The 57,671-nt window shown below is 44.0% G+C and carries 53 protein-coding genes (1 of these 53 running past the window's edge); 31 read left to right on the top strand and 22 right to left on the bottom strand.

Features of this window, described 5'->3' with window-relative positions; genetic code table 11:
* The 5 genes from zipA to OQJ75_RS00245 all read left to right on the top strand — a co-directional run.
* On the top strand, nucleotides 1–497 hold the 3' end of the coding sequence (gene zipA / locus OQJ75_RS00260; protein ID WP_265970460.1) for a cell division protein ZipA. The gene continues 547 nt to the left of window position 1, outside the view; the window shows 497 of its 1,044 coding nt (coding positions 548–1,044); its start codon lies beyond the left edge, outside the window; its stop codon occupies nucleotides 495–497.
* 92 nt (nucleotides 498–589) lie between these two features.
* A complete protein-coding gene (ligA, locus tag OQJ75_RS00255) occupies nucleotides 590–2,602 on the top strand; it encodes an NAD-dependent DNA ligase LigA (protein WP_265970459.1) in 2,013 nt (670 codons plus the stop codon).
* A 387-nt stretch (nucleotides 2,603–2,989) separates the two neighbouring features.
* Nucleotides 2,990–3,145 (top strand): DNA ligase, encoded by a 156-nt coding sequence (locus tag OQJ75_RS22515; protein WP_323054418.1) that lies wholly within the window; start codon nucleotides 2,990–2,992, stop codon nucleotides 3,143–3,145.
* A complete protein-coding gene (locus tag OQJ75_RS00250; protein WP_265970458.1) occupies nucleotides 3,126–4,514 on the top strand; it encodes a multidrug transporter in 1,389 nt (462 codons plus the stop codon). The genes OQJ75_RS22515 and OQJ75_RS00250 overlap by 20 nt, the downstream gene beginning before the upstream one ends.
* Nucleotides 4,515–4,575: 61 nt before the next feature.
* On the top strand, nucleotides 4,576–4,941 hold the full coding sequence (locus tag OQJ75_RS00245) for a DUF2799 domain-containing protein (protein WP_265970457.1): 366 nt from the start codon (nucleotides 4,576–4,578) through the stop codon (nucleotides 4,939–4,941).
* 36 nt (nucleotides 4,942–4,977) lie between these two features.
* Here the strand turns inward: OQJ75_RS00245 and OQJ75_RS00240 are convergent, their stop codons facing one another.
* Nucleotides 4,978–5,154, bottom strand: coding sequence for a hypothetical protein (locus tag OQJ75_RS00240; protein ID WP_265970456.1), 177 nt, complete (start codon nucleotides 5,152–5,154; stop codon nucleotides 4,978–4,980).
* Nucleotides 5,155–5,505: 351 nt separating this feature from the next.
* On the opposite strand from OQJ75_RS00240, the gene cueR reads away from it, so the two are divergent.
* Entirely contained in the window at nucleotides 5,506–5,901 is a 396-nt protein-coding gene (gene cueR, locus OQJ75_RS00235) for a Cu(I)-responsive transcriptional regulator (RefSeq protein WP_265970455.1), read from the top strand.
* 36 nt (nucleotides 5,902–5,937) lie between these two features.
* On the opposite strand, the gene OQJ75_RS00230 is transcribed toward cueR, so the two are convergent.
* The 5 genes from OQJ75_RS00230 to OQJ75_RS00210 form a co-directional block, all read right to left on the bottom strand.
* Nucleotides 5,938–6,390 carry an NfeD family protein gene (locus tag OQJ75_RS00230; protein ID WP_210447608.1) on the bottom strand — a complete coding sequence of 151 codons (453 nt, stop codon included), beginning with the start codon at nucleotides 6,388–6,390 and terminating at the stop codon, nucleotides 5,938–5,940.
* 3 nt (nucleotides 6,391–6,393) lie between these two features.
* On the bottom strand, nucleotides 6,394–7,323 hold the full coding sequence (locus tag OQJ75_RS00225) for an SPFH domain-containing protein (RefSeq protein WP_017629595.1): 930 nt from the start codon (nucleotides 7,321–7,323) through the stop codon (nucleotides 6,394–6,396).
* 211 nt (nucleotides 7,324–7,534) lie between these two features.
* On the bottom strand, nucleotides 7,535–8,389 hold the full coding sequence (locus OQJ75_RS00220) for a co-chaperone YbbN (RefSeq protein ID WP_265970454.1): 855 nt from the start codon (nucleotides 8,387–8,389) through the stop codon (nucleotides 7,535–7,537).
* Between the two features lie 395 nt (nucleotides 8,390–8,784).
* On the bottom strand, nucleotides 8,785–9,612 hold the full coding sequence (locus tag OQJ75_RS00215; protein WP_265970453.1) for an SDR family oxidoreductase: 828 nt from the start codon (nucleotides 9,610–9,612) through the stop codon (nucleotides 8,785–8,787).
* A gap of 43 nt (nucleotides 9,613–9,655) precedes the next feature.
* Nucleotides 9,656–10,570 (bottom strand): TIGR01777 family oxidoreductase, encoded by a 915-nt coding sequence (locus OQJ75_RS00210; RefSeq protein ID WP_265970452.1) that lies wholly within the window; start codon nucleotides 10,568–10,570, stop codon nucleotides 9,656–9,658.
* A 300-nt stretch (nucleotides 10,571–10,870) separates the two neighbouring features.
* On the opposite strand from OQJ75_RS00210, the gene OQJ75_RS00205 reads away from it, so the two are divergent.
* Genes OQJ75_RS00205 through yfcE form a run of 5 tightly spaced genes read left to right on the top strand, consistent with a single transcriptional unit; the run spans nucleotide 10,871 to nucleotide 13,733 of the window.
* On the top strand, nucleotides 10,871–11,605 hold the full coding sequence (locus OQJ75_RS00205) for a DUF1538 domain-containing protein (protein WP_017079455.1): 735 nt from the start codon (nucleotides 10,871–10,873) through the stop codon (nucleotides 11,603–11,605).
* Nucleotides 11,602–12,396, top strand: coding sequence for a DUF1538 domain-containing protein (locus OQJ75_RS00200; RefSeq protein WP_265970451.1), 795 nt, complete (start codon nucleotides 11,602–11,604; stop codon nucleotides 12,394–12,396). The genes OQJ75_RS00205 and OQJ75_RS00200 overlap by 4 nt, the downstream gene beginning before the upstream one ends.
* Nucleotides 12,386–12,736: a P-II family nitrogen regulator gene (locus OQJ75_RS00195; protein WP_019820233.1), complete on the top strand. Its 351-nt coding sequence runs from the start codon at nucleotides 12,386–12,388 to the stop codon at nucleotides 12,734–12,736. Before OQJ75_RS00200 ends, OQJ75_RS00195 begins: the two co-directional genes overlap by 11 nt.
* Complete coding sequence (locus tag OQJ75_RS00190) at nucleotides 12,733–13,140, top strand: CBS domain-containing protein (RefSeq protein WP_017062206.1); 408 nt, start codon at nucleotides 12,733–12,735, stop codon at nucleotides 13,138–13,140. The genes OQJ75_RS00195 and OQJ75_RS00190 overlap by 4 nt, the downstream gene beginning before the upstream one ends.
* 47 nt (nucleotides 13,141–13,187) lie before the next feature.
* Nucleotides 13,188–13,733 (top strand): phosphodiesterase, encoded by a 546-nt coding sequence (yfcE, locus tag OQJ75_RS00185; RefSeq protein ID WP_265970450.1) that lies wholly within the window; start codon nucleotides 13,188–13,190, stop codon nucleotides 13,731–13,733.
* Nucleotides 13,734–13,757: 24 nt separating this feature from the next.
* Here the strand turns inward: yfcE and OQJ75_RS00180 are convergent, their stop codons facing one another.
* From OQJ75_RS00180 to OQJ75_RS00170, 3 genes are all read right to left on the bottom strand, one after another.
* Complete coding sequence (locus tag OQJ75_RS00180; RefSeq protein WP_265970449.1) at nucleotides 13,758–14,078, bottom strand: SelT/SelW/SelH family protein; 321 nt, start codon at nucleotides 14,076–14,078, stop codon at nucleotides 13,758–13,760.
* Nucleotides 14,079–14,210: 132 nt separating this feature from the next.
* The gene (locus tag OQJ75_RS00175) at nucleotides 14,211–14,726 is read right to left on the bottom strand and encodes a regulatory protein ToxS (protein ID WP_265970448.1); all 516 of its coding nucleotides are present in this window, start codon (nucleotides 14,724–14,726) and stop codon (nucleotides 14,211–14,213) included.
* Nucleotide 14,727: 1 nt separating this feature from the next.
* Nucleotides 14,728–15,639, bottom strand: coding sequence for a transcriptional regulator (locus tag OQJ75_RS00170; protein WP_265970447.1), 912 nt, complete (start codon nucleotides 15,637–15,639; stop codon nucleotides 14,728–14,730).
* 269 nt (nucleotides 15,640–15,908) lie between these two features.
* Here OQJ75_RS00170 and htpG point away from each other — a divergent pair, with 269 nt between their 5' ends.
* The 3 genes from htpG to hemH all read left to right on the top strand — a co-directional run bounded on the left by htpG (nucleotide 15,909) and on the right by hemH (nucleotide 20,085).
* Complete coding sequence (htpG, locus tag OQJ75_RS00165; RefSeq protein ID WP_265970446.1) at nucleotides 15,909–17,813, top strand: molecular chaperone HtpG; 1,905 nt, start codon at nucleotides 15,909–15,911, stop codon at nucleotides 17,811–17,813.
* A 388-nt stretch (nucleotides 17,814–18,201) separates the two neighbouring features.
* On the top strand, nucleotides 18,202–18,846 hold the full coding sequence (adk, locus tag OQJ75_RS00160; RefSeq protein ID WP_048612175.1) for an adenylate kinase: 645 nt from the start codon (nucleotides 18,202–18,204) through the stop codon (nucleotides 18,844–18,846).
* Between the two features lie 276 nt (nucleotides 18,847–19,122).
* Nucleotides 19,123–20,085, top strand: coding sequence for a ferrochelatase (gene hemH / locus OQJ75_RS00155; RefSeq protein WP_265970445.1), 963 nt, complete (start codon nucleotides 19,123–19,125; stop codon nucleotides 20,083–20,085).
* Nucleotides 20,086–20,175: 90 nt separating this feature from the next.
* On the opposite strand, the gene OQJ75_RS00150 is transcribed toward hemH, so the two are convergent.
* Entirely contained in the window at nucleotides 20,176–21,561 is a 1,386-nt protein-coding gene (locus tag OQJ75_RS00150; RefSeq protein WP_265970444.1) for a peptide MFS transporter, read from the bottom strand.
* 502 nt (nucleotides 21,562–22,063) lie between these two features.
* On the opposite strand from OQJ75_RS00150, the gene rfaH reads away from it, so the two are divergent.
* Nucleotides 22,064–22,570: a transcription/translation regulatory transformer protein RfaH gene (rfaH, locus tag OQJ75_RS00145; RefSeq protein ID WP_265970443.1), complete on the top strand. Its 507-nt coding sequence runs from the start codon at nucleotides 22,064–22,066 to the stop codon at nucleotides 22,568–22,570.
* Nucleotides 22,571–22,652: 82 nt separating this feature from the next.
* Here rfaH and asnB read toward each other — a convergent pair whose 3' ends face one another.
* From asnB to nagA, 4 genes are all read right to left on the bottom strand, one after another.
* Nucleotides 22,653–24,317, bottom strand: a complete 1,665-nt coding sequence (gene asnB / locus OQJ75_RS00140) for an asparagine synthase B (protein ID WP_016767477.1) — start codon at nucleotides 24,315–24,317, stop codon at nucleotides 22,653–22,655.
* A gap of 235 nt (nucleotides 24,318–24,552) precedes the next feature.
* Nucleotides 24,553–26,139 carry a cation:proton antiporter family protein gene (locus OQJ75_RS00135; protein ID WP_019820253.1) on the bottom strand — a complete coding sequence of 529 codons (1,587 nt, stop codon included), beginning with the start codon at nucleotides 26,137–26,139 and terminating at the stop codon, nucleotides 24,553–24,555.
* Nucleotides 26,140–26,223: 84 nt separating this feature from the next.
* A complete protein-coding gene (gene nagC, locus OQJ75_RS00130) occupies nucleotides 26,224–27,438 on the bottom strand; it encodes a DNA-binding transcriptional regulator NagC (protein WP_017062194.1) in 1,215 nt (404 codons plus the stop codon).
* A 2-nt stretch (nucleotides 27,439–27,440) separates the two neighbouring features.
* On the bottom strand, nucleotides 27,441–28,577 hold the full coding sequence (nagA, locus tag OQJ75_RS00125) for an N-acetylglucosamine-6-phosphate deacetylase (protein WP_048612172.1): 1,137 nt from the start codon (nucleotides 28,575–28,577) through the stop codon (nucleotides 27,441–27,443).
* A gap of 475 nt (nucleotides 28,578–29,052) precedes the next feature.
* On the opposite strand from nagA, the gene nagE reads away from it, so the two are divergent.
* Both nagE and glnS read left to right on the top strand, forming a co-directional pair.
* The gene (gene nagE, locus OQJ75_RS00120; RefSeq protein WP_048612171.1) at nucleotides 29,053–30,612 is read left to right on the top strand and encodes an N-acetylglucosamine-specific PTS transporter subunit IIBC; all 1,560 of its coding nucleotides are present in this window, start codon (nucleotides 29,053–29,055) and stop codon (nucleotides 30,610–30,612) included.
* A 302-nt stretch (nucleotides 30,613–30,914) separates the two neighbouring features.
* On the top strand, nucleotides 30,915–32,582 hold the full coding sequence (gene glnS / locus OQJ75_RS00115) for a glutamine--tRNA ligase (protein WP_102478244.1): 1,668 nt from the start codon (nucleotides 30,915–30,917) through the stop codon (nucleotides 32,580–32,582).
* Between the two features lie 137 nt (nucleotides 32,583–32,719).
* Here the strand turns inward: glnS and fcrX are convergent, their stop codons facing one another.
* Nucleotides 32,720–33,169 (bottom strand): ferric iron uptake transcriptional regulator, encoded by a 450-nt coding sequence (fcrX, locus tag OQJ75_RS00110; protein ID WP_248372377.1) that lies wholly within the window; start codon nucleotides 33,167–33,169, stop codon nucleotides 32,720–32,722.
* Nucleotides 33,170–33,376: 207 nt separating this feature from the next.
* Here fcrX and OQJ75_RS00105 point away from each other — a divergent pair, with 207 nt between their 5' ends.
* Nucleotides 33,377–33,883, top strand: a complete 507-nt coding sequence (locus OQJ75_RS00105) for a DUF4442 domain-containing protein (RefSeq protein ID WP_265970442.1) — start codon at nucleotides 33,377–33,379, stop codon at nucleotides 33,881–33,883.
* 96 nt (nucleotides 33,884–33,979) lie between these two features.
* On the opposite strand, the gene fldA is transcribed toward OQJ75_RS00105, so the two are convergent.
* The 3 genes from fldA to OQJ75_RS00090 all read right to left on the bottom strand — a co-directional run bounded on the left by fldA (nucleotide 33,980) and on the right by OQJ75_RS00090 (nucleotide 35,660).
* On the bottom strand, nucleotides 33,980–34,513 hold the full coding sequence (gene fldA / locus OQJ75_RS00100; protein ID WP_010436745.1) for a flavodoxin FldA: 534 nt from the start codon (nucleotides 34,511–34,513) through the stop codon (nucleotides 33,980–33,982).
* 58 nt (nucleotides 34,514–34,571) lie between these two features.
* Nucleotides 34,572–34,790: a DUF2788 domain-containing protein gene (locus OQJ75_RS00095; protein WP_004737900.1), complete on the bottom strand. Its 219-nt coding sequence runs from the start codon at nucleotides 34,788–34,790 to the stop codon at nucleotides 34,572–34,574.
* A gap of 108 nt (nucleotides 34,791–34,898) precedes the next feature.
* Nucleotides 34,899–35,660: an alpha/beta fold hydrolase gene (locus OQJ75_RS00090; RefSeq protein ID WP_265970441.1), complete on the bottom strand. Its 762-nt coding sequence runs from the start codon at nucleotides 35,658–35,660 to the stop codon at nucleotides 34,899–34,901.
* A gap of 93 nt (nucleotides 35,661–35,753) precedes the next feature.
* On the opposite strand from OQJ75_RS00090, the gene seqA reads away from it, so the two are divergent.
* Nucleotides 35,754–36,293 (top strand): replication initiation negative regulator SeqA, encoded by a 540-nt coding sequence (gene seqA / locus OQJ75_RS00085; RefSeq protein ID WP_248372373.1) that lies wholly within the window; start codon nucleotides 35,754–35,756, stop codon nucleotides 36,291–36,293.
* Nucleotides 36,294–36,386: 93 nt separating this feature from the next.
* Nucleotides 36,387–38,033, top strand: coding sequence for a phosphoglucomutase (alpha-D-glucose-1,6-bisphosphate-dependent) (pgm, locus tag OQJ75_RS00080; protein ID WP_265970440.1), 1,647 nt, complete (start codon nucleotides 36,387–36,389; stop codon nucleotides 38,031–38,033).
* A gap of 121 nt (nucleotides 38,034–38,154) precedes the next feature.
* On the opposite strand, the gene OQJ75_RS00075 is transcribed toward pgm, so the two are convergent.
* Nucleotides 38,155–38,913 carry a DUF1853 family protein gene (locus OQJ75_RS00075; protein ID WP_265970439.1) on the bottom strand — a complete coding sequence of 253 codons (759 nt, stop codon included), beginning with the start codon at nucleotides 38,911–38,913 and terminating at the stop codon, nucleotides 38,155–38,157.
* Nucleotides 38,914–39,003: 90 nt separating this feature from the next.
* Between OQJ75_RS00075 and OQJ75_RS00070 the strand changes: the two genes are divergently transcribed.
* Nucleotides 39,004–39,762, top strand: a complete 759-nt coding sequence (locus tag OQJ75_RS00070; RefSeq protein ID WP_265970438.1) for a Nif3-like dinuclear metal center hexameric protein — start codon at nucleotides 39,004–39,006, stop codon at nucleotides 39,760–39,762.
* Nucleotides 39,763–39,898: 136 nt separating this feature from the next.
* Here OQJ75_RS00070 and OQJ75_RS00065 read toward each other — a convergent pair whose 3' ends face one another.
* Nucleotides 39,899–41,188, bottom strand: coding sequence for a citrate synthase (locus OQJ75_RS00065; protein ID WP_248372365.1), 1,290 nt, complete (start codon nucleotides 41,186–41,188; stop codon nucleotides 39,899–39,901).
* A gap of 417 nt (nucleotides 41,189–41,605) precedes the next feature.
* Between OQJ75_RS00065 and sdhC the strand changes: the two genes are divergently transcribed.
* The 8 genes from sdhC (at nucleotide 41,606) to sucD (ending at nucleotide 51,221) form a co-directional block, all read left to right on the top strand.
* On the top strand, nucleotides 41,606–41,998 hold the full coding sequence (gene sdhC / locus OQJ75_RS00060; RefSeq protein ID WP_248372363.1) for a succinate dehydrogenase cytochrome b556 subunit: 393 nt from the start codon (nucleotides 41,606–41,608) through the stop codon (nucleotides 41,996–41,998).
* On the top strand, nucleotides 41,992–42,339 hold the full coding sequence (gene sdhD / locus OQJ75_RS00055; protein ID WP_265970437.1) for a succinate dehydrogenase, hydrophobic membrane anchor protein: 348 nt from the start codon (nucleotides 41,992–41,994) through the stop codon (nucleotides 42,337–42,339). Before sdhC ends, sdhD begins: the two co-directional genes overlap by 7 nt.
* On the top strand, nucleotides 42,340–44,106 hold the full coding sequence (sdhA, locus tag OQJ75_RS00050; RefSeq protein WP_010436771.1) for a succinate dehydrogenase flavoprotein subunit: 1,767 nt from the start codon (nucleotides 42,340–42,342) through the stop codon (nucleotides 44,104–44,106). It abuts the gene before it with no gap.
* Nucleotides 44,107–44,118: 12 nt separating this feature from the next.
* Nucleotides 44,119–44,832 (top strand): succinate dehydrogenase iron-sulfur subunit, encoded by a 714-nt coding sequence (locus OQJ75_RS00045; RefSeq protein ID WP_010436773.1) that lies wholly within the window; start codon nucleotides 44,119–44,121, stop codon nucleotides 44,830–44,832.
* Between the two features lie 97 nt (nucleotides 44,833–44,929).
* On the top strand, nucleotides 44,930–47,746 hold the full coding sequence (gene sucA / locus OQJ75_RS00040) for a 2-oxoglutarate dehydrogenase E1 component (protein ID WP_017061946.1): 2,817 nt from the start codon (nucleotides 44,930–44,932) through the stop codon (nucleotides 47,744–47,746).
* A 21-nt stretch (nucleotides 47,747–47,767) separates the two neighbouring features.
* Complete coding sequence (gene odhB / locus OQJ75_RS00035) at nucleotides 47,768–48,976, top strand: 2-oxoglutarate dehydrogenase complex dihydrolipoyllysine-residue succinyltransferase (protein ID WP_017056410.1); 1,209 nt, start codon at nucleotides 47,768–47,770, stop codon at nucleotides 48,974–48,976.
* A 206-nt stretch (nucleotides 48,977–49,182) separates the two neighbouring features.
* Entirely contained in the window at nucleotides 49,183–50,349 is a 1,167-nt protein-coding gene (gene sucC, locus OQJ75_RS00030) for an ADP-forming succinate--CoA ligase subunit beta (protein WP_010436793.1), read from the top strand.
* Nucleotides 50,349–51,221 (top strand): succinate--CoA ligase subunit alpha, encoded by an 873-nt coding sequence (gene sucD / locus OQJ75_RS00025; protein ID WP_004734209.1) that lies wholly within the window; start codon nucleotides 50,349–50,351, stop codon nucleotides 51,219–51,221. The genes sucC and sucD overlap by 1 nt, the downstream gene beginning before the upstream one ends.
* A 142-nt stretch (nucleotides 51,222–51,363) precedes the next feature.
* Here sucD and znuB read toward each other — a convergent pair whose 3' ends face one another.
* Both znuB and znuC read right to left on the bottom strand, forming a co-directional pair.
* Nucleotides 51,364–52,149, bottom strand: a complete 786-nt coding sequence (gene znuB / locus OQJ75_RS00020; protein WP_017630651.1) for a zinc ABC transporter permease subunit ZnuB — start codon at nucleotides 52,147–52,149, stop codon at nucleotides 51,364–51,366.
* On the bottom strand, nucleotides 52,149–52,931 hold the full coding sequence (gene znuC, locus OQJ75_RS00015; RefSeq protein WP_248372361.1) for a zinc ABC transporter ATP-binding protein ZnuC: 783 nt from the start codon (nucleotides 52,929–52,931) through the stop codon (nucleotides 52,149–52,151). The genes znuB and znuC overlap by 1 nt, the downstream gene beginning before the upstream one ends.
* Nucleotides 52,932–53,014: 83 nt before the next feature.
* Here znuC and znuA point away from each other — a divergent pair, with 83 nt between their 5' ends.
* Both znuA and OQJ75_RS00005 read left to right on the top strand, forming a co-directional pair.
* Entirely contained in the window at nucleotides 53,015–53,905 is an 891-nt protein-coding gene (znuA, locus tag OQJ75_RS00010; RefSeq protein ID WP_265970436.1) for a zinc ABC transporter substrate-binding protein ZnuA, read from the top strand.
* Nucleotides 53,906–54,151: 246 nt separating this feature from the next.
* Entirely contained in the window at nucleotides 54,152–57,535 is a 3,384-nt protein-coding gene (locus OQJ75_RS00005; RefSeq protein ID WP_265970435.1) for an AraC family transcriptional regulator, read from the top strand.
* The last annotated feature ends 136 nt before the right edge of the window (nucleotides 57,536–57,671 follow it).

Raw genomic sequence — 57,671 nt, 5'->3', positions numbered from 1 at the left:
AGCCTGTTGTTGCGAAAGCAGTCGTTACTCCACAAAGCGCGCCTGTTGAAGAAGCGAAACCAGATGAAGAACTTGGCTTAGAAGTTATCGTTCTTAATGTTCACTGTGCTGGAGAGATCCCATTCGTGGGCTCTGAGCTTTTCCGCAGCATGGAGAACAACGGTTTAACTTATGGTGAGATGTCTATCTACCACTGCTTTGCACAGTCGAGTGACGAACCAAAAGTTATTTTCAGCGTAGCGAACATGATGCAGCCAGGCACTCTAGAACATGATGACCCAGCTGACTTCACGACTAAAGGTATTTCGTTCTTTATGACGTTGCCTTGTTACGGTCAAGCTGATCAAAACTTCAATGTGATGCTGAGTGCGGCGCAGAAAATTGCTGATGATATGGGCGGAAACGTATTGGATGAGTCGCGTAACTTAATGACACCAAACCGTTTATCTGACTACCGCAAGCAAATCAGAGACTTTATGACGGCATCGAATGCCTAGCCGTATTGTTTAGCCTTGTAAATAATCTATATTTATAGAAAAGGGCTCCTAAGGGAGCCCTTTTTGATATTTCAATCACGACAGAGAATGATATGAAAGAATCGATTCAAGTTACCTTAGAGCAGTTAAGAGAAACTCTGCATTATCACGCCGTTCGTTATTACGTAGAAGATAGCCCTGAGATCCCTGATGTCGAGTACGATCGATTAATGCAGCAATTGCTAAAGATCGAAGAAGAGAACCCAGAGCTTGTGACGGTGGATTCACCAAGTCAGCGTGTTGGCGGTCAGCCTTTAGATGGCTTCACGCAAGTGACTCACGAAATCCCAATGCTTTCTCTAGACAATGCATTCTCTGACGAAGACTTAGATGCGTTTAATAAGCGTATGTCGGATAGAGCACCAACCGCGAACCTTAAAACTTTCTGTTGTGAGCCTAAGCTTGATGGCCTTGCTGTGAGCTTGCTCTATGTGAATGGCACCTTAGTTCAAGCTGCGACTCGTGGTGATGGCGCGACTGGCGAAAACATCACAGAAAACGTACGTACGATCAGTTCGATTCCACTTAAGTTACAAGGCGAAGGCTGGCCTGAGCGTATCGAAGTTCGTGGTGAAGTGTTCATGCCAAAAGCAGGCTTCGATAAATTAAATGAGATGGCGTTGAAGAAAGGCGAAAAAGTCTTTGTTAACCCACGTAATGCCGCAGCAGGTAGCCTACGCCAACTTGATTCGCGCATTACAGCGAAACGTCCGCTGGCTTTCTATGCCTACAGTGTTGGTGTTGTAGAGGGCGCCGAGCTTTCTAATAGCCACTATCAACGCTTCTTACAGCTGAAAGGCTGGGGTTTACCTATGTGTCCTGAGACTAAGCAGCTTAGCTCACTTGAGGACGTAAAGGCTTATTATCAAGATATCATGACTCGTCGCGATGCTCTGGCTTATGAAATTGATGGTGTGGTTATCAAAGTCGACGATATTGCCGCACAAGAAGTGCTTGGCTTTGTTGCTAGAGCTCCTCGCTGGGCGATTGCTTACAAATTCCCAGCGCAGGAAGAGATCACTCTGCTTAACGATGTTGAGTTCCAGGTAGGCCGTACGGGCGCTATTACGCCTGTTGCTAAACTGGAACCTATCTTTGTTGGTGGTGTGACGGTGAGTAATGCGACGCTACATAACGCTGATGAGATTGCTCGTTTAGGTGTGAAGGTAGGCGATAGCGTTATTATTCGTCGAGCTGGTGATGTCATTCCACAGATCGTCGCGGTTGTACAAGATCGTCGTCCTGAGACTGCGAAAGACATTGTTTTCCCTGATGCTTGCCCTGTGTGTAGTTCTGCCGTTGAGCGTGTTGAAGGTGAAGCGGTAGCGCGTTGTACTGGCGGTTTGGTGTGTCAGGCTCAGCGTAAAGAAGCGCTTAAGCACTTTGTTTCTAGAAAGGCGCTAGACGTTGATGGACTGGGCGTGAAAGTAATTGAGCAACTTGTGGACCGTGAAATGGTAGAAACGCCTGCTGACTTATTTAAGCTCAGTGCTGGCGTGATTACTGTCCTTGACCGAATGGGGCCTAAATCAGCACAAAACGTCGTGAGTGCGCTGAATAAAGCCAAAGACACGACATTAGCGCGTTTCCTCTATTCGCTCGGTATTCGTGAAGTCGGTGAAGCGACAGCGATGAACCTAGCACAACACTTTAAGACGCTGGAACTGGTTCAGGCAGCCACTCATGAACAGTTAGTAGAAGTGTCAGATATTGGTGATATCGTTGCTAGCCACATCACCACCTTCTTCTCACAAGAGAAAAACAGAGCGGTTGTCGATCAGTTGATAGAGCTTGGTGTGCATTGGCCTGTAATCGAAGAAGTTGCAGATGATCAAGAATTGCCATTAGAAGGTAAGGTGGTTGTGTTAACGGGGTCATTGTCTCAGCTAGGACGCACTGAAGCGAAAGCGGCGTTACAAGCATTAGGTGCGAAAGTGACGGGTAGCGTATCGAAGAAAACTGATATCTTATTTGCTGGTGAAGCTGCGGGTTCTAAACTAACTAAAGCACAAGATTTAGGAATCGAAATAAGAACCGAAGAAGATCTAATTGCCCTTATATCGTAAGTAAATTCAGATAAAAAAAGCTCAAAGGCACTCCTTTCAAAGGAGTGCCTTTTTTGTGTTTGTTTTAAATTCGCAATCTTTTTGTTTGTTGAGAATTTTGTGCCTATACGAAGTCTCAAATCAGGACAGTGATGGTGCTCAACATTAATGAAATGCTGTTCTAGTTGTACTTAAAATGCGAGTCATATCTATTTTTATAAAAGGTGTTTTTGTTTAAGTTTTTGTTTTTATTTGGAATTAACATTTTGGGTTGTGAGGTTTTCATTTTATCGATCTGGATCACTAAGTACCTACTAAATTTGCACCAACTCATATTTTTTTAGATGAAAATTAAGTTCTCATTGATCTTTTTGAGTGCGAAGTTAGTCTTAATGCCATGGATGCACGATGTGTATACCCAGAAAGGAAATAGAGAATTCAGCGTTAAGGGTTCTCAAACAAGAAAAGGTATTTCTCTCTACGGCGGCCAACTTTAGGCGGGGAATATTCAAACAGCTATATCCATTTTTAGGAGTTTTATTCCATGGAAAACAAATTTTTTAAAGTATCTGCGATTACAGCAGCAATGGTAGGTGCGCTTTCTGCTGCCCCAGCTATGGCTGAAGATCCTATCGGCCCTGAGTATGCAAGTCAGGCATCAGAGTTCTTCGCTGAGTCGACAATTAGCGGTAACCTAAACTTTTTCATGCGTGCTCGTGACCGAGCTGGTAAAGATGCAAACGGTAACGATACAGCAAAAACTGCTAACTTAGACCACGGCTCTATTTTTGCTAATTTAGGCTTCCACTCTGGTTATGTAGCGGACGTTGTTGGTGTTGACGCTGTTGTATACAGCACATTTGATATGTGGCAAGAAGCTGGCAAATGGGGTGGTGGTCACGAGATGAACTTCTTCCAATGTGATTCAGTTTATTCTACAGACTGTTGGGAAGATGGGCGCGGCGATAACACTGACAATGGTGTTTCATTTGCAAAAGCAGCAATGAAGTTTAAGTTTGGCGAGAATGTAAATGCTCAGCTTGGTTACTTCCAACCTTCTGTACCAAGCTCATTAGGTGTTAACTGGTCATTCGCTCCTGGAACATACCGCGGTGGTGAAGTTGGAGCTAGTTTTGGTGATCTTTCTCTTGGTCTTGTTGTGGCCGATAACTATAAAGCACCTTGGTTCAAAGAAACTTACGAATTCCAAGACGGTGCTGGTAATGATGCTGGTGAAGTATACTCAATAGGTGCTCGCTATGCGTTAGATAACGGTATTTCTTTTGACGTTGGTTACGGTGCTCTGACAGATGGTGATCGTAAGAACTTCCATGTTAAAGTTAAGGGTACAACGGATGGTGGCCTATACTGGTCTCCTCAATTGTACGTAGTCGACGATGACAACCAATTTGATAGTACAGCATTCCAAACTGCGTTATTGACATCTATGTCTATGGGTCAATACAGCTTCCGTGCAGAAGCAACATACACAGTTGCTGATTCTGAAGATACTCGTGGCAATGTTGGTAATATGTCATATCGCTTAACAGAGGCTTATGGTGGCTCTAATGGCGCTTATGATATTTGGTGGAACAACCGATCTGACTTTAACCACGATGGCGAATATGCGTTCTTCCTATCATCATCTCGTGACTTCTCTGATATTGGTGGTACAGGCTTCAGTGCTGGTGTAAGTGGTGCTTATGGCGCGGGTGCGAAAGCAGACGGCTACGATGAACTAGTAGAGTATGCATATAGTTTCTTCGCGAACTACGCGATTCAAGCTGGTGCACTGAAAGATGCTAACATTAGCTTCTACTACACTAACTATTACAATGACACTAACGCAAATGATTGGGCTGTTTACTCTAACGGATTCAATGATGAGACCGATTTCAAACTAGCACTAACAATTCCTTTTGGAGTTAAGTAAGTTAGATAAGAAATAGAAAAGCTGGGCATTTGCCCGGCTTTTTTGCTTTTAGGAGATATTTATGAAACGTATTATTCCAATTACATTAATGGTTTGTAGCTTAGCTGCATGTACTTCTTCACCGAAAACAGCGTCTGAGTTTTGGTATGGTCAGGGGGAGCGTTTTGGATCTCGTGGCTACGTGATAGATAATGACTCATTGGCTGATATTAAAGAAAAGGTGGAGTTTGATGAACCTGCGTATCTTGCTGGTTATGAAAAAGGAAAACTAGAGTTTTGTAATCCCTATAAAGCGTTTGAAAAAGGTATAAAAGGAACACGGTACACAGATCAATGTGCCGATATGCCTCAGGAGGTGATGATCAAAGCTGAGTGGCAAAGAGGTTGGGACGCATTTATTGGTGCTGATTTCTATAAGTTTAGGTAGGCTTAGAAACGATTAACTTAAACCTACCCATTGTCATTATTGATGTGTGCCGCCATATGCTTTGCACAGTTCACGGGGCAGTTGCTTTATCGCTCCGTCACTGAATGTGCACTGAACACCTGCACCAAATACTTTTCCTGCATTGTTTTGTGCAATAGAGACTGGAGCTGAAAAAATAAATACTGAAGCTAGTACTAAAGTTAAAATTTTCATGTTTGTCATCCTTTATACTTACCAAAAAATAAAATAAACAGCATTTAAACGCCATGCTTAATACTCAATTATGTATACGGTTGATGAAAGGTCAAAGTTATATAAAAATTTTCAATAAAAAATAACAATAGTTAATTTAAATATATCAATCAGTAACTTATTGATTTTTTGTTGTGATAAGTACCTATAAAAGCATGTTATTTACATTATTTAAGGTAAAACAGTTATAAGTGGCAGACTTTATTTTCTTAAATTATATTTATTATGCATTGAGGTGTTCTAGGTGTACTATTTGCTAGCACCTCAAAGGTAATTAATGCCGAAGATATATCAGCTTATTAGAGTAATATCATGAACATAAGTGAAGCCGCTAAACTTACTAATCTATCAACGAAGTCTATTCGTCTTTATGAAGACAAAGGGGTTATCACTGCCCCTTTACGCTCGGAAAATGGCTATAGAAGCTACGAGAAGAAGCAGATTAAAGAACTTGGTATAGTTGCGAAAGCGAGAAGTGCGGGTTTTTCACTCGATGAGTGCCGTGCACTTGTTGAATTAGCTGACAATCCTTGTCGCGAAAGTGCCGACGTTAAAGCAAAAGCGCTGAGTAAATTGGAAGAAGTAAACCAAAAAATTGAAGATCTTTTGGCAATTCAGAAAACATTGAAAGAGTGGGTTGAACAATGTCCAGGTGACTCAAATAGCCATTGCCCGATCATTGACTCACTTGTAGAGAAAAAGCCATAAGTGGGTTACTTATGGCTTTAATAAGGAATGCTTGAGTTACTCTTTAGGAGTAATCGTTAATACTATGCCATCTACAGCAGTGACGATTACCTCTGTGCCTGCTTCTAAGTCTTGGGCAGTAACAGCTGACCACGTAGTATCACCTAGACGGATACGGCACTTGCCTTTTTGAATGTCAGTATCGATTCGAGCTGTTTGACCTACCAGTTGCTTTTCTCTTTGGTTTAACTCTCGCCCTGCATCCGATTGCTTGTCATTTGAGAGTTGTCTTCTCCACCACAACCAAGTCGTGATCAATGAGAAGCTTGCAAAGGACAGCCATTGCATCTGCCAACCAATTGGTAGAGCACCCAAAAGTGCACCGACCAACATGGCAGATATGCCTATCCATAAAAAGTAACCAGCGGTTCCAACCAGTTCAAGTGCAAGCAGTGCTAGACCAAATGCTAGCCAGTGCCAGTGGTTTACTTGTTCTAGTAATTCGACCATAAGTTAGTCCTTACTACCTTTGTCATTCTTATGCGCAAACATCTCTGCAATACCTGCTACAGAACCCATTAGGCCTGTTGCTTCAAGCGGTAGCATGATGATCTTACCGTTTTCTGCTTGGCCAATTGATTTCAGTGCGTCAGTGTAGCCTTGTGCAATAAAGTAGTTTACGGCTTGCATATCACCTTGAGCAATCGCCGTTGATACCATTTCCGTTGCTTTCGCTTCTGCTTCTGCAGCACGTTCACGAGCTTCTGCTTGAAGTATTGCGGCTTGCTTTTCACCTTCCGCTTTCAGGATCTCTGACTGCTTGTGACCTTCCGCTTTTAGGATCTCTGCTTGTCTTACGCCTTCGGCCTCTAGAATATCAGCACGTTTGTTTCGTTCTGCCTTCATTTGAGCATTCATCGCAGCGGTAAGATCGGCTGGTGGTTGCACGTCTTTAATTTCAATACGCGTAACTTTTACACCCCAAGGATTAGTTGCTTCATCGACGATGTTCAGCAGTTTGGTATTGATCATGTCACGCTGGCTGAGCATTTCATCCAGTTCCATAGAACCCAATACAGTACGGATATTGGTGAGGGTTAAGTTACGAATCGCGTGCTCAAGGTCGTTCACTTCATAGGCCGCTTTAGGGGCATCGATAACCTGAACAAAACACACCGCATCAATAACTACGTTCGCGTTGTCTTTAGAGATGACCTCTTGAGCTGGTATGTCGAGAACACGCTCCATCATGCTGATGCGTTGTCCAACTTTATCAATAAACGGAATGATCAAGTTTAAACCCGGTCTTAGGGTATGCGTGTAGCGACCGAAGCGTTCTACCGTCCAGTTATTGCCTTGCGGAACGGTTTTTACTCCGGCGAAAATAAATAACAGTGCGACGACGGTAAAGACGCCAATAGTAATCAATGTATCAATAGCCATACAAAATCCTTTGCAAGTTTAAGTTTTTGATAGTTCATTATTGATACTGGCTCATATTTAAAATCGGAGCAAATTTATAAACGAAAAATGGGCCATAAAACCTTGATTTTATGACCCATTTTACTTTGCGTTATGCGATAAGATTGCTGAGGTTTCTATCATTTATCAGGGTGATTTTTCCTCAGTACTTATCAACTTGTTAGCGTTCGAATTAGTAAAGCAGAGAGTACAATTGGCGGCGGTATTTGCTCGCAACTGCATTACCTTGTCCAAGTGCGCTTAAGATATCCATGAATTCTTTTTTCATATCACCATCGAGGGTATTGAGGTCTTTTGCCAAGAATGACCATAGAAGATCCATTGCTTCTTCGCTGCGATTCACTTGGTGGTATTGAAGTGCTAGGTCTGAGGCTGTTTTAGCATCGCTTGGATTTTGCTGTAGCGTTGTTTCTAGCGCTTGAATTTCAGGGCTGTCTGCTGCTTGTTTGTGCAGTTCGAGTTTAGCGACTAAGCCTTTGTAGTAGTTGTCTTGATATTCTAGAGGGATAGTCGACAGTTGAGTTTCAGCTAGATCAAACTGTTGCGTTTCTAGTAAACATTCTGCGATCGCCAGTTTTACCTCGCCTTTGCCCGTCAGTTCTATTGGCAATTGTTGCATTGCCGCGAGCGCTTGTGCGTGCTCGCCTGTTTGCATTTGTTCGAGAGCCTGACGCAGTGCGAGTTCGTCTTGGCTAGGAAGATGTTTTCCTAACATTTCAACAATCGCTTCGATGTTTTGTGGACCACCCAAACCATCGACAGGCTGACCGTTAACAAACAGTGCAATAGTAGGGAGTGCTTGTACGCCAAATTGGCTAGCTATTGCCTGCTCTTGTTCACAATTCAACAGAGCTAAAGTAAAAGCGCCGTTGTATTGCTGAGTTAATGTTTGCAGTTCAGGAATGACTTGGGCGCTCTCTTGGCTCATTGGTGCCCAAAATTGGATGAGTACAGGGGTCTGCATCGAACCTTCTAATACTTGACGAAAGTTCTGCTCATTAAGTTCAACAATATGCGGAGATTGCATTTACGTTCCTTGAGGTTTGTTTATGGATACGTTGCAAATATGGGGGGATAAGTCGGTAACTTCAAGATCTAACTGGAGTATCTCAGATAAAAAGAGACAAAAATAAAAAAACGCTATGCTTCGATGTTGGTAGGATGTTTATCTCTACATAGAAGGCATAGCGTAATCATTGAGGTGGTCAGTGAGGTATTGCGTGAGATACTCAAAACAGAATAAACAACGTAATAGCCAGACCCACACCTACCCAATTAAGGCGGTTTAAAGTCATGAGATTTCCAGAGTAGAACCATCAATTGGGAATAACTGATGGGATAGGATAATCATGACATCTTATTGTTACGGAAAAATTACATCGTTACATTAAAGTTTGCGACTGTGCATTCAAAGTTAGCAATTTATGCTGCTTTTCTCAAAATAGGGTCTAGCAAGCGACTCGGTAGAATTCTTTTCAGTACCGCGAACACCTTAGTAGGTGTCGTCACTCGATATCTTAGCTTTGGTTTCTCTGCGGTGAGTGCGTGATAAACTGGCTCAACACAACTTTCAGGCGGAAGAACAAAAGCGTTATTCGATGACTCTTTTTCGAGTCGGTCTTTTTGTTGTTGATAAGCTTCTTGATGAGCGCTGCCAGCAATGGTGATCCATTTATTGAAGGCTTTCAGAGCATTATTTCTAAATTGGGTTTCTATTGGACCTGGCTGCAATAACGAGATATGAATATCACTACCATGCAGTTCTAGACGTAAGGTATCTGTCCAGCCTTCTAGCGCGAACTTTGAAGCGTTGTAAGCACCACGATATTTCATGGCCGCAAAGCCTAATACGGAACTGTTTTGTACGATTCGACCTTCGCCGCGTTCGCGCATGTGCGGAAGTATCTGACAAACAAGATGATGCCAGCCAAAGAAGTTGGTTTCGAATTGCTCCCTGAGCCCCTGGGTCGGTAAGTCTTCTAGCGCGCCTGCTTGACCGTAAGCGCCGTTATTGAATAACCCATACAATCCGTTAGGTGCGAGTGCAATGGCAAGCTTGGCGCCATTCTCGATACTTTCTTGGTTGGAAAGATCTAATTGAATACAAGTGAGGCCTTCATCTTGAAGGCGTTGAACATCTTGTGGGTCACGGCAAGATGCGATGACATGAAAGCCGCGTTTTTGAAGTGCATGAGCACATGTATAGCCAATGCCTGTTGAGCAACCAGTGATAAGAATCGACTTGTTCACACTTAATCCTTTATTAGAGTCTCTATCGCTTTAGAGTAAAGAATTAGTCTTGATGTTGTAACAAGTTTTTTAGTGCCGGTTCGATTCTTGAGTAACTAAAGATAAATCCCATTTCAGTGAGCTTCTTTGGTTTGGAACGAATGCTGTCAAAGAGCAGACAAGAAGATTCACCCATCAGAAGCGACATTGCCCATTTAGGAGTGAATAAGAAATGAGGTCGACGCAGTTGCTTGGCGAGTGTGCTGCTGAACAGTTTGTTGGTGACAGGGTGCGGGGCACACATATTAAATTCCCCTTGAGCGTGAGGCATCGACAATAAGTGGTTGATGGCTCTCACCATGTCCAGCATGTGAATCCAAGGCATGTATTGCTCGCCTGAACCTAGCGGTCCACCAACTCCGAGTTTGTACGGCATAAGCATCTTTTTGAGCGCACCGCCATTTTCACCAAGTACAATACCTGTTCGCAGTAGTATCACGCGTGTGCTTTCTGATTGTGCTCTCTTGGCTATCTCTTCCCAATGAGCGCAAACTTTGTGAGGAAAGCTTTCATCTTCTACTTGTAGTGATTCGTCAAACGGATGTTGCTGTTGATCACCATAGTAACCTACAGCCGAACCGCTAATGAAAGCCTCCGGTGGGTTGCTACTGGCATGAATTAACTCGACCAGTTTTTCGGTAATGTGCCAGCGGCTGTTACAGATCCTCTCTTTTTGCTCCGTACTCCAACGCTTGTCAGCGATAGGTTCGCCAGCAAGATTGACCACTACATCGAAGTCATTGAGATCGCTCAGTCCATCAAGAGATTGAATGTAATGAAGGTTGTTCTGGTTGAGGTGATTTAGGTTTTGCTTCGCTTTTTCAGGACTCCGCGTCATCAATGTCACGTCGTCAGTGTTCCAACTTTTGACCAATTCAGAGCCAATAAATCCCGTACCACCCGTTAACAATATCTTCATACCAATCTCCCTATTAAACATAATTATAGACATGGCTTGTTTTTAATCGCCAATCAATACGAAAAAATCACTATAACGATCAGTTGGTTTCAATCGTGTGATACCCAAATTACGCCGTATCAATTTACGAAAGAATGAAATTAAATTCATCAAGTTAGGATGTATACCGCTATCACACTTATGGACTTTACTCGGATATGTTACCAACTGCGTAATATTTGTCACATAAGGAATGATAAGGATTTGCCATGATTATTAGTAATTAATAACCAGATACAATTTCAATGACTAGGAGTTGCGATGACGGCAGTGCTTGCTTTATTTCGAGCCATGTTAGGTAGTCTAAGGGATCTCTTGCCGATCGTGGCGGTGATTGCTTTCTTCCAGCTTGCTGTTTTGCAAGAGCCACTCCCTCATCTTTTGTCTATTCTAACTGGCTTAGTGCTGGTGGTTTTTGGACTGACTTTTTTTATCTTTGGCCTTGAAATGGGTCTGTTCCCAATTGGCGAGTCGATGGCTCAAGCTTTTGCTCGCAAGGGGAGCGTGTTTTGGTTATTGACCTTCGCTTTTTGTTTAGGCTTTGGTACCACCATTGCCGAACCCGCGTTAACCGCAGTGGCTGCTGAAGCAGCAGAAGTTGCAGCTGAAGGTGGTGTTATTCCCAACTCTTTAGATGAAAGGGAACAATATGCCGATGGCCTGCGCTTCACCGTGGCGTTATCGGTCGGTATTGCCATTCTATTAGGCGTACTTCGGATCTTAAAAGGTTGGCCAATTCAGTACATGATCATCGGTGGTTATATTGGAGTTGTGGTGCTCACTGCATTTGCCCCGGAAAACATTATTGGGATTGCGTACGACTCTGGCGGTGTCACAACATCGACGATCACCGTTCCGTTAGTGACCGCATTAGGGGTGGGTTTAGCCTCGGCGATTAAAGGACGAAATCCTATGATTGATGGCTTTGGATTGATCGCGTTTGCTTCACTTCTGCCGATGATGTTTGTCATGGTGTACGGGATGGTGGTGACATGATCAGTGTGCAGCAATTTATCGACACCTTTCTAGGCACTGTGATGGATGTGATTCCGATTGCGGTGATCATCTTTGGTTTTCAGTTGGCGGTATTGCGTAAGCCCGTCAATAATCTAGCCAAAGTGCTCATCGGTTTTTTTTACGTCATCCTAGGTTTATCTCTATTTTTGATGGGGTTGGAACTCGCGTTGTTTCCTTTGGGGGAGACGATGGCAATGCAGCTCACCGAACCCAGCTTTTTGACGGAGTTTAAGATCAGTTCTGGTCTTTCATTAGCTTGGTTTGATTATTACTGGGTCTATCTTTTCGCGTTTTGTATTGGTTTCAGCACCACGATAGCCGAGCCTTCTTTGATCGCTGTGGCGATTAAGGCAAACCAAGTTTCCGGTGGCAGTATCAGCGTCAATGGGCTGAGGATCGCCGTGGCATTGGGGGTTGCTATCGGTATCTCACTGGGTAGTTACCGTATCGTTGCGGGTGACCCGATCCACTACTACATCATTTTTGGTTATGTCGTCGTGGTCATTCAAACCTTTTACGCCCCCAAACTCATTATTCCATTGGCTTACGACTCGGGCGGTGTTACCACATCAACGGTGACAGTCCCTTTAGTGACAGCGCTAGGGCTTGGGCTCGCTTCAACTGTACCTGGACGAAATCCTGTAATTGATGGCTTTGGCTTAATTGCCTTTGCCAGCTTATTTCCGATTATTTCAGTGATGGGCTATGCCCAAATAACGCAATGGTTAAACCGTTTACACACCTCTAAGGAGAGCAAAGATGCGCTTTAAACTTATCTTAGCGTTTGTAGAAGAGAGCAAGACCGACACTGTGCTCGATGCCGCGCGTGATGCGGGCGCGACTGGAGCAACGGTGATTAACAACGCCAGAGGGCAAGGCTTAAACCAAAAAACCACCTTTTTTGGCTTAACGTTAGAGGTGCAAAAAGATGTGTTGCTGTTTGTCGTCGAAGAGCATTTGGCGAGACATATTTTAGAAACCATCGGTGAAGTCGGAGAGTTCGACCAAGAGTCAGGACAAGGTATTGCAGTACAGATAGATGTGGAAGATGCAGTAGGCGTTGCGCACCAAGTTGAGACGTTAACAAAGGTTGTGGAGGATGAGCTATGAGTACCAGTGAAAAGATCCGAGTAGGCGATGTCATGGCCAATACGTATGTGATTATCGATGGGCTAACTACGGTGTTAGAAGCGATAGAGATGGCTAAGAAGCACAAAGTGAAGGCAATCATTGTCGATAAACGCCACGAAGATGATGAATACGGCATCGTATTGATGAATGATATAGCAAAGAAAGTGTTGGCTAAAAATCGATCTCCGAAGCGAACCAATGTTTATGAAATCATGACCAAGCCAGCGCTAAGCGTGTCTGCTGAGATGAACGTAAAGTATTGCGCTCGCCTGTTTGAACGCTTTGGTATCAGTCGCGCGCCAGTAGTTCGTGATAACAAAATAGTCGGTATGGTTAGTTACAATAATATCGTGATCAACGGTATGGCGAGAGATGACGTGTAGCATTTAGATACGTACAATAGGCTCATAAATTTTATGGAGAAGTACGTGTGAAATTATTTTTTGCTTCAGACCTACACGGTTCGCTGCCAGCAACAGAAAAGGTATTAGAACTCTACCAAGCGTCTGGTGCTCAATATTTAGTGCTATTGGGTGACATTCTGAATCATGGGCCAAGAAATCCGATTCCAGAAGGATACAACCCACCGGCGGTTGCAGAGAAGTTGAATGCGTTTTCTCAAGAGATCATCGCCGTTCGTGGTAACTGCGACAGTGAAGTGGATCAAATGCTGTTGTCTTTTCCAATGATGATGGATTACTCGTGGGTGCTATTAGAATCAGGTCAACGTATCTTCCTAACGCATGGTCATTTGTACAATACCAATAAACGCCCTGCGCTGAAGGCGGGCGATATCATTGCACACGGTCATACCCATATTCCTGTCGCTGAATACCAAGATGACATCTTTATCTTTAATCCTAGTTCGGTGACATTCCCACGAGAGGGACACGCGGCGAGCTATGGCATCTATGAAAACAATACCTTCAAAGTCATTAGCCTTGAAGGTGATGTTCTCGTGAGTGGTCAGCTTTAAATCATTAGATCGGCTGTGAAAGGCTTATTTTGAGTCTACGTGGCCGAGGTCTCTGTCTGGAGCAATGATGTTTCGTACTCTTTGCTTCAGAACTTTAGCATCAGGAAAGCCGCCATCTGCTTTTCTTTCCCAAATCTGTATTCCATTGCAAAAGATCTCGAATCGTCCGCCCGTATCAGGGTGTAGACTGACTTGTTCTATCTCCTCACTAAAGGTGTGCAGCAATTCTTGGCACAACCAGCTTGAGCGAAGCATCCAATTGCATTGACGGCAATAGTGTATGGTGATTGTTGCTTTTACTGCTGCTTCTTTCGATGGCGCCAAATTTGGTTGTTCCGTATTCATGGTTAATCCTTAAAATGCTACATCCGTAATTTGATACCAACGGCTAACAAAAAAGGGGCATCATGCCCCTTTCTATTGGTTTACCGTTTCATGGTATTCAGCTATTCATAAACAGTAAATAGCGATCCTATCTTAGTTTGAAAACAATACGGTTGAACCGTGATTTAAGCTAGTCAGTAGCAGTGCCTTCGGGTTAACGATGTCTATGCGGCGGCTTTGCTCTGAGTCCATCTTAATGACTTGGGTGATAAGCTCTAGCTGTTCTTCTGAAAAATCTTGACGCTGAGCCGAAGTCACATCTTTAAACTCCGTTGGCGAAACCAGTAAGTAGTTGTCGTTAATATCCCACTGACCCGTCTCAGAGATGTTGATGACATTTGCAGGCTCAGTTTGATTTCCGTAAAGTCTAACCACTGACATTCTCAGATAGGTACCATTTGGTAGGTATTTCGCATTCGATGACAGTTCAACTCTACGTAGCGGGCCGATTGAATCAGCTTGCTTGTTATCGCTAATTAGTGTCACCAGTTTTGACTGCCATTCATGCTGAGTGAGCAAGCGCTCTACTTTTACATCGCTGCCCCAATATAACCAACCACTCAAAAATGCAGATAGGACCAGTAAAATAATCGATACTTTTAATTTCATGTTACTGACCACCGTTACAAATGTCGTTTACATCCGACTGGTTTGCGTAAATTCTTAGGGTTACATTTTCGCTCGAGTAATCTTGCGAGTGAATGTAGTTGAGGGCAAGGTTATTGGCTTGTCCACCTGTTGCGATCACTTCGGTCGGCTTTAGCATGCCAGTATGATTTGTGTTGTAACGTAATACACACTTCTCTATCGCTGGCAACCAACTGCTGAGGTCTGGGTGATTAACCGGTGATTGAACCTTTACGCCATCCACTTCAGCCAATATTTTGAACTCGGGCTCTACCGGGTTGGTATACGTTAAAACGAGAACCGGCATGATGAAAGCGGCAAGCAGTAGCCCAAATGTTAGCCATTTATTGGTGCTTTTAGCCGGAGCCACAACAGGAGCATTTGCTGGTTCTACAGCCACCTTGGTCTCTTGAACTCTTGCAATTGGCTCAGGTTCAACCGTTTCAGTTATCGATTCTTCAGTCGCTATAGGCGTTGCAAACGTTAGGATAGGTTCCACGTCATTTTCTGTAATTTCAGCGGCTACTGGCTGATCATTTGATGACAATGGGGTAGAACGTTCAACGGTCGCAATAAATTGGTAACCGCGCTTAGGTACTGTCTTTACGAATTCAGGAGATTTGGTTGAGTCTTTGAGCATTTTTCTCAGAGTCGATACGGCTTGCGTTAAGCTTGAGTCATCCACCTCAAAGCCTTGGTCTCGCCAAACGTACTCATGCAATTCATTGCGAGTAATAACTTCATTGGGTCTTTCTGATAGCATCAGGAGAATGCGGCTTTCATTGCTACCAAGACGTACGACTTCACCGTCGCTCATTTGATCAACGAGTGAATTGCTGTTTGGGTCGAATACGAACCGCTGTGCGAGAATAAACTTTGTGCCGATATTGCTCATTGAATTCTTCTATTTTGGATTGTTTTGGGGCTAAATAGACAAATCTCAGGTGAAGTTCCGTTAATTCTTCACCAAATCATCGTTTCTTTTATGTTCTTTTATATTTATCAGGCTCAAGGATAATAAAAACAAATAAGAAAAACAGTGTTTTTATGATTTTTGACCTTGAATTTACATTTGTCATCCTCATGTTAATGAACAGAAGAGTGGCATCAAGTGTTACGCCCCTATGATTATTCAACATAAAGTATAGATGTTTTGGAGTAAAAATGAGCGAAACGGCAACGCAAAATAAAGAGACTCGTGGCTTTCAATCTGAAGTAAAACAACTACTTCATCTAATGATTCACTCACTGTATTCAAATAAAGAAATCTTTCTACGTGAGCTTATCTCTAACGCCTCTGACGCGGCTGATAAGCTTCGTTTTCAAGCTCTATCGAACGGTGACCTTTACCAAGGTGATGCAGAGCTAGGTGTAAAACTTTCATTCAACGCTGAAGCAAACACCTTAACGATTTCTGATAACGGTATCGGCATGAGCCGCGACAACGTTATTGAGCATTTAGGTACGATTGCTAAGTCAGGCACTGCAGACTTTTTCTCAAAGCTGTCTGAAGACCAAAGCAAAGATTCTCAACTGATTGGTCAATTTGGTGTGGGTTTCTATTCTGCATTTATCGTTGCAGACGCGGTAACGGTTCGCACACGTGCAGCTGGCCTGCCGAACAATGAAGCTGTTCAGTGGCACTCTGCCGGCGAAGGCGATTACACAATCGAAGACATCACTAAAGAGTCTCGTGGTACTGACATCATTCTTCATATGCGCGAAGACGGTAAAGAGTTCTTAAATGAGTGGCGTCTGCGTGAAGTGATCGGTAAATATTCTGACCACATCGGAATTCCTGTTTCTATCTTCACAGCTGTGAAAGATGACGAAGGTAAAGACACCGAAGAGAAGCATTGGGAGCAGATAAATAAGGCGCAAGCGCTTTGGACTCGTAACAAGTCTGATATCGAGAAAGAAGAGTACCAAGAGTTTTACAAGCACGTATCTCACGACTTTGCTGATCCACTAACCTGGAGCCACAACAAAGTTGAAGGTAAGAATGACTACACAAGCCTGCTTTACATCCCAGCGAAAGCACCTTGGGACATGATGAACCGAGACCACAAGAGCGGCTTGAAGCTTTATGTGCAGCGTGTATTTATTATGGATGATGCTGAACAGTTCATGCCATCTTACATGCGTTTTGTTCGCGGCTTGATTGACTCAAACGATCTGCCATTGAACGTGTCTCGTGAAATCCTGCAAGATAACAAGGTAACTCAGTCTCTTCGTGGCGCATGTACTAAGCGTGTACTGACTATGCTTGAGCGCATGGCGAAGAATGACAATGATAAGTACCTAGAGTTTTGGAAAGAGTTCGGCCTAGTCTTGAAAGAAGGCCCGGCTGAAGACATGGTGAACAAAGAGAAGATCGCTGGTCTACTTCGTTTCTCGTCAACGGAAGTGGATTCTGCAGAACAAACCATCAGCCTAGAATCTTACGTTGAGCGCATGAAAGAAGGCCAAGATAAGATTTACTACCTGACAGCAGATAGCTACGCTGCCGCTAAGAACAGCCCACACTTGGAGCAGTTCAAAGCTAAAGGTATTGAAGTGGTTCTAATGTACGATCGTATTGATGAATACGTAATGAACTACCTGACTGACTTCGACGGTAAACAGTTCCAATCGATCACTAAAGCGGGCTTAGACCTAAGCAAGTTTGAAGGTGAAGAAGAGAAAGAGAAGCAAAAAGAGACAGAAGAAGAATTCAAGTCTGTTGTAGAGCGCACTCAATCTTACCTAGGTGGTCGTGTTAAAGAAGTTCGCACAACATTCAAGTTAGTAACAACACCGGCTGTTGTTGTGACTGACGACTTCGAAATGGGTACGCAAATGGCGAAGCTTCTTGAAGCTGCGGGTCAAGCGGCACCTGAAGTGAAGTACATCTTCGAGATCAACCCTGAGCACGCTCTGGTTAAACAGATGGCAGACGAAGCAGACGAGCAAGCGTTCGGCCGTTGGGTAGAGTTACTCCTTGGCCAGGCTATGTTAGCTGAAAAAGGCTCAATGGAAGATCCGTCACAATTTTTGGGTGCAATCAACGAGCTACTGACAAAGCGTTAGTCTTTCGACTCTAGGTTAAGCCAACAATTGTAATAAAAAGCTCGCAAATGCGGGCTTTTTTTATGAACGTCGTTGAAAATTGACCTAACGTGGTCAACGTCACCGTTATCGTCACAACAAATGTTGCCGATGCATTCTTTAGTCGTAAATTCAGCCAAATTGAATATTAATGTGATAGAATGCTCGACCTAATCAGCTGGAGCTAGGAAGCTGCCATCTCCAGTTGTATGATTTTTAAACGTTATACCGAAACTTACCGTTTTGCTTCTGTTTACAGTTGTGCTTAGCCTCAGTTGTTACCTAACCTCTCTTGTTTGACCTAAATTAAACCAGAAAGGCGGGATAGTGAGCTTCGGTATAAATCATAATTTTTATAAGAGGATTAAACATGCGCATCATTCTTCTAGGTGCTCCTGGCGCGGGTAAAGGTACTCAAGCTAACTTCATCATGAACAAATTTGGTATCCCTCAAATTTCAACTGGTGACATGCTACGTGCTGCTATCAAAGCGGGTACTGAGCTTGGTAAGCAAGCAAAATCAGTAATCGACGCTGGTCAGCTAGTTTCTGATGAAATTATCCTTGGTCTTATCAAAGAGCGTATTGCTCAAGATGACTGTGAAAAAGGTTTCCTACTAGACGGTTTCCCACGCACAATCCCACAAGCTGATGGCCTAAAAGAAATGGGCATCGCTGTTGATTACGTTGTTGAATTCGACGTAGCTGACGATGTGATTGTTGAGCGTATGGCTGGTCGTCGTGCTCACCTTCCTTCTGGTCGTACATACCATAATGTGTACAACCCACCTAAAGAAGAAGGTAAAGATGACGTAACTGGTGAAGACCTAGTTGTACGTGATGACGACAAAGAAGAAACAGTTCGTGCACGTTTAGGCGTATACCACGATCAAACAGCTCCGCTAATCTCTTACTACGGTAAAGAAGCAGAAGCAGGTAACACTCAGTACCTTAAGTTTGACGGTACTAAGCAAGTTGCTGAAGTTAGTGCAGAACTTGAGAAAGCACTAGCATAATTGGCTAACAGCCAGTTTTAGAATTTGATATATTGGAAGCGACCTTAAAGGTCGCTTTTTTTGTTTCAATTTTTAGTCATATACCAATCTAGATAAATCGATTGTGCATAATTTCCGCGCTACGGCTTAGATTCGCGCGGCTAACGATCAAGGTGATGTTGCGATAACTCAGGTTAAGAACGACTATTCTTAAATTTAGTTGCGTAACAATGATCTTAAACTTATGCAGATTAGTATATTACGTTCCAGAAAATCACACATTGGTCTCAGGTAGCTATGGAAAATAATAAAAAGCAGGGCGTTTTACTGGTTAACCTAGGAACACCAGATACCGCGACTCCAGCTGGCGTTCGCCGATTTTTAAGTGAATTCTTACACGATAAACGAGTGGTAAACTTAACACGCTGGCTTTGGTGTCCTATTTTACATGGGGTGATTCTACCGATTCGAGCACCTAAAGTGGCTAAGCTTTATCAGTCTGTTTGGATGGACGAAGGCTCACCATTGCTTGTTTATTCGCAGAGACAAGCTGAAAAGCTACAAACAAAATTACAGATGCCGGTTGCATTGGGAATGACTTATGGCAACCCAAGCCTTAAAACCGGCGTTGAGCAATTAATGGAGCAGGGCGTTGAAGACATCATCGTATTGCCTTTATACCCTCAATACTCGGGCACAACGACAGCGGCCGTTTCTGATGGCTTAACTAAAGCCTTCAAACAAATGCCTGTTATCCCGAGCTATCGCTTTATTCGAGATTATTACTCTCACCCTAGTTATGCGAAAGCACTGGCTGAAAGTGTTCGTAGCCATTGGGAAGAAAATGGCAAAGGCGATCACTTGGTGTGTTCATTCCACGGCATCCCTAAAAGGTTAGCCGATGAAGGCGATATCTATCCTCAACATTGTGAAGCGACGACCAAATTGCTTGCTGCGGAGTTAGGGTTATCCTCGGAAGACATCACCATGACATACCAATCTCGATTTGGCCGCGAGGAGTGGTTGAAGCCTTATACCGACGAAACGCTTGAAACGCTTCCAAGCAAAGGCATCAAGAAGATCGATATTATGGCGCCCGCATTCTCAGTGGATTGTTTAGAAACGTTAGAAGAGATTTCAGATCAGTGTAAAGAGACGTTCATTGATGCTGGTGGTTCTGACTTTAGCTACATTATGTGTCTCAATGACAGAGACTCACACATCGATATGATGGCTGAACTAGTGGCACTTCATCGCTAACGATATGTCGATTGAATAGATGATAAAAAGGGCTGCTCATTGAGCAGCCCTTTTTGATCTCGATGTTTCTTCTTGAAATAGAGCTAGCTATTAAGCAACCGAAGTTTCTGCTTTTGGTTCTGCTTCAAGCGTCATGTTGGTTTCTACGCCATGCATCCATGATACAAGTTTGCCAGCACAAAGAAGCAGTAAGACGCCACTGATTGTCGCTGTAATTGCGATACCACCGAAGATAGACATCGCGCCAAGCTCACCTACGTGAGAACCCACAAGGCCAGCTACGTAGTTTGCGACAGCATTGAAACCAAACCATGTACCCATCATTAACGATGCTAGACGAAGCGGAGCTAACTTAGTGACCAACGACAGGCCAATAGGAGATAGACAAAGCTCGCCAAGGGTATGGAAGAAGAAAGCACCGACTAGCCACAGCATTGATGTTTTCACTGTTAGATCGCCACCTTGCTCCATTACTGCGCCCATCATGCACACAAAGCCTAGAGCTAGGAAGAACAAAGCCATTGCAAATTTCACAGGAGAGTTTGGTTCGCGCTTACCAAGCTTGACCCAAAATGCCGCAATGATAGGTGCGAGGGTGATGATGAAGAATGGGTTAAGAGATTGGAACCATGCTGCTGGGACTTCAAAACCACCAATCATACGATCAGTATATTGCTGAGTGTAGATGTTCATCAGACCACCAGCTTGTTCAAAACCAGCCCAGAAAACAATTACGAACAGACCCATAATCAGAATAACTTTTAGTCTGTCGAACTCTTCTTTAGTCAGTGGTGTTTTCTCTTTCGATTTATTTAGCTCTTTCGCTCGTGCAGCTGCAGGTACTGAGCCAATATTGCCTAACCATGATTGAGCCATCGTCAACTGCATAACTAAGCTAATAACCATACCGATACCAGCGGCTAGGAAGCCAGCTTTCCAACCGAATGAGTCGACTGCAGCGCCTGAAATTAAGCCACCCAGTAGCGCGCCTAAGTTGATGCCCATGTAGAAAATGGTGAAAGCGCCGTCACGTCGGTTGTCGCCTTCTTGGTATAGGTCGCCAACCATGGTCGAGATGTTTGGTTTAAACATACCGTTACCACTGATAAGCAGTGCTAAACCTAGATAAAGAGCATTTACTTGGTCTAAGCCAATCGCGCCGTTAGGAAGGGCGAGCGTAAATTGACCTAATGCCATTAATACACCGCCTACTAGGATCGATTTACGTTGTCCTAAGTAGTTATCGGCAAGCCAGCCGCCGATTAATGGCGTGATATAGACTAAGCCTGTGTAGATACCATAAAGATCGAGGGCATCTTTTGTTGACCAACCAAGACCACCATTGATAGTGGTATCGGTAAGAAATAAAACAAGAATTGCACGCATTGCATAGTAGGAGAAACGTTCCCATAGCTCGGTGCTAAAGAGTAGAAATAGGCCTCTAGGGTGGCCAAATATGTTGTGATTGCTTGGCATAAGTTTTACTAATTTTAGGTATTAAAAGATTTTATAGTCACTTATGTATACAGAGCGGAATAACCATCTGCAATAGCCGTCTTTTATGGTCACGATAACTTATTTTTTATAAGTTTATGAAAATATGGGATTTTATTGGAAATGTTGCCCAGATAATGCGTGCTGCAAACTAATTTTCCAGTTTTGAGTTGAGCGCATAATGTTCTTTTTAAAAGAATTATCGAATGCTAATGATTGAATTCATTGACTTGTTGGATAGTTTTTAAAAATAAATAGTACGATATTCTTTATGTGTGCAGCATACATAGGCTTACAACAATGCGACTTTTTATCTGTAAATGTTCCCTGTACAATGCTTAACCACTTTTTGTCCCTATGGCTTTTTGTTGATAAGTTGGTCTGTTACGCATAATTTATTGCTTATCAGGATTCATTTTATTAACGGTGATTAACCGTTTTAGGCTTGTGGTAATATGTCCCAAAATAGAAAATGGCTAGTAAAATGAAACGTTGGTATTTACTTTATTGTAAGCGCGGTGATCAGAAGCGTGCTCAACAACACTTAGAGAATCAGGGGGTAGAGTGCTTTTATCCTCAAATCGATGTCAAGAAGGTCGTTAGAGGGAAAGAGAAGCAGGTCAAAGAACCGCTATTCCCATCTTACATCTTTGTACGCTTTGATTACGAACAAGGTCCAAGTTTTACTACTGTTCGTTCAACGCGTGGTGTCGTCGATTTTATTAAGTTTGGCGCAAGGCCACACGAGGTCCAAGGAGACTTGGTGTTTGAACTCAAAGAGTTTGAGAAGTGCTGCAGTAACGAAGTTGGAGATTGTTGTATTGAGTTTGAGTCTGGGCAAGTCGTGAAAATTAAGAGCGGTCAGTTTGCTGGTATTGAGGCTATCTATCATCAAAAAGATGGTGAGGCACGCTCTATCATGTTAGTTAAGATGATCAGTCAACTGGTGCCCGTCAGTATCGAGAACGAGGCGCTTCAAGCTCACGCATAACTGCAATAATAAAAATAAGGCTTAATAAAAAAGGCGCATTGTGCGCCTTTTTAGTGTTTAGCATTTATTCAAAAGATATCTTTTAGTAAGAGTCGTTGTGAACGGCTTGTACTGCACGGCCTGATGGGTCGACACAGTTTTTGAATGACTCATCCCACTCAATCGCTTTCGCTGATGAACAAGCAACTGAAGGACCACCAGGTACACATTCTGCCGCTGATTCTAGAGGGAATAGCTCCTCAAAGATTTCACGGTAAGCATAACCTTCTTTGGTTGTTGGCGTGTTGTAAGGGAAACGGAACTTAGCAGCTTCCATTTGTTGATCCGTTACTTTTGCTTCAGCCGTGGCTTTTAATGTGTCAATCCAGTCGTAGCCAACACCATCAGAGAACTGCTCTTTTTGACGCCATGCGATTGAATCTGGTAGGTAGTCTTCAAAACATTCACGCAGGATGTGTTTTTCCATTTTACCGTTACCACACATCTTGTCTTCAGGGTTCAGACGCATTGCGACATCGATGAACTCTTTATCCAAGAATGGTACACGGCCTTCAACACCCCATGCCGCTAGCGATTTGTTGGCACGAGCACAGTCGAACATGCTTAGAGCAAGTAGCTTACGTACTGTCTCTTCATGGAACTCTTTCGCGTTTGGCGCTTTATGGAAGTACAGGTAACCACCAAAGATCTCATCGGCACCTTCACCAGACAGTACCATCTTGATGCCCATTGCCTTGATCTTACGAGCAAGCAAGTACATCGGCGTTGATGCACGAATCGTTGTTACATCGTAAGTCTCGATGTGGTAGATAACATCACGGATGGCATCTAAGCCTTCCTGAATGGTGTAAGTCATCTCGTGGTGTACGGTACCAATCTTATCTGCAACTTCACGAGCAGCGATAAGATCTGGTGCGCCTTCAAGGCCAACAGCGAATGAGTGCAGTTGTGGCCACCAAGCTTCAGATTGCTCATCGTCTTCGATGCGCATTGCTGCAAAGCGTTTAGCGACTGCTGAAGTAATTGATGAATCAAGGCCTCCTGATAGAAGCACACCGTAAGGAACGTCAGTCATTAGTTGACGTTTAACCGCTGCTTCTAGTGCTTCAGTCAGCTCTTCTTTGCTTGTGCTGTTGCCTTGAACGGCAGCGTATTCGTTCCAATCTCGGATGTAGTAGCGTTGAGGTTCTGCATCTTTCGAAGAGTAGAAGCTACCAGGAGGGAATTCACTGATCGTCTTACATACTTCAACCAATGCTTTCATCTCTGAAGCCACGTAGTAGTTACCGTGCTCATCGTAACCTTGGTAAAGCGGAATAATACCAATATGGTCGCGGCCCACTAGGTACTCGTCTTTCTCTTCGTCGTATAAAACGAAAGCGAAAATACCGTTAAGCTCTTCTAGAAGGTCTGCACCCATCTCTTGGTATAGCGCTAGGATAACTTCACAGTCAGAATCAGTCTGGAACTGGTACTTATCTTCATAGCGTGCGCGAAGTTCTTTGTGGTTATAAATTTCACCGTTTACTGCAAGAATGTGCTTTTTGTCTTGGCTGTATAGTGGTTGAGCACCACTGTTCAAGCCAACAATAGCAAGACGCTCATGAGCAAGGATTGCTTTTTCACCAGCATAGATACCAGACCAGTCTGGACCACGGTGACGAAGCTTTTTAGACATTTCTAAAGCAATAGGGCGAAGTGCTGCGGCATCACTTTTAATGTCGAGAATGCCAAATACTGAACACATAGAACTTCCTTTTAAATAATTTCCAAATCAACTGCATTCAATTTGCCATTCTGGCTAAAAAAAGCAACCGGATGTGAGCAAAAAAATAATATAAAGGGTGTTATGTTAGAAATTATCTAATTTACATGTGATTTTGGTGGGTGGCGTTTAATTGCGGTTGGTTTTTTAAACAAAAACCTCTCAAAAGTGCGAAAAATAGGCAGTTTTGAGAGGTTTGGTTGAACACGGTCTAATACTAGATTTTATTGATATTTGGATTTAACTGTTCGCAAACGTGGCGAGCAAAACCACTACCAGCCTCGCTGTAAATGTTAAATGCCGCATCAACGCCATTCTCTTTCAGTGTTTCGAGTTGATCTGGGTATTCAGCAATAGCCGCAATTTGGCCTTTAAAGTTACGTGACTTCAATTGCTCTAAAGCGGTTTGATTACCTTGGTGGTGAGGCATTGCCAAAATCACCAGTTTTACGTTTGCTGTATCTAGAATTCGCTCCCAAAAATCTGGGTCAGTCGCGTCGCCAGAAATCACGTTTCTGCCATGGCTTCTGTGGTTGTGCGCAGCTTCTTCACGAACTTCGACACCTAAGCTCACTTTACCGTAGCGAGAACGTAATTCGTCATAAGCACCAGTACCAATTCGTCCCATACCAAGAATAAGAACTTGAGCCCGACCCGGGTCAATTCGCTTATCACGTCGGTGAAGCTTTTCTGACGCGTGCTCTTTCAGCCATTTACCTGACTGCTGATAAAGCTTGTGACCAGCTCGGTTTAAAGGTGCAGCGATTAAGAACGACAGTGAAACCGCAATCGCGACGGCAACTAAGATATCACCCGACATCCAACCCATCTTGAAGGCGAGGCCACCAACGATTAGGCCAAATTCGCTGTAGTTAAACAGTGATAAAGAGGCAAGTAGGGACGTTCGAACACGGAACTTGAAGCGGTTAAGCACCAAGAAGTAGAGAACACCTTTCACTGGCAGCATCAGTAAGAACAAGATTGCAAGCATAAAGCCTTGAATGGTTGGTTGCTCTGACAAACCAATGTTCAAGAAGAAACAGACGAGGAAAAGCTCTTTAAGGTTAAACAGCGATTTTGATAGCTCTGAGGCTTTTGGGTGACCCGCAAGTAACATACCTAGAACAAGAGCACCCAGGTCTGGTTTCACACCAACCAAATGGAATAAACCAGCACCTACGACTAATGCGAAGAAGATGCCGGAAAGAACCAGCATCTCACCATGACCAACCCAATCGAGCACTTTGTAGAACAGTGGGCGTAGTAAGGGCAAGGCAAACAGAGCAATCGCATACCACTCAGGGATTTTACCTGTAGAAGCCGTTAGGAATACTACGGCGAAGATATCCTGCATGACCAAGATACCAATCGCCAGAGTTCCGTAAGTCGCATTCATTTCGCCTTTCTCTTGCAGAGTCTTAACCGCAAATACCGTACTGGAGAATGACAGAGCAAAACCGAGCAGAACGATCTGTTCTACCGACATGGCAGCCAGCGATGAAATACCTAAGAACTTAAAACCAAATAGGGCGACAGCGAAAAACAGAGTGGACAAAAGGTTGTGGATTGTCGCGCCAGCCCAGATCTCTTTAGAGAGTAGGGTTTTGATGTCGAGTTTTAAGCCGATAGTAAATAGAAGCAGCGTGACACCAAGGTCAGCTAAAGTAATGATGGTGTCATTGGTTTCAAAGCCAAAGGCAAAAAGCCCAAAGCCTGCAACCAAAAAACCAACTAATGGGGGAAGGTGACACTTTAAAGCAATAAATCCTGCGATAAACGCAGTGGATATTAATATAAGTTCCATAACTTGTTGTTGTAGTTCCCTAGCTTAAAAAAACGGGCCGTGTTTATACAAACACGGCCCGTGGAAAATCAGAATTGTTTTTCTCTAGTCTTCGAGAAGCTTCTGCAGCAACACACCGTTGAGCATGGCGCGCTTAATCATAGCAAAAGCTCCCATCGTAGGATGTTTATCGATCTGTGATGCTACAATAGGCAAGCCGCTATGGAAAGTCGTTAACGACTGATTCTCTACATTGCGCTTAATTGCAGGGAAAACAATCTCTTGTGCCTTCGTAATATCACCCGCGATGATAACTTTTTGAGGGTTAAATAAGTTAATCGTCATAGCGATCGCCTTACCTAACTGGTTTCCTACTCGAACCAAGCTTTGCTTAGCTAGCTCATCACCATTAATCGCGTGGTCACAAACGTCTTGAATCGTAATATGTTCAAGCTCTGTTAAAGAAGACTCGTAGCCTTGTTTAATCAGCTTCTGCACTCGTTCAACGATAGCTGGGTTTGCCGCTACGGTTTCAAGACATCCGAAGTTACCACATTGGCATTGCTCGCCTAGCGGATCAATTTGGATATGACCAATTTCACCCACGTTACGGTTATGACCAAGGAAAACCTGACCATTAACGATAATACCTGCACCTGTACCACGGTGAACACTGACCAAAATAGAATCTTGGCTGTCTTTACTTGCTCCGAAGTAGTGTTCAGCAAGCGCCATTCCTCGAACATCGTTACCAACAAAACAAGCAACATGGAATGTATCGCGAATAATGTCGCTTAATGCAAGGTTATCTATGTCGGTATTCGGCATGTACTCAACAACACCGGTCGTTGGGTTAACTAGGCCAGGAAGAGTGACACCAATGGCAATCAGTTGGTCGATCTTTGGCTGATGCTCAGCAATGAAAGCTTTGAGGTTATTAACCAAGCCTTGGGTAAGGTCTGATTGGTCTGAATAATTTAGGTCTTGTTGTTGGAAAGCCAATTCACGACCGCCAAGGTCATGCAGGCTTATTTGAATGTAGTCTCGACCCAAACGCACAGCGACAGAATGAAAAGGTTCTACTTCTGTGGTTAGGGAGATAGCGCGTCTACCGCCAGTAGACGCTTGCTGCGCAACCTCTTTAATTAGGCCGCGCTCTAAAAGTTGGCGGGTAATTTTTGTAACACTTGCCGGTGCGAGTTGGCTTACATCAGCCACTTGTATACGACTGATAGGCCCTTGTTGGTCTATCAGTCGGTATACCGCCGCACTGTTTAGTTGTTTAACTAAGTCTACGTTACCTATTTGTCCGCCATTCATACTTAATTGTGCTCGTATTGTCCGTTAACAACAGTCGCTTTAACGTTAAAATCTCGGTCAAATACAGCTAGGTTTGCAACCATGCCTTTTTTGATTCGACCTAGCTTGCTTTCTACACCGATAGCCGTAGCTGGGTATAGCGTAGCCATGCGAAGAGCTTCGTCTAAAGCGATACCAGCGTGCTCAACTGTATTCTGAACTGCTTCAATCATAGTCAGAGCTGAGCCGCCCAGTGTGCCGTTTTCATCAACACACTTACCATCTCGGTAATATACTTTCTTACCGACAAAAATAAAGTATTCCATGTCAGCACCTGCAGGAGCTGTGGCATCCGTCACTAATACCAACTTTTCTCCCTTGATTTTATGCGCAATTCTGATGTTTGCGTAATCAACATGGAAACCGTCCGCAATAATACCAGCGTAAACCTCTGGTGTGTCGTAAATCGCGCCTACAACGCCAGGCTCACGACCAACCATTGGCGTCATTGCATTGAATAGATGAGTAGCGAATGTGATACCAGATTCGAAACCTTGGCGCGCTTCTGCGTAAGTTGCGTTGGTGTGGCCAATAGAAACGACAACGCCAGCTTTGTGCAGGCGTTCGATGTGTTCTGGGTCGTTAAGCTCCGGAGCCAATGTTACTTTTGCAACAAGGTCACGGTTTTCACAGATAAGCTCGATCATTTCGCTGTCAGACTTACGAATGTGATCGACACTGTGGATACCTTTTTTCGCAACGTTTAGGTAAGGGCCTTCAAGGTGCAGACCTAAAGATTGGTTCTGGTACTGGTTGTGGTATTCACGCGCAGCCGTAATAACCGCACGCATATCTTCGTCTGAAGAGGTGATAAGCGTCGGTAGGAAGCTAGTACAGCCAGATTTCAGGTTTGCTTTGTGCATGATCTGCATGGTTTCTGCAGTGATCTCATCGTTAAGCATTACACCGCCACAACCATTCAGTTGTAGGTCAATGAAACCTGGGCTTAGGTTTGCACCATCTAGGTCGCGAACTTCGATTCCTTCTGGCAATTCAGAGATAGGACAGACTTTTTTGATCAGTTCGTTTTCGATTACAACAGCATGATCGGTTAGAACATCACTACCAGTGTAAATTTTACAGTTACTTAGCGCGTACATAGTCAGCTAATCCTTATTTCGTGAGATCTTTAAAATTCGTTCGTTACCTAAATGCGGACTTAGTTTGCGAGCATCATTTACGTAACGATTTATCTTTTTTAGGCAAACGGCTTCAAAATGGGAAGCGATTTAAGTTGTTGAAAAATATATGAACAATTGATCTTTATTATACATTTAGGTTCATCGTTAATGATTATTCACGATGCTCTATAAGCTCGGAGATACCATCTTTTTGCCTAATGATTAGATTTGGATTTTATCTATAAATGTCCATTTTTTTGAATGATAAAATAAGTTTTATGATCTCGCTAGCAAAAACCTTTGGATTTGGTAAAAACTGGTGATTAGGATCACAAATGGTAAGGTTTTAATTTGCGGAGCAAAATTAATTGAATACACTGAACAGGACTAAATTGAGCGACTAAAATAAGTTTCTCAAACGAATTCTAAAAAATCCTATAGGGGGAAACAACTGGTGAATATTCTAGGATATGCACAGAAGCTTGGTAAGGCGTTAATGCTACCAATCGCAACGCTTCCGATTGCGGCGCTTCTTTTACGTTTAGGTCAAGGCGATCTACTTGATATTCCATTCATGGCGCAAGCTGGTGGTGCTATCTTCGGTAACCTACCATTGCTCTTTGGTCTAGGTATCGCGATTGGTCTTTCTAAAGACGGTAACGGCGCAGCGGGTCTTGCTGGTGCAGTTGCTTACTTCGTACTAACTGCTACAGCAACGACAATTAACGCAGACGTTAACATGTCATTCTTCGGCGGTATCTTCGCAGGTATCATCGCAGGTCACTCTTACAACGCTTTCCATGCAACACGCCTTCCTGAGTGGCTGGCTTTCTTCGCGGGTAAACGTTTAGTACCTATCATGGCCGGTCTATTTGCACTTGTTGCAGGTGCTGTGTCTGGTGTGGTTTGGCCTGGTGTTCAATCTGGTCTAGACGCACTTGCTCATGCAGTATCAACGTCTGGCGCTATCGGCCAATTCGTTTACGGTACTCTTAACCGTGCACTTATCCCTGTAGGTCTACACCACGTATTGAACTCATACTTCTGGTTCGGTATGGGTACATGTCAAGAAATCATCGTTGCTGGTCAAGGCGCATTCGCTAACATCACTCAACTTTGTGTTGACCCAGCACTTGCTAAAACTCTAGTTGTTGGCCAAGAGCACACATTCACATTCGCGAACTCTGTAACTCCAGAAATCACTACTGTAGTTAAAGAAGTGACTGAAACTGTTAAATCTGGCGACCTACACCGTTTCTTCGGCGGCGATAAAGGCGCTGGCGTATTCATGAACGGTTTCTTCCCAGTAATGATGTTCGGTCTACCAGGTGCTGCACTTGCAATGTACCTAGCTGCTCCTGCTGAAAAACGTAGCCAAGTTGGTGGCGCACTATTCTCAGTTGCATTCTGTTCATTCCTAACAGGCATCACAGAGCCGCTAGAATTCATGTTCGTATTCCTAGCTCCTGCTCTATACGCAATGCACGCTGTATTTACAGGTCTGTCTCTAGTAGTTGCTAACATGTTTGGTACTCTGCACGGTTTCGGTTTCTCTGCTGGTCTTATCGACTTCGTATTGAACTGGGGTCTAGCAACTAAACCATTCGTACTACTACTAATCGGTCTTGGCTTCGGTGCTCTATACTTCTTCACTTTCTCTTTCGCAATCCGCGCTTTCAACTTGAAATCGCCAGGTCGTGAAGATGATGACGAAGCTGTTGCTGCTCCTGCCGGCGACGCACCAAAGGGCGACCTTGCACGTCAATACCTGAAAGCTCTAGGTGGTCACGACAACCTAACTTCAATCGACGCTTGTATCACTCGTCTACGTCTAACTCTTAAAGACCGCTCTGTTGCAGATGAAGTTGTTCTTAAGAAACTAGGTGCTAAAGGTGTGGTTAAACTAGGTGAAAATAACCTACAGGTTATCCTAGGCCCACTAGCTGAAATCGTAGCTGGCGAAATGAAAGCTATCGGTGCAGGTGAAGACCTATCTGATGTAAAACTTCCATAGTAAGGGAAGTACTTAATTAAGATGTAAAGTTACTCTTAAGTAAGTGTCAAATTGAAAGCCTCCCACATGGGAGGCTTTTTTGTGCCTGCAGTTTAAGATGAGCGAACACGGTTCGTTCTATTCTTCATCGAATAGCAGAAATAATCGCAATTAACGGACGGTTCTTATTGTGCAAAGGCTAAGAATTGTGGATGATTAGCAACAATGATCTTTCTATCTTTGACTGGCGCTATAAGCGACCGTTTTCTTGGGGACGAAAGATAACTTTCTCTGACAATACTAAATACATAGAGGTGCTATAGATGAGTGAAGCTGAGGCTCGTCCATCGAATTTCATTCGCCAAATTATTGATAAAGATTTAGCGGATGGTACACACAGTAGCGTGCATACTCGTTTCCCGCCGGAGCCAAATGGCTACCTGCACATTGGTCACGCTAAATCTATTTGCTTGAACTTTGGTATTGCTCAGGACTACCAGGGACAATGTAATCTTCGTTTCGATGATACAAACCCTGAAAAAGAAGACGTTGAATACGTTGAGTCAATTAAGAATGATGTAAGCTGGTTAGGCTTCGAATGGTCTGGTGATATTTGTTACTCATCAAACTACTTCGATACGCTTTACGCTTATGCTGTGGAATTAATTAATAAAGGCTTAGCGTATGTTGACGAGCTAAGTCCTGATCAAATCCGTGAGTACCGTGGCACACTAAAAGAGCCAGGTAAAGCGAGCCCATACCGTGACCGTAGCCCAGAAGAGAACCTAGCGTTGTTTGAAAAAATGCGTGACGGTGGCTTTGAAGAAGGTAAAGCGTGTCTACGTGCTAAGATCGACATGAGCTCTTCATTCATGGTAATGCGCGATCCTGTTATCTACCGTGTTCGTTTTGCTCACCACCATCAAACTGCTGACAAGTGGTGCATTTACCCAATGTACGACTTTACTCACTGTATCTCTGATGCGCTGGAAGGTATTACGCACTCTATCTGTACGCTTGAATTCCAAGATAACCGTCGTTTGTACGATTGGGTTCTAGATAACATCACGATTGATTGCCAGCCTCGTCAGTACGAGTTTAGCCGCCTGAATCTTGAATACACAGTGATGTCTAAGCGTAAGCTGAACCAACTTGTGGTTGAAAACCTAGTTCAAGGTTGGGATGACCCACGTATGCCTACTATTTCAGGCCTACGTCGTCGTGGTTTTACTTCAAGCTCGATTCGTGAATTCTGTAAACGTATTGGCGTGACTAAGCAAGAGAACATGATTGAGTTCGGTTCACTTGAATCTTGCATCCGTGATGATCTGAACGAAAATGCACCTCGTGCAATGGCTGTTCTTGACCCAGTTAAGATCGTTATCGAAAATTACGAAGCAGATGCAGTAGAAACGCTAACGGTTGCAAACCACCCAAACAAGCCAGAAATGGGCACTCGTGAAGTACCATTTACCCGTGAAGTTTGGATTGAGCGTGATGACTTCCGTGAAGAAGCAAACAAAAAGTACAAGCGTTTGGTTTTAGGTAAAGAAGTTCGTCTACGTGGCGCTTACGTGATCAAAGCTGAACGTATCGAAAAAGATGCAGAAGGCAACATTACGACTATCTTCTGTTCTTACGACAATGAAACATTGGGTAAGAACCCTGCAGATGGCCGCAAAGTGAAAGGCGTGATCCACTGGGTATCTGCTGATAAAGCGCTGCCTGCTGAGATTCGTTTGTACGATCGTCTATTCACAGTGGCAAATCCAGCCGCTGCTGATGACTTCGCTGCAACGCTAAACCCTGAATCACTTGTTACGCTAAACGGTTTTGTTGAACCTAGCCTAGCAGAAGGTGTGGCAGAGCAAGCGTACCAGTTTGAACGTACAGGTTACTTCTGTGTGGATTCGAAAGACTCTAAAGCAGACGCACTAGTCTTCAACCGCACGGTTGGTCTACGTGACACTTGGGGTAAAACTGAAGCTTAATGCTTGAGTACTTAGTTTGTTAAAAGCGACCCAATAAAAAACCGGCTTAGAGCCGGTTTTTTTGTGCTTGAATAATAATAGCAGTCGAGTTGGATTCCACCCTACATAAAAACGCCGGTCTAAGCCAGCGTTCTGCATTACTTCTTCGCTTTGTGTGCGTCTGGATTGCCTTTGCAATCTCCGGTAATACTTTTTCCGTACAAGTACAAACTGTGGTTGGTCAGCTTCACGTTGTAACGCTCTGCGATTTCTTTCTGTCTTTCTTCGATGATGTCATCAGAGAATTCGATCACTTCGCCACAGTCTAGACACACAAGGTGGTCGTGGTGGTGCTGTGTAGAAAGTTCAAATACAGACTTGCCGCCTTCGAAGTGGTGGCGAGTTACAATGCCAGCGTCATCGAATTGGTTAAGTACTCGATAAACGGTTGCAAGACCGATTTCTTCACCTAGGTCGATCAGCTTCTTATATAAATCTTCAGCACTAATATGTTGGCAGTCTGGCTGTTGTAATACTTCTAAAATTTTGAGCCGTGGAAGGGTCACTTTAAGACCAGCATCTTTTAGCGCTTGATTATTGTCTGACATATACTTTCCTGTTGATGATCTGCCGCGATTAACAGAATTCAATATTAATACCATTATAGTTTAGTCAGGCATAACAATAAACCACGAACTTCAAAGGGTTACTCACTGACATCACAATCTGTTTTGTAAAATAGAAGCATCTCACTTATAGTGGAGGTAAGACCAGTCAAGGTGACGGTGTTTCTGATATGAACATGGAATGTTGTTATGAATAAGCAACTCGCAAAAATCTACAAACCGAACATTGTAAAGTTCGCACTCAATATTTGGCCACCTTTCTGGGGGGCGGGTATTCGTATTGCTCATATAAGCCCTGATTTTAGAATTGTTAAGACAGTATTAAAGCTACGCTGGTGGAACAAGAACGCCAATCGTACTCAATACGGCGGCAGTATCTTTTCTCTTACCGATCCCGTTTACTCATTGATGTTAATGGGAATTTTAGGGGAGAGATATTATGTTTGGGATAAAGAAGCGAGTATTAACTTCATCAAGCCAGGGCAATCGGATCTGTTTGCAGATTTTGAGATAAGCCAAGGGCAACTTGACGATATCTATCGTCAGACTCAGCTCGGTGAAAAGTGTTTCCCGGAATTTATTATCCACGTGAAAGATAAGCAGGGGAATGTAGTTTCAGAAATTCAACGTACCCTCTATGTAAGAAAGAAGCCGCAATTTAGAGACGATGAAGAAGCATTAAAAGCTGAGTGCTAATTAGTAAACTTTAAATAACAAAAAACCTCCCATTAGGAGGTTTTTTCATATCTACATAATGGTTATTAATTGTAACAATTAACCACCATCAGAGAATTAGTCTTCTAGCTCAGCTAGGCACATCTCTTCGTGGATTTGTTTAACCCAGTTAGATACGCGCTCATCTGTTAGCTCAGGTTGACGGTCTTCATCGATACATAGACCAACGAATTGGCTGTCATCGCCTTCAACTAAACCTTTCGATGCTTCGAATTCGTAGCCTTCAGTTGACGTGTGACCTAGGATAGTACCGCCTTTTGCTTCAACGATGTCACGGATAGTACCCATAGCATCACAGAAGTATTCTGCGTAATCTTCTTGGTCGCCACAACCAAAGATAGCAACAAGCTTAGTTGAGAAATCAATAGCTTCTAGCTCTGGGAAAAAGTCATCCCAATCACATTGTGCTTCGCCGTAGTACCACGTAGGGATACCAAGCAACAGTAAATCGAAGTTATCGATATCTTCTTTGCTGCTTTTTGCAATGTCTTGAACGTGAACGAGCTGTTTGCTCAATTGCTTTTGAATCATCTTAGCAACAGCTTCAGTGTTACCTGTATCGCTACCAAAGAAGAGACCTACACTTGCCATAGAATCATTACCTTTCATTTTGTCTGTTGTCGGTGTAATAAAGTTCGGAAGAGAATCGTTAGATCCCAGTTCCTTCCCAGCTTAGTTGGATAATCCCTTTGGCAATAAAGCCCGCACAGCCAAGGAAAAGTACTAACCATACGATGCGACGACCAAATGGAGGAACATTTCCCTGCTTGAGAACATCCTTAATTGCCATACCGATTAAAAAGAAAATCGCGGCAAATAGGAGATCTAAACCAACAGATTCAATGATGTTCATGTAGTCGTAAAGCATGGGAACCTTATATACCAATTTTGCTTGGGCGCACTATATCACTGTTGCGAGATAAAGTTAATGTGCAGTGATTACTCAGCTCTCATTTATCTGCATGAAAAAGCGCGCTTAAGCGATGAATTTTCGAATTGCTCTGAGTACTTCAGCTGGCTTTTCTGCGTGTAGCCAGTGACCCGTATTCGCAATGACGTGTGCCTTTGCGTTAGAAAATTGCTGCTGAACCGCGGTTTGGTGTTCAGCCGTGAGGTAGTCAGAATCTCCACCTTTTATTAGCAAGGTTTTGACCGAGGTTTTGTCGATCGGTTCCCAGCCAATGATGTGCTCGTAATTTGCGAGCAGGGATGCGACGTTAAATCGCCACTCCATGATATCTTGCTCTGTTTTAAATAAAGATTTGGTCAAGAACTGGCGAACGCCATCAATCTCGATATGTTTTGCGAGAACCTTGAGTGCCTCTGAGCGCGAGGTTGGTTGTTCTTCGATCACGGCTTGCAGGCCGGCGAATACGTTATCGTGACGGCTCTGAGTGTACGCAACCGGTGCCATGTCCAGTACAACCAATTTACGCAGTTCGAGATGTTGGGTTAGCGCCATCGCGACTTTGCCACCCATAGAGTGACCAATCACAGTCACATCTTCTAGTTCAAGATCATTCAGCAGTTGAACCACATCTTGTGCCATCGCTTGATAGTTGTGAGTGTCACTATGGAAAGATTGGCCGTGGTTACGTAGATCGATACTAAGCACTTGATGATCGGCTTTTAGATCCCTAGCGAGCAAGCCAAGGTTGTCCAGATTACCGAATAATCCATGGATCAAAACAATGGTGTGACCCTTACCTTCAATTTTATAGTTGAGCTGTACTGACATTTTTATCTTATTCATGGTGGGTTTGACGTAGAGTATCCGCGCGGATCTCGCTATAATCCCCCAGAGTTTAAACATTGAGATTGTGAAAAGCGAATGAAAACAATTGAGGTTGATGAGGACCTATACCGTTTTATTGCGGGTCAGACAGAACGTATTGGCGAAAGCGCTTCAGATATTCTGCGCCGCTTGTTACAGGTTGATAGCCAAGGCATGGTTCCGATCGAAGAGATCGTTGAGCCAAAAGGTATCGTTGTTAGCAAAGAGGTAGGCTTTACTCCAGAGAAGTTCGATGGCGTTAAAGAAATGCGCTCACTACTAATATCAGATGAGTTTGCATCACTAAAGAAAGCCATTGATCGTTTCATGCTTGTGTTATCAACACTGCATAAAATCGACCCTTTAAGCTTTTCAGAAGCAACTCAAGTAAAAGGCCGTAAGCGTGTTTACTTTGCAGATAATGAAGAGACGTTGTTAGCAAACGGGAATACAACCAAGCCCAAAGCGATCCCACACAGTCCTTTTTGGGTTATTACTAATAATAATACTAGCCGCAAAAGACAGATGGTTGAGCAGCTTATGAGCCGCATGAATTTCCAAGCAGAATTGATAGAAAAAGTAACAGGTTCAATTTAAAGAAATCTGATTTAAACCTCATAATATCCATGGATAAGAAGATATTATGAGGTTTTTTTGTTTTTAAATTTTTATATATAAGGATGTCGAAAAATGGCTATGCACCCTCGTGCCGGGCAAAAAGCTCAGCAGGAAGATCTTCATAATATTCCGGCTTTAGTGACTAACTATTTCTTACAGCAACCGGATGCTAGTAACCCAGACCATAAAGTTCTATTCGGTACTTCGGGTCACCGTGGTACAGCAGACAAATCAACATTTAACGAAAACCATATTCTAGCGATTGCTCAAGCGGTTGCTGAGGTTCGTGCTGAGCAGGGTACAACTGGCCCACTTTTCTTAGGTAAAGATACTCACGCTCTTTCTGAGCCTGCGTTTTCTACTGTTATCGAAGTGCTTGTAGCGAACGGTGTTGAAGTTATTATTCAAGAAAAAAATGGCTTTACTCCAACACCAGGCATCTCGCACGCGATCCTTACGCACAACCTAGTAAATGATAAAAAAGCCGACGGCATTGTTATCACACCTTCACATAACCCACCTCAAGACGGCGGTATTAAATACAATCCGACACACGGTGGCCCTGCTGAAGCTGAGCTAACTCAAGCTATTGAAGATCGTGCGAACGTCATCATTGCTGAGCAAATGCAAGGTGTTAAGCGTACGCCTATCGCACAAGCTAAACAGTCTGAGCTAGTAAAAGAAGTTGACCTAGTGGCGCCATACGTTGCTGACTTGGTTAACGTTGTGGATATGGAAGCGATCCAGAAAGCAAACATCAAGATTGGTGTTGATCCACTGGGTGGCAGCGGTATTGATTACTGGCGTCAAATTGGTAAAGCGTACAATCTAGATCTTACTCTGGTAAGTGAAGCGGTTGACCCTTCATTCCAATTCATGTCTCTAGATAAAGATGGCGTAGTTCGTATGGACTGTTCTTCTCCATACGCAATGGCAGGCTTACTGGCCCTTAAAGACGAGTACGCTCTAGCGTTTGGTAACGATCCAGATTACGATCGCCACGGTATCGTGACACCTAAAGGTTTGATGAATCCAAACCACTTCTTAGCGGTTTGTATTGATTACCTATACCGTAACCGTGAAGGTTGGGGTAAAGACGTTGCTGTTGGTAAAACACTGGTATCAAGTGCATTGATTGACCGTGTTGTTGCTGACCTAGGTCGTGAACTTTGTGAAGTGCCAGTTGGTTTCAAATGGTTCGTTGATGGCTTATACAACGGTCAGTTTGGTTTCGGTGGCGAAGAGAGTGCGGGTGCATCTTTCTTACGTAAAGACGGAACGCCTTGGTCAACAGATAAAGATGGCCTAATTCTTTGCCTACTTGCGGCTGAGATCACAGCGGTAACGGGTAAGAACCCACAAGAATACTACGAAGAGCTTGCTGCTAAACACGGCGAATCTAAGTACAACCGTATTCAAGCGGTAGCAAATGGCGCACAAAAAGACGTGCTGAAGAAACTGTCTCCAGAGATGGTTTCGGCTGAAACACTTGCTGGCGATGCGATTACTGCTCGCTTAACGCATGCTCCAGGTAATGGCGCTGCGATTGGTGGACTTAAAGTGACAACTGAGAACGGTTGGTTTGCTGCTCGCCCATCAGGTACTGAAGACATCTACAAGATCTACTGTGAAAGCTTTAAGGGTGAAGAGCACCTGAAAGCAATCGAAGCAGAAGCTCAAGAGATTGTGAACCAAGTATTTGCAGCGGCTGGCCTATAATCGAATCTCGATTACTAGAGTTGCTACGTAAATAGAAGAAGGGTTGATGTGAAAGCATCAACCCTTTTTATTTGTGTTGGTTTCGTATAAGAGGGAAAGGTATGTGAGTTAGATCGGACGACTAACCGTGTGGCCAACTTTGTGGCATCACAAACCAAAATTGCCCAGACTTGGTTTGCCCATGTACAAATCGATCACCAAACTCGGTGATGGGTTTACCGCTGAAATCATCCGTCCCTGCCGCCCATTGCTCTTTGATGAGAGGGTAGAGCGCTTCAGTAATTAGATGAGCTTGGTTTTGATAGCACCAAAACCCGTTTACTTGACTTGAATTAATGTCGTAGCCCAAACATTCGTTCGGTACGTTTTGCTCTAAGAAAGGGTTGGTGTATAGACGCCCCTGCATGAGGAGATGTTTTGAGTCGATATCGATCTCTGGGTACTGCTCAATAAAAGCGGCTGAAGATGACATTCCAAGCTGGTGGATGAGCATCCTATCGAGCTTCTTATCCAATTGATCATGAGAGTTAGGGCCAAACCATGTCTGCTCGTGAAGTAGGTAAAACTTAATCGCTACTTCCCAGTGTTCTAACTTTTGGTTGTTCGCGTCTTCGAGAATAAAGTCGATAGCACCTAGCGTTCTACCCTCAACATTAATTTGAATTTCATCGTGCTTGATTGAATAATTATCCGAAGCAATGATGATTTGTTCACATAGATGTTGGTAGAGAAAGCCTAATCTAGGGTTACCATTATACGTATGTGATTCGTTGAGATCTTGGTGGTTTGAGAATGCACTGAGGTCAGAAATCGGTGGCTTGATTTCTAGTAATGGCGGTGAGTCGATGACCCATTGATAAAAACGTTGCAGTGCTGTCATCTGTTCCTCATAAACTCATCGTGGGGCTTTCGACATTCTACCCGTAAATTGATATAACGACGTTATTATAAAGGTAAGCTGGAAAGAAAAATGAATAACTTACAATTAGAAAAGCTACTTAACGAAAAACTGCAGCCACAGCAGATTAAAGATTACTGTCCTAATGGTCTTCAAGTTGAAGGTGCAACAGAAGTAAAGCGGATCGTTACTGGTGTGACAGCTTCTCAAGCCTTGATTGATAAAGCGGTAGAACTGAACGCAGACGCTTTGTTAGTCCATCACGGCTTTTTCTGGAAAGGCGAGTCAGAAGCAATTCGTGGCATGAAGGGCAAGCGTATTCGTACCCTGATTAAAAATGACATCAACCTTTTAGGTTATCACTTACCGCTTGATATCCACCCTGAACTTGGCAACAACGCAAAATTGGCAGAGTTACTTGAGATAGAAGTTGAAGGCGGTTTGGAAGGACACCCACAATCGGTTGCTATGTTTGGCAAACTAAAAACACCAATGACAGGTGCTGAATTCGCAGCAAAAATCGATCAAGTTCTAAATCGTAAACCACTGCATATCGCTCCAGAAAACCAAGACAAAATGATTACGACCGTTGGTTGGTGTACGGGTGGTGGTCAAGATTACATTGAGCTAGCAGCCTCTCAGGATATTGATGCGTTTGTCTCTGGTGAAATTTCAGAGCGCACAACCTACTCAGCACGCGAGCAAGACATTCATTATTTTGCTGCTGGCCACCACGCAACTGAACGCTACGGTGTAAAAGCACTAGGTGAGTGGTTAGCAAAAGAGCATGGCTTGGATGTTGAGTTTATTGATATCGATAATCCAGTGTAGCCATATTTAGAGGTAGTAACTCTCTGGATATTTGTACCTTCATTGAAGTGAGACGAAATACTGGAAGACAAAAAAGGGTTGATGCTAATGCATCAACCCTTTTTGGTTTTAATCGATTAGAAAAGTCTAAACTTTACTATTCGCGCTCGTGTAGAGCTTGGAAATCACGCTGTTCTTCACCAGTGTACAACTGACGAGGACGACCGATACGGTTCGTTGGATCGCTGTGCATTTCGTTCCAGTGCGCAATCCAACCGATGGTACGAGACATCGCGAAGATTACAGTAAACATAGATACTGGAATACCGATTGCTTTCAGAATGATACCTGAGTAGAAATCTACGTTCGGATATAGCTTCTTAGAAACAAAGTACTCATCAGAAAGAGCGATACGCTCAAGTTCCATAGCTACGTCTAGTAGTGGGTCTTGGATGTTTAGCTCTTTAAGTACTTCGTGACACGCTTCGCGCATTACTGTTGCACGTGGATCGTAGTTCTTGTAAACACGGTGACCGAAGCCCATCAAACGGAATGGGTCATCTTTGTCTTTTGCTTTCGCAACGTATTCTTCAATGTTATCTACGCTACCGATCTCTTCAAGCATGCGCAGACAAGCTTCGTTTGCACCGCCGTGAGCTGGGCCCCAAAGTGATGCGATACCTGCTGCGATACACGCAAACGGGTTAGCACCAGATGAACCAGCAAGACGCACTGTAGACGTAGAAGCGTTCTGTTCGTGGTCAGCATGTAGAGTGAAAATCTTATCCATTGCACGAGCGACGATAGGGTTCACTTCATACTCTTCACATGGGTTTGCAAACATCATGTGTAAGAAGTTTTCTGCGTAGCCTAGGTCGTTACGTGGGTAGATAAACGGCTGACCGATTGAATATTTGTAACACATTGCAGCTAGTGTTGGCATTTTTGAAATCAGGCGGTATGCCGCAATTTCACGGTGTGTATCGTTGTTGACATCAAGTGAGTCGTGGTAAAACGCCGCTAGAGCGCCTACAACACCACACATTACAGCCATAGGGTGAGCGTCACGGCGGAAGCCGTGGAAGAAACTAGCGATTTGCTCATGCACCATAGTGTGACGTGTCACGGTAGTCTTGAACTTTTCGTACTCAGCTCGAGATGGGGCTTCACCGTAAAGAAGTATATAACATACTTCTAAGTAATCAGCGTTATTGGCAAGTTGGTCAATTGGATAACCACGATGTAAAAGAATACCTTTTCCACCGTCAATAAAAGTGATTTGAGACTCACAGGATGCAGTGGCAAGAAAACCAGGGTCAAAAGTGAAAAAACCATTAGAACCTAGTGTACGAACATCGATCACTGGAGTACCAAGTACACCTTCTGTAATCGGCAGCTCGATTGGCGCTTGACCTTCAATGTGAAGGGTAGCTTTCTTATCCGCCATAACAATCTCCTTTGTTTATTATTTAATCCGTCCAGGATGTTTATGTGCCATTTTTTTACTGGTCTTACGTGGGAAAGTCAATTTTTCTGAAGCTTTGTGTGCACTTGTTAGTGTTTTTTACATTAAATTCGTTAAAAATCTGGTCTGTGTAGCATTATTTGTTACATCAATTGTATTAGAATGTTGCCAGCCGTATAGTGGCGCTGAAAAGTTTGGTTAAAACCTTATAAATGCAAGGCTAAGAAGGAATGTGAGGTGTCTTTCTTAATCGAGCTGTTAACAATTATTTTACAATTATCTAAGGCTCAACTTCAGTTATTTGTTAAGTTAATGTTAAATTTTGAAGGTTTGCAATCAAATTTTGTCCATAACAATATCATAAGGTTATTTAATGACCATAATGCTCAATGGAGCTGAGTGAGCAAGCCCGTGAAAGAAAGAAAGACAAGACCTGTTAATTTAGATTTACAGACCATCCACTTTCCAATCACAGCAATAGCTTCCATCCTACACCGTGTGTCTGGGGTGATAACTTTTGTCGCGATTGGAATTTTGCTTTGGTTACTATCCACTTCCCTCTCATCCCCAGTAGGCTTTGCCGAAGCTAGCGACATTGTCGACGGTTTCTTCGTGAAGTTTATCCTGTGGGGCATTTTAACCGCTTTGGCTTACCACATTGCTGGTGGTATTCGTCACCTTCTTATGGACCTTGGTCACTTTGAAGAGCTGGAATCTGGCGCTAAGAGCGCTAAGGTTGCATTCGCAGCAACAGCGGTATTGTCTCTACTAGCGGGGATCTTAGTATGGTAAACAACGTTTCTACTTTTGGTCGTAATGGTGTCCACGATTATCTATTGATTCGTGCAACTGCCATCATTATGACGCTTTACACTATCTACTTAGTTAGCTTCTGTGCTTTCTCTGGTGATATCTCTTACGCATCTTGGACGCAATTCTTTGGTGGAACCTTCACTAAAGTTTTCACCATGTTAGCGCTTACTTCTGTTTTGGTTCACGCGTGGATCGGCCTATGGCAAGTACTAACTGACTACATCAAATGCGCAAAATTGCGTGTTGGTCTTCAAGTCGGTGTTGTTGCAGTTCTTCTTGGATATTTTTTCTCTGGTCTGTTTATTATGTGGGGTGCGTAAGTGACTATTCCTGTTCGTGAGTTTGATGCCGTAGTTATCGGCGCTGGTGGTGCAGGTATGCGTGCCGCACTGCAAATTTCTGAGCAAGGCCTATCTTGTGCATTGCTTTCTAAAGTTTTCCCTACTCGTTCTCATACGGTTTCGGCACAAGGCGGCATCACTGTTGCTCTTGGTAACGCGCACGAAGACCATTGGGAACAACACATGTACGACACCGTTAAAGGTTCTGATTACATCGGTGACCAAGACGCTATCGAATACATGTGTAAAAACGGTCCTGAGTCGGTAATCGAACTTGAAAAAATGGGCCTGCCTTTCTCTCGTTTCGAGAACGGCACTATTTACCAACGTCCGTTTGGTGGTCAATCTAAAAACTTTGGTGGTGAGCAAGCGGCTCGTACCGCAGCTGCAGCCGACCGTACTGGTCACGCACTGCTTCACACGCTTTACCAACAAAACATTAAGCACAAAACGACGGTTTTCTCTGAGTGGTATGCACTGGATCTTGTTAAGAATGAAGACGGTGCAATCTTAGGTACAACCGCGCTTTGTATGGAAACGGGCGAAGTTTGCTACTTCAAAGCGAAGGCAACAATCCTTGCTACTGGCGGTGCTGGTCGTATCTACGCTTCTACAACTAACGCACACATCAACACTGGTGACGGTGTTGGTATGGCAATTCGTGCTGGCGTTCCTATGCAAGACATCGAAATGTGGCAGTTCCACCCAACGGGTATCGCTGGCGCAGGTGTATTGGTAACGGAAGGTTGTCGTGGTGAAGGTGGTTATCTTCTCAATAAAGACGGCGAACGCTTCATGGAACGTTACGCACCAAACGCTAAAGACTTAGCGGGTCGTGATGTTGTTGCTCGTTCAATGATGGTTGAAATCCGTGAAGGTCGCGGCTGCGATGGCCCTTGGGGTCCACACATCAAGCTGAAGCTTGATCACCTAGGTAAAGAGACACTTGAATCTCGTCTTCCTGGTGTATGTGAACTTTCTCGTACCTTCGCTCACGTTGATCCAGTGAAAGAGCCAATCCCAGTAATCCCTACATGTCACTACATGATGGGTGGTGTTCCAACACAAGTTTCTGGTCAAGCTATTAAGCAAACCGAAGACGGCAGCGATGTTGAAATCCAGGGTCTATTTGCTTGTGGTGAAATCGCATCAGTATCAGTACATGGTGCCAACCGTCTAGGTGGTAACTCACTGCTTGATTTGGTGGTATTTGGTCGTGCGACAGGTCTACACCTAGGTGAGACACTGAAGAAGCAAGAGGAAGCTAAACCAGCAACTGAAGCTGACATTGAGCGTTCTCTAGAGCGTTACAACCGTTGGGAAAACAGTACAGACGGCGAAGACCCAGCACAAATTCGTAAAGATCTTCAGCAATGTATGCAGAACAACTTCTCGGTATTCCGTGAAGGCAAAGCAATGGCTGAAGGCTTAGAAGAACTAAAAGTGATTCGCGAGCGTCTGAAGAATGCACACCTATCTGATAAGTCTACAGAGTTCAACACACAACGTATTGAGTGTCTAGAGCTTGAAAACTTGATGGAAACGGCATTCGCAACAGCGGTTGCTGCAAACTTCCGTACAGAGAGCCGTGGCGCACACGCTCGATTCGATTTCCCTGACCGTGATGATGAGCAATGGCTATGCCACTCTCTTTACAATCCAGAGTCAGAGAGCATGACTAAGCGTGGTGTAAACATGGAACCTATTCATCGTGAAGCGTTCCCACCAAAAGCACGTACGTACTAAGGAGATATGACCATGAAACTGAATTTCTCTTTATACCGTTACAATCCAGATGTCGACCAGAAGCCTTATATGAAGGAATACACCCTAGAGGTGGATGAAGGTTCAGACATGATGCTTTTGGACGCGCTTATTCTGTTGAAAGAGCAAGATCCAACAATCTCATTCCGTCGCTCATGCCGTGAAGGTGTATGTGGCTCGGATGGTTTGAACATGAACGGTAAAAATGGCCTAGCGTGTATCACGCCATTGTCTGCGCTTTCTGGCCAAGACAAAATTGTGATTCGCCCACTACCTGGCTTACCCGTTGTTCGTGACCTGATTGTAGACATGACTCAGTTCTACGATAACTACGAAAAAGTGAAGCCATTCTTAGTGTCTGATGGCAATGTGCCACCGGCTCGTGAAAACTTACAAAGCCCTGATGAGCGTGCTCATTTAGATGGTTTGTATGAATGTATCATGTGTGCATGTTGTACAACGTCATGCCCATCGTTCTGGTGGAACCCTGACAAATTCATCGGACCAGCAGGCTTGCTTGCAGCGTACCGTTGGCTAATTGATAGCCGAGATACAGCGACAGACGAACGTTTGTCCGATCTTGATGATGCATTTAGCGTTTTTCGTTGCCATGGCATCATGAATTGTGTAAGTGTTTGTCCTAAGGGATTAAATCCGACGAAAGCGATTGGTCACATCAAGACCATGCTAGTGAATCGTTCGGTTTAAGTTATATAAAAATTGCCGCCCTAGAAGTTTTGGGGCGGCCTTTTAATAGCTCGGCATAGACCGCAGCAAACGTGAAAACTACTGGTTAAGGGAAAATATGCACAACGGCGTGATGAAGGCATGGCTCGAGTCTTCACACTTGGCTGGCGCCAATGCAACGTACGTAGAAGAACTCTATGAACTGTATCTAAGTGACCCAGATTCGGTAAGTGACGAATGGAGAAGTGTTTTTGAAGAACTGCCTGTGCAAGCTTCAGAGACAGTGGAACAACCACACTCTCGTGTTCGTGAATACTTCCGTCGACTCGCTCAAGAAACAAAGCATTACAGTGTCCAAGTTAGTGATCCAGATGTCGATGCGAAACAAGTAAAGGTTCTGCAACTTATTAATGCCTATCGATTCCGAGGGCATCAAGCAGCAAATCTAGACCCCCTAGGTTTATGGAAAAGAGCGACAGTTGATGAACTGGACCCTTCTTTCCACACTCTTACCGAAGATGACCTCAATGAGACGTTTAACGTCGGCTCTTACGCCATTGGCCAAGAGACGATGGTGCTTAAAGATCTCTACAAATCTCTAAAGCAAACTTATTGTGGCTCTATTGGTGCTGAATACATGCACATGACAAATACAGAGCAAAAGCGTTGGATCCAACAACGTTTAGAGTCTGTATCTGGTCAACCCTCTTTCAACAAAGAAGAAAAGCAAGCTTTCCTAGAAGAGCTAACTGCTGCTGAAGGTCTTGAGCGCTATCTTGGTGCTAAATTCCCAGGCGCAAAACGCTTCTCGTTGGAAGGTGGTGATGCTCTTATCCCAATGACGAAAGAAATTATTCGTCATGCTGGTGGACAAGGCATGCGTGAAGTTGTTGTTGGTATGGCTCACCGTGGTCGTCTAAACATGTTGGTCAACGTGCTTGGTAAAAAGCCACAAGACCTGTTTGACGAGTTTGCCGGCAAGCACGATGACACGTGGGGTACTGGTGATGTGAAATACCACCAAGGTTTCTCTGCGGACTTCGCAACGCCAGGTGGCAACGTTCACTTAGCACTAGCATTTAACCCATCTCACTTAGAAATCGTCAACCCGGTAGTTATCGGTTCCGTACGTGCACGTCAAGATCGCCTTGGTGATAATGACGGTAGCCGTGTACTTCCTATTACTATCCACGGTGACTCAGCTATCGCAGGTCAGGGTGTAGTTCAAGAGACGTTTAATATGTCTCAAGCTCGTGGTTTCTGTGTCGGTGGTACGGTTCGTATCGTTGTAAACAACCAAGTTGGTTTTACAACATCTAACCCACGCGATACTCGTTCTACGATGTACTGTACTGATATCGCGAAGATGGTTCAGGCTCCGATTTTCCACGTTAACTCTGATGATCCAGAAGCGGTTGCATTCGTTGCGCGTCTTGCATTGGATTACCGTAATACGTTTAAGCGTGATGTTGTTATTGATTTGGTTTGTTACCGTCGCCACGGTCACAACGAAGCCGATGAGCCGAATGCAACACAGCCTTTGATGTACCAAAAAATCAAGAAGCACCCAACACCACGTAAGCTTTACGCTGACGTGCTAATGGAGCGCGGTGAGTTTGGTATTGATACAGCAACTCAGCTAGTTAACGAATATCGTGATGCACTTGATCATGGTGAAGTTGTGGTTAAAGAGTGGCGCCCAATGGCACTTCACTCTGTGGACTGGTCTCCTTACCTAGGTCACGACTGGAACATCGAATGGGATAACAAGATTGATATCGAGCGCCTGAAAGAGCTTGGTACCAAACTTTGCCAATACCCAGACAGCCATAAGCTGCAAAGCCGAGTAAATAAACTGTACAACGATCGTACTGCCATGGTGAATGGTGAGAAACAAGTCGATTGGGGTATGGCTGAAACTTTGGCTTACGCAACACTTGTTGATGACGGTAAGCGTATTCGTATCTCAGGCCAAGATTCAGGTCGTGGTACGTTCTTCCACCGTCACTCAGTATTGCACAATCAATCAGATGCAAGCACGTATGTTCCTCTTGCGAACATTCACGATAAACAAGGGCCTTTCCAAGTGTTTGATTCTGTGTTATCTGAAGAAGCGGTACTCGCATTTGAGTATGGTTATGCAACAGCAGAGCCAAGCGGTCTAACCCTTTGGGAAGCACAATTTGGTGACTTCGCAAACGGTGCACAAGTTGTTATCGACCAATTCATTTCATCAGGTGAGCAAAAGTGGGCACGTCTATGTGGTTTAACTATGCTGCTTCCTCACGGTTATGAAGGCCAAGGCCCAGAGCACTCTTCTGCACGTCTTGAGCGTTACCTTCAGTTATGTGCTGAACAAAATATGCAGGTTGTTGTTCCTTCAACACCGGCACAGGTTTACCACATGATTCGCCGTCAGGTTGTTCGACCAATGCGTCGTCCACTGATTGTAATGTCACCTAAGTCATTGCTTCGTCACCCTCTGTGTACTTCTTCTCTTGAAGATTTGGCAGAAGGCACGTTCCAACCAGCTATCGCAGAAATTGATGATCTGGCTCCTGAGAACGTAAAACGCGTCGTGTTCTGTTCAGGTAAGGTTTACTTTGACCTGCTTGACCAAAGACGTAAGAACGAGCAAGACGATGTCGCTATTGTACGTATTGAGCAACTTTACCCGTTCCCTTATGAGGACGTGAGAGCTGCCATCGCACAGTACACAAATGTAGTCGATTACGTTTGGTGTCAAGAAGAGCCTCAAAACCAAGGTGCTTGGTACAGTAGCCAACATAATTTCCGAGCTGCTATCCCAGTGGGTGCTGATATTCAATACGCAGGTCGTCCTGCATCAGCATCACCAGCTGTTGGCTATATGTCGGTACACTTGAAACAACAAAAAGCGTTAGTTGACGACGCTTTGACCCTACTTAAGAACTAGAAGTAAAAGGAAAATACGCACATGACAATTGAAATTCTGGTTCCAGATTTACCTGAATCTGTGGCTGATGCGACAGTTGCTACTTGGCACAAAAAACCGGGCGAAGCGGTTGCACGTGATGAAGTCATTGTAGATATCGAAACAGATAAAGTAGTTCTAGAAGTACCGGCTCCTGAAGCGGGTGTTCTGGAAGCTATCATCGAAGAAGAGGGTGCTACGGTACTTTCTAAACAGCTTCTGGCTAAAATCAAGCCGGGTGCTGTCGCTGGTGAACCAACGAAAGACACCACTGAAGATACAGAAGCATCTCCTGATAAGCGCCATAAAGCTGCGCTAACAGAAGAGAACAACGACGCATTAAGCCCAGCTGTTCGTCGTCTGCTTGCAGAGCACAACCTACAACCAGCTGACGTTAAAGGCACTGGTGTTGGTGGTCGTATTACTCGTGAAGACATCGACGCACACCTAGCAGCAGCGAAAGCGGCTCCGGCAGCAGCATCTGCACCAGCAGTTGAAGCGCCAGCAGCGGCTCGTAGCCAAAAACGCGTGCCTATGACTCGCCTACGTAAGACAGTTGCAAACCGTCTTCTAGAAGCGAAGAACAGCACAGCAATGCTGACTACTTTCAACGAAGTGAACATGAAGCCAATCATGGACCTTCGTAAGCAGTACAAAGACCAATTCGAGAAGCGTCACGACACGCGTCTGGGCTTCATGTCTTTCTACGTGAAAGCAGTAACAGAAGCGCTAAAACGTTTCCCAGAAGTGAACGCTTCTATCGATGGTACAGATATCGTTTACCACAACTACTTCGACATCAGCATGGCAGTATCAACGCCACGTGGTCTAGTAACTCCAGTACTGAAAGACTGTGACACACTAGGTTTCGCTGACATTGAAAAAGGCATCAAAGAGCTAGCAATCAAAGGCCGTGACGGTAAGCTAACTGTTGATGAACTGATGGGCGGTAACTTCACTATCACAAACGGTGGTGTATTTGGTTCTCTAATGTCTACGCCAATCATCAACCCGCCTCAAGCGGCAATTTTGGGTATGCACAAAATCCAAGATCGTCCAATGGCAGTTGATGGCAAGGTAGAGATTCTACCAATGATGTACCTAGCGCTTTCTTACGACCACCGTCTAATCGATGGCCGTGAATCAGTTGGCTTCCTAGTGACCATCAAAGAGCTACTAGAAGATCCTGCACGTCTGCTATTAGACGTTTAGTATCGCTAAAACGTCTAGTTAGCCCAGTTAGCTAGACGTAAAAAGTTTCAAAGGCTAGGCTGCTCAACGTCTGGCCTTCACTTGAACTGTAAAGCCATTAGAAAATGGACAGCAGTTGATTTGAGAAGACCCTACAGACGTAACACAGGAAACTGTGTCGTTATGGAAATAATAATCCCTTAAGGGAAAATAAACGGAATATCAAAATGAATTTGCATGAATACCAAGCCAAACAGCTGTTTGCAGAATTCGGTTTGCCTGTACCAGAAGGTTTCGCATGTGATACTGCACAAGAAGCTTTCGAAGCTGCAGGTCGTATCAGTACAGCCAAGAAAGTCGTTAAGTGTCAAGTACACGCTGGTGGTCGCGGTAAAGCGGGCGGCGTAGAGCTACATGATACGAAAGAAGGCGTTAAAGAGTTTGCACAAAAGTGGCTAGGCAAAAACCTAGTAACTTACCAAACAGACGCTAATGGTCAGCCTGTAACAAAGATCCTAGTTGAAGAAGCATCGAACATTGCTAACGAGCTTTACCTAGGTGCTGTTGTTGACCGTGCAACGCGCAAAATTGTATTCATGGCGTCAACTGAAGGCGGTGTGGACATTGAGAAAATCGCTGAAGAAACTCCAGAGTTGATTCACCAATCAGCGATCGATCCTCTAGTGGGCCCTCAAGCTTACCAAGGCCGTGAACTTGCGTTCAAACTTGGTCTAGTTGGCGATCAAATTAAACAGTTCGTTAAGATCTTCATGGGTCTTGGCCAAATGTTCTCTCAGTACGACCTAGCTCTACTAGAAATCAACCCGCTTGTAATTACTGGCGAAGGCAACCTGCTTTGTCTAGACGGCAAGATCAACATCGACTCAAACGCGATGTACCGTCAGCCTAAACTACGTGAAATGCACGATCCATCTCAAGAAGATGAGCGCGAAGCACACGCAGCACAATGGGAACTGAACTACGTAGCACTAGATGGCAACGTTGGCTGTATGGTTAACGGTGCAGGCCTTGCGATGGGTACGATGGATATCGTAAACCTGCACGGCGGCAAGCCAGCAAACTTCCTTGATGTAGGCGGCGGCGCGACAAAAGAACGTGTAGCTGAAGCATTCAAGATCATCCTTTCTGATGACAATGTTAAAGCAGTACTAGTAAACATCTTCGGTGGCATCGTTCGTTGTGACATGATCGCTGAAGGTATTATCGGTGCGGTTAAAGAAGTTGGCGTAACAGTTCCTGTAGTTGTTCGTCTAGAAGGTACCAACGCAGACCTAGGTCGCGAAGTACTTGCTAATTCTGATGTTGATATCATTGCAGCTGAATCTCTAACAGATGCTGCTCAGAAAGTTGTTGCTGCTGCGGAGGCTAAATAATGTCTGTATTAATTAACAAAGACACTAAAGTAATCTGTCAGGGTTTCACTGGCGGTCAAGGTACATTCCACTCAGACCAAGCTATCGCATACGGTACGCAAATGGTTGGTGGTGTTTCACCTGGTAAAGGTGGTCAAACTCACCTAGGCCTTCCAGTATTCAACACAGTACGCGAAGCAGTCGAAGTAACTGGCGCAACAGCAACAGTTATCTACGTACCAGCTCCTTTCTGTAAAGATGCAATCCTAGAAGCGATTGATGCAGGTATCGAACTGATCGTAACGATCACTGAAGGTATCCCTACAACAGATATGATCGACGTTAAAGTGAAGCTAGAAGAAACTGGCGTTCGCATGATCGGTCCTAACTGTCCAGGTCTTATCACTCCAGACGAGTGTAAGATTGGTATCATGCCTGGTCATATCCACAAGAAGGGTAAAGTAGGTATCGTATCTCGCAGCGGTACTCTGACGTACGAAGCAGTTAAGCAAACAACAGATGAAGGCTTTGGTCAGTCTACATGTGTTGGTATCGGTGGTGATCCAATTCCAGGTTCAAACTTCATTGATATCCTAAAACTTTTCCAAGAAGACCCAGAGACTGAAGCAATCGTAATGATTGGTGAAATCGGTGGTACTGCGGAAGAAGAAGCGGCTGAGTTCATCAAAGCGAACGTAACTAAGCCAGTTGTTTCTTACATCGCTGGTGTTACGGCTCCTCCGGGTAAACGTATGGGCCACGCAGGCGCAATCATTTCTGGTGGTAAAGGTACTGCTGAAGATAAATTCGCAGCACTAGAAGCAGCAGGTGTTAAGACAGTTAAGTCTCTTGCTGACATCGGTAAAGGCCTACGTGAAATCACAGGTTGGTAATCAGCTAACTTTTATCGAGAGAGATAGAAGCTAACTGAACGATATTAAAAAGGCTTGGTCATTATTGACCAAGCCTTTTTTATGTTCTTGAGATACGAGATACGAGATACGAGATACGAGATACGAGATACGAATCGTATGACTACGCTCGGGTCTTCACCATTTGAGATAGCATAAACATCGCAGCTGCACTGATAACCACAGAAGGGCCTGCAGGCGTGTCATAGAACCAAGACAAGCTTAATCCACCGAATACAGAGATAGAGCCAATAATCGATGCGAGGAATGCCATCTGCTCAGGTGTATTGGAGAACTTTCTTGCTGTTGCTGCAGGAATAATCAGTAGCGATGTCATAATCAACGCACCCACAAATTTCATACCGACAGCAATCACGATACCAACAAGCAGCATCAAAATAAGACGCATTAAATCAATGTTGATGCCGTCAACAGCCGCGAGATCTTCGTTAACGGTTGTTGATAATAGTGGTCGCCAAAAGATAGCCAGTACCAATCCTATCACTGCAGCACCCGCATAGATGAATACTAAATCAGTCGGAGATACCGCCAGCAAGTCACCAAATAGGTAGCTCATCAGATCAACACGAACATTATCTAAGAAGCTGACAGCAACCAAACCAAGTGATAGTGCACTGTGCGCCAAAATCCCGAGTAGGGTATCGGTCGCGACCAGTTTTTGTTTTTGTAATGTCACGAGCAACACTGCCAGCATCAAACAACAGATCAGTAACGCAAAGTACAAGTTAATGTTGAACAGGAAACCAAGCGCTAAGCCCATTAGAGAGGCGTGTGCAAGGGTGTCACCAAAGTAAGCCATCTTGCGCCACACCACGAACGAACCCAGTGGGCCAGCAATAAGAGCAATGCCTAAGCCTGCAAGAATAGAAGGTAGAAGAAACTCAAGCATTAGTGGTGATGTCCGTGTTTATGGTTGGAGCAGTCGTGCACATCCCCGGAAACTGGCTTGCCTGCCAAGTCATGGTGATGGTGGTCATGTTGGTGGTGGTAGAAAGCTAAGCTCTCTTGAACCGCAGTTCCAAATAGCGCGATATAAGAAGGGTGATGTTTAATATCAGCCGGTGCGCCAGAACAGCAGATGTGATGGTGCAAACAGATCACATCGTCTGTTTTTGCCATCACTAAGTGTAAGTCGTGTGAAACCATAAACACAGCGCAACCAAAGCGGTGACGGATGGAGTCGATCAGGTCGTAAAGATCGATTTGGCCTTGTACATCAACACCTTGTGCGGGCTCATCAAGAACGAGCAGATCGGGTCTTTTCAATAGAGAGCGAGCGATCAGCACGCGTTGGTTTTCGCCACCAGACAGTTGGTGCATGTTACTTTTCATCAGGTGTTCAGCGCCCACTAGCATCAAAGATTCTAGAATTTCTTGTTTGCTGAATTTTCCTGTGAGCTTAAGAAAACGCTCTACATTAAGAGGTAGAGAGTCGTTCAGCTTTAGCTTTTGAGGAACATAACCAATTTTTAGTTTTTTTGATTTGGTGATCTTTCCGGAATATTTGTGTTGGAGCCCTAGTAGTACCTTAACTAAGGTTGATTTTCCCGCGCCATTTGGCCCAATTAGGGTAGTGATTCTGCCACGCTCTAAATTTAGAGAGATGTTGTCTAAAACTTTTCGACCGTCAAATTCGACGCTCACAGAATCTAGTTGGATTAAGTTATCCATGAATAGAACTCATTTGCAATTCGCTAATGTTATAATGTAACATTTACCTCAAGCCTAAGCTACTTTTCTATTATCGAGGGATTATGTCACGTTCATCTTTTATACTTGCTACTTTGCTTTTAGCGCCAAGTGTTGCAAGTGCCAATACTATTTTAACAAGTTTTAAACCAATTCAAATGATTGTGACGGAATTAACGCAAGGCGTTAGTGAACCGGATGTGTTGATGAACAGCAATGCTTCGCCGCACGATTATGCGCTCAAACCGTCGGATGTCAAAAAAGTTCACAGTGCAGATATGGTGGTTTGGTTCGGTCCTGATCTAGAAGCTTTCTTAACTAAGGTGATTGGTTCAAAAGAGAACGTTATCCAGATCAGTGAGATCCCTGACATTAATTTGCGAGAGTTCGGACACGAAGAGCATGACCACGATGCACATGAAGGCCACAACCACGGTAGCCATGACCCGCATTTTTGGTTAGGTATCGATCAAGTTGAAGTAGCCGCAAAATACATCTCAGCTAAGTTAATTGAATCTGACCCAGACAACGCGATGGCGTACCAAGAGAATCTAGATTCATTCCTGATTACATTGAAAGAGAAGCAACAGTCTATTCGAGAGCAACTAGCACCTGTGAAAGACAACGGTTACTACGTTTTTCATGATGCGTATGGTTACTTTGAGCAAGAGTTTGAACTAAATAACTTAGGTCATTTTACTGTGAGTCCAGAGCGTAAGCCTGGTGCAAAAAGCCTGATCGCCATTAAGAAAACAATAGTACGTGAAAACGTTCAATGTGTGTTTTCTGAGCCTCAATTTACACCCGCTGTGATTGAGTCAGTGACGCGCGGAAGTAACGCGAAGCAAGGTCAACTGGATCCAATCGGCTCAACGGTTGAAGTGAAGAGCGGAAGTTATTTTGATTTTCTTCAGCAACTTACGGACAGCTACACAAGTTGCTTAAGCGGGGAATAAGTCATAACGAGTATTCTTTACTCTACTTTGCTCTCGTTAATTTATGAATCATGCCGCTTTTTGCGGCATTTTCGTGACCGCTAAGATAAAACCTCCCAACAAATAACAAACCTCCTTTCTCCTTTTCTAATTTCCGCTAAAATAGAAAGATAATAATAAGCACAAAAAAACTCAGTTTTTGGTCAAGCAACATAAGATGTTGTGGTGACCAAAATTTCATGCTTTGTTGCTGTTCAGGATTAAGAGTTGTATCGAATTATCTTCAAAATGTTCATGTTAATGAGCATTTCATTTAGCGTTCTAGCGGTAAATACATCACCCTCCGTTTTCTATCCTTTGCCCGTTCAAGCTCAGGGGAATTTTCTTGCGGCCAAAAACTTGTATTTAGGTGTGGGAGGCGGGCTCTGGGTTCATGATGTACATGGAAAAGTACTCTTTTACGATGGCCGAACTCTATTCCCTCGAAAGGGTAGCTTACTGCAATTTTCTTCAGAAAGAGTTGCGTTTCTGAACGATGAGTTTTGGACATTTTTCGATAACGAGGTGTATCGACACAACCCTGGAATTGGCAACGAATTGGCGTTTAGCCTAAGTCCCGGCGCTGAAATAACCAATATCGGTGCATCAGGCGATTATATTTGGGTCACTGACGGCAGTAATTTCTATACCTACAACACTCAATCTCTAGAATTTAACACTTACTCTCTACTCAAGCTGTACCGGTACAATAACAGCAGCGACATTGCGATTAACGACGCGGAATGGGTATTGTCAAAGTGGGTTCTGGCGACCAGTTCTGGGGTTTACCTTTCAGAGAATCAAGAGTTTACTCATGTCACAGCATCAGAAAAAAATCATATCGAGACAGTTTACTTTTCGAATGCTCGGCGTGAGTTAGTGATTGGTACCTTAAATGGTGCTGTGATTATTGATCTCGCGAACCCAGATAAAGAGACCATCGTTAAAGGGTCGCATGTGCTCTCACTGGCCGAAACTTCGGACCAGTATTGGATTGGTACAGAGCACGGCCTTATTAGCTACAACTTTATTACGGGTCACATTACGCGATTCGAACAAGCGACTAACCAAGACTTCTCGTTACCGGGTGAGAAAATATACTCATTGATAAATGACCACGCTGGTGGCATGTGGGTGGCGACCAACAATGGTATTCGGTACTTTTCACTGTTCAGTAAGACATTCTCAAGAACACCATTAACCGGAATGGGGATGCACTCGAGCAGTGTGGTGATCAACAAAGTGCAACCTGTTAGTGACCAGGTATCTTGGGTTGCGTCCTCAATGGGGCTTTACTTGGTTGACTCTGAAAGTGAAGAGAATCCAATTCGTGTTTACCCTAACCCTGTTAATGATTTTGAGATCTTTGGTTCTTCCATTTGGTTGGCGACCGAAGAAGGCATCATTAGTCTAAATACGGAAACGCTACAACCTGAAGCCCTTGATTTACCACGGCTGATTGAGGGAGTGCACGTTGAGAACCTTGCGCTTCAGGCTGATAACGTTCTTTGGATGACCTCTGGGCAAAACCTGTATTCGTTATCTATCGAAACCATGAAACTGACGAGTTATGGCACTGACTGGTTAGTCGACAAGTTCTTGCCAGCGAAGATCACCGCTCTCAATGTAGGCTTGCTAGGTCGCATCTATATAGGAACAGACCATGGTTTCTACTCGTTCATTGATAAACGAATTAGCTTTAGTCGTTCAAGCGAACGGTTTGGCAAAGTCGTCGATATTGAAAAAGCGAAGGATGGAGCGCAGTGGTTTGCGAGCAGTTATGGCGTGTATCGAATCCCTTATGACAGCTCTATTATTCAAGAGGTCACGCTTGTTGAAGACAATATTAGCCCAAATTGCTTAATAAGCGATGACAATGGTGTGTGGTTAGGTTCTTCGAAAGGTATCAGCTATTACGGACTGGATGGGCAACTGCATAAACATATCGGTTCACCATTTGGCTTGATCACCAATGAACTAGCGGCAGGGGCATGTGCCTTGTTTGACAGCGAAGGCAGCCAATCTACGAGGCTTATTTTTGGATCAAAGTATGGCGTAGTCAGTGCGTTATCTGATGAGTTATTGGTATCAACAACACCTCATAGTCGAGCATTACTGAGTAAGATCAGTGTTGATCAGCAAACCGTATCACTTGGTGGCAAGACAGCTGATTTGGATGAAATCCTTTATGGTTCATCTATGAGTTTTAAGTTGGGTATCCTACCTGCGACGTTTGCCCCCGCGATGGAGTATCGCCTGAGCGACGATGAACCTTGGAGTGAATTTGAAGGAGGCTTGTTAACGCTCGACCATCTTCTTCCGGGGGACTATACACTGGAAGTTAAACCCGTTAAGGACTCGCATTATCGCTTTGTGTCAACGAATCAAAGCTTCTCAATCGCTGAGCCTTGGTATCTGACTAATTGGGCTGCCGCAAGCTCTCTGGTGCTGTTGATTGGTGTCGTGACTATCTTGGTCTTTTGGCGTTCGCGTTATGTCACTTTTGCCAATAGACACCTAAAAGCGCAAGTTGCATTAAAAACCGATCAACTGAGGCACCAAAGTCGCATTCTGTTGACGACCAATCAACAGCTTAAAAAGCAGCTATCAGTTAAGAGTGCGCTTGTATCGCACACAGCAAATGAACTCTCATCTGAAGTTAATCATATTGCTGCGATGCTCCCGAATTGGAATGATGAGAAAGGCAAGTCGCCAATCTTAACGCTGAAAAATGGCTTGGCTCAATTGAGCAATACACCTCAAGGAGAAGGGAAGGTCAGTTACGATATAATTTTGATCTTAGAAGCGGTACTCAAAGCTTGGCAAGATGATTTAGCCAAAGCAGGTATTGAACTGGATATTAGAGTTGATACCAAACAACGATACGTATCCTTGCTGTATTTTAATCTCGATATTATTTTCAACAACTTGGTTGCGAGCATCATCAAGAGAAACTTTAAGTCACAAAGCATGGTGGTTCTGGTTGAAGAAGTGAAGGAGCATCTTGTCGTTACGATTCGAGATCATGGGATGCCTTTCCCTAAATTGGCATCAAGCATGAGTGAAAATACCGGAAAATCGACTGATCTAAATATCGAAAAATTACCTCTATTGATGAATCAGAGTGGTGGTGAGCTGAACGCGTTTGTTTCTGACTATCAAAATAAGGTTCAGCTTTCGTGGCCGATTGAATATCAAGTGCTGGATAATCTGGAAGCCAGCACAATTGAGCAGATTGAAACCATTAAACTTGCCGCTTCAACGCCAGAGCAACAAAGGTTGAGTGCTGAACAAGAGTGGAAAAACAGAGTGTCGCAGCTTGTGAGCGAAAACTACGCCGATGCAGAGTTCAGTACTGCAACTGCTGCTAAGTACTTGTTCATGTCAGAGAGAAGCTTACAGAGACGCTTTAAATCGGCTTATAACAAAACCTTTAAAGAGCACTTGAATGAAGTGCGTTTAGAGCATGCGTGCGAGCGGTTACTTGCGGGAGAGAAGATCTCAGACGTCGCGTTTGATTCTGGTTTTAATGACCCTTCCTATTTCAGTCAAAGGTTTAAGCACCATTTTGGTATGTCGCCATCTAAGTTTGCTGAAAACAGCGAAGAGTAGTGAGCTGCGGATTTACTCTACGTCCACATAGATAAAGATACTCTAAGCCTCGACATTCGTGTTGGGGCTTTTTTATGCTTCTACGAGATACGAGATACGAGATACGAGATACGAGATACGAGATACGAGATACGAG

It is taken from the genome of Vibrio sp. 14G-20 (assembly GCF_026241515.1).
Taxonomy (GTDB): Bacteria; Pseudomonadota; Gammaproteobacteria; order Enterobacterales; family Vibrionaceae; genus Vibrio.
The sequence above is the reverse complement of the archived record's forward strand: the minus strand, read 5'-3'. Positions and strand labels throughout refer to the sequence as shown.

Excerpts from the sequence above, each read along its gene's own strand:
- ligA (WP_265970459.1), top strand. The coding sequence starts at position 590 with ATGAAAGAATCGATTCAAGTTACCTTAGAGCAGTTAAGAGAAACTCTG.
- OQJ75_RS22515 (WP_323054418.1), top strand. The coding sequence starts at position 2,990 with ATGTGTATACCCAGAAAGGAAATAGAGAATTCAGCGTTAAGGGTTCTC.
- OQJ75_RS00250 (WP_265970458.1), top strand. The coding sequence starts at position 3,126 with ATGGAAAACAAATTTTTTAAAGTATCTGCGATTACAGCAGCAATGGTA.
- OQJ75_RS00245 (WP_265970457.1), top strand. The coding sequence starts at position 4,576 with ATGAAACGTATTATTCCAATTACATTAATGGTTTGTAGCTTAGCTGCA.
- OQJ75_RS00240 (WP_265970456.1), bottom strand. The coding sequence starts at position 5,154 with ATGAAAATTTTAACTTTAGTACTAGCTTCAGTATTTATTTTTTCAGCT.
- cueR (WP_265970455.1), top strand. The coding sequence starts at position 5,506 with ATGAACATAAGTGAAGCCGCTAAACTTACTAATCTATCAACGAAGTCT.
- OQJ75_RS00230 (WP_210447608.1), bottom strand. The coding sequence starts at position 6,390 with ATGGTCGAATTACTAGAACAAGTAAACCACTGGCACTGGCTAGCATTT.
- OQJ75_RS00225 (WP_017629595.1), bottom strand. The coding sequence starts at position 7,323 with ATGGCTATTGATACATTGATTACTATTGGCGTCTTTACCGTCGTCGCA.
- OQJ75_RS00220 (WP_265970454.1), bottom strand. The coding sequence starts at position 8,389 with ATGCAATCTCCGCATATTGTTGAACTTAATGAGCAGAACTTTCGTCAA.
- OQJ75_RS00210 (WP_265970452.1), bottom strand. The coding sequence starts at position 10,570 with ATGAAGATATTGTTAACGGGTGGTACGGGATTTATTGGCTCTGAATTG.
- OQJ75_RS00205 (WP_017079455.1), top strand. The coding sequence starts at position 10,871 with ATGACGGCAGTGCTTGCTTTATTTCGAGCCATGTTAGGTAGTCTAAGG.
- OQJ75_RS00200 (WP_265970451.1), top strand. The coding sequence starts at position 11,602 with ATGATCAGTGTGCAGCAATTTATCGACACCTTTCTAGGCACTGTGATG.
- OQJ75_RS00195 (WP_019820233.1), top strand. The coding sequence starts at position 12,386 with ATGCGCTTTAAACTTATCTTAGCGTTTGTAGAAGAGAGCAAGACCGAC.
- OQJ75_RS00190 (WP_017062206.1), top strand. The coding sequence starts at position 12,733 with ATGAGTACCAGTGAAAAGATCCGAGTAGGCGATGTCATGGCCAATACG.
- OQJ75_RS00180 (WP_265970449.1), bottom strand. The coding sequence starts at position 14,078 with ATGAATACGGAACAACCAAATTTGGCGCCATCGAAAGAAGCAGCAGTA.
- OQJ75_RS00175 (WP_265970448.1), bottom strand. The coding sequence starts at position 14,726 with ATGAAATTAAAAGTATCGATTATTTTACTGGTCCTATCTGCATTTTTG.
- OQJ75_RS00170 (WP_265970447.1), bottom strand. The coding sequence starts at position 15,639 with ATGAGCAATATCGGCACAAAGTTTATTCTCGCACAGCGGTTCGTATTC.
- htpG (WP_265970446.1), top strand. The coding sequence starts at position 15,909 with ATGAGCGAAACGGCAACGCAAAATAAAGAGACTCGTGGCTTTCAATCT.
- adk (WP_048612175.1), top strand. The coding sequence starts at position 18,202 with ATGCGCATCATTCTTCTAGGTGCTCCTGGCGCGGGTAAAGGTACTCAA.
- hemH (WP_265970445.1), top strand. The coding sequence starts at position 19,123 with ATGGAAAATAATAAAAAGCAGGGCGTTTTACTGGTTAACCTAGGAACA.
- OQJ75_RS00150 (WP_265970444.1), bottom strand. The coding sequence starts at position 21,561 with ATGCCAAGCAATCACAACATATTTGGCCACCCTAGAGGCCTATTTCTA.
- rfaH (WP_265970443.1), top strand. The coding sequence starts at position 22,064 with ATGAAACGTTGGTATTTACTTTATTGTAAGCGCGGTGATCAGAAGCGT.
- asnB (WP_016767477.1), bottom strand. The coding sequence starts at position 24,317 with ATGTGTTCAGTATTTGGCATTCTCGACATTAAAAGTGATGCCGCAGCA.
- OQJ75_RS00135 (WP_019820253.1), bottom strand. The coding sequence starts at position 26,139 with ATGGAACTTATATTAATATCCACTGCGTTTATCGCAGGATTTATTGCT.
- nagC (WP_017062194.1), bottom strand. The coding sequence starts at position 27,438 with ATGAATGGCGGACAAATAGGTAACGTAGACTTAGTTAAACAACTAAAC.
- nagA (WP_048612172.1), bottom strand. The coding sequence starts at position 28,577 with ATGTACGCGCTAAGTAACTGTAAAATTTACACTGGTAGTGATGTTCTA.
- glnS (WP_102478244.1), top strand. The coding sequence starts at position 30,915 with ATGAGTGAAGCTGAGGCTCGTCCATCGAATTTCATTCGCCAAATTATT.
- fcrX (WP_248372377.1), bottom strand. The coding sequence starts at position 33,169 with ATGTCAGACAATAATCAAGCGCTAAAAGATGCTGGTCTTAAAGTGACC.
- OQJ75_RS00105 (WP_265970442.1), top strand. The coding sequence starts at position 33,377 with ATGAATAAGCAACTCGCAAAAATCTACAAACCGAACATTGTAAAGTTC.
- fldA (WP_010436745.1), bottom strand. The coding sequence starts at position 34,513 with ATGGCAAGTGTAGGTCTCTTCTTTGGTAGCGATACAGGTAACACTGAA.
- OQJ75_RS00095 (WP_004737900.1), bottom strand. The coding sequence starts at position 34,790 with ATGCTTTACGACTACATGAACATCATTGAATCTGTTGGTTTAGATCTC.
- OQJ75_RS00090 (WP_265970441.1), bottom strand. The coding sequence starts at position 35,660 with ATGTCAGTACAGCTCAACTATAAAATTGAAGGTAAGGGTCACACCATT.
- seqA (WP_248372373.1), top strand. The coding sequence starts at position 35,754 with ATGAAAACAATTGAGGTTGATGAGGACCTATACCGTTTTATTGCGGGT.
- pgm (WP_265970440.1), top strand. The coding sequence starts at position 36,387 with ATGGCTATGCACCCTCGTGCCGGGCAAAAAGCTCAGCAGGAAGATCTT.
- OQJ75_RS00075 (WP_265970439.1), bottom strand. The coding sequence starts at position 38,913 with ATGACAGCACTGCAACGTTTTTATCAATGGGTCATCGACTCACCGCCA.
- OQJ75_RS00070 (WP_265970438.1), top strand. The coding sequence starts at position 39,004 with ATGAATAACTTACAATTAGAAAAGCTACTTAACGAAAAACTGCAGCCA.
- OQJ75_RS00065 (WP_248372365.1), bottom strand. The coding sequence starts at position 41,188 with ATGGCGGATAAGAAAGCTACCCTTCACATTGAAGGTCAAGCGCCAATC.
- sdhD (WP_265970437.1), top strand. The coding sequence starts at position 41,992 with ATGGTAAACAACGTTTCTACTTTTGGTCGTAATGGTGTCCACGATTAT.
- OQJ75_RS00045 (WP_010436773.1), top strand. The coding sequence starts at position 44,119 with ATGAAACTGAATTTCTCTTTATACCGTTACAATCCAGATGTCGACCAG.
- sucA (WP_017061946.1), top strand. The coding sequence starts at position 44,930 with ATGCACAACGGCGTGATGAAGGCATGGCTCGAGTCTTCACACTTGGCT.
- odhB (WP_017056410.1), top strand. The coding sequence starts at position 47,768 with ATGACAATTGAAATTCTGGTTCCAGATTTACCTGAATCTGTGGCTGAT.
- sucC (WP_010436793.1), top strand. The coding sequence starts at position 49,183 with ATGAATTTGCATGAATACCAAGCCAAACAGCTGTTTGCAGAATTCGGT.
- sucD (WP_004734209.1), top strand. The coding sequence starts at position 50,349 with ATGTCTGTATTAATTAACAAAGACACTAAAGTAATCTGTCAGGGTTTC.
- znuB (WP_017630651.1), bottom strand. The coding sequence starts at position 52,149 with ATGCTTGAGTTTCTTCTACCTTCTATTCTTGCAGGCTTAGGCATTGCT.
- znuC (WP_248372361.1), bottom strand. The coding sequence starts at position 52,931 with ATGGATAACTTAATCCAACTAGATTCTGTGAGCGTCGAATTTGACGGT.
- znuA (WP_265970436.1), top strand. The coding sequence starts at position 53,015 with ATGTCACGTTCATCTTTTATACTTGCTACTTTGCTTTTAGCGCCAAGT.